Genomic DNA, 51,637 nt, shown 5'->3' on the forward strand with positions numbered 1-51,637 from the left:
AAGGTCTCGCAACCCGAAACTTGTCCGAAGATCGACGGTGACCGCCAGCGTCACCAACGGCCGCGCGCTGCGCTACGCCGAAGGCTCCGCGCGCGGCCTCCTACACCATGTGTTGGGACACTGCCTTGAGATCCAAGCTATGTTGGAAGGGCTCAAGATCATCGAGGATCGTCTCATCGCCGATCTTGATCTCCATCTCTGCCCGCTTTGCTATGTTCAACCTGACCGAGCGTAGGCGCCGCAGTGGACCTTGATCTGGGGACACATGGTTGCGCATCGCCAAGATAAATGGGCGAGCTTCTTCAAACCGAGTGGTCATGGCGGTCGCAAGTTCTCCGGTCTCGGCTTCGATAGAACACAGACGAATGCTCATGACGTCTTTGCGCAGCGCCGGTATCGCAAAGCGTGCGGCCACCTGCGTCGCGTTTCGCCGGGACGGCAGGTCCACGAGCTTCAGGTGACTCCTTACCGCTTTCGGCAGATCATCGCGGTGGGCGTAGACTGTGTCTTTCCGTGCCGCCCACTCTCGCCCGGTCTTCGCAATAATTGGCACCATGCCTTCGAGCATGTACCGCTCCCGATCCGCTCCACCGAGGTCCGGATCGAAATGCTCTCGCTCGAGAACCTGAATCAAAAAACGGCTACAGACTTCCAACGGAATGTCTCGGGCCGGAAGATCCAGAAGCAGCCGGTAAACTTGAGACTCCCCTAAATCACCGAGGTTGCGCACGACGCCAGCGCGCTCCAAGCCACGCCGCCACAGCCGGACATTCAGTCCGTACTTCTCCAAGTCTGCATGTGAAGGTGCCTCAGGCTCACGAAAAAGCGAAGCAAGCGCTCCGGGTTCAATCATCGCATCCTGTGGCGCATACACGTGCCCATCAGCACAGCGCAACCAAGCACTTCGTTTGACGATCTCGCGGAATACCTCGGGCAAGACACCGTCGTATGGTCGAAAGCTTGCGTTTGCATTTGTGCGCCCCTGCAGGGAAACACTAAACGGCTCAGCGGGGTTCAACGGATCCATGCGGTCATCGAGCGCAAGCCAGGCCAAGACTGCCAAACTTGGAGCGGCCGCAAGAATGTCGCCCAATGCCTCGACGGTGTCATATTCTGCTTTGAGTGAGTGCTCCCAAAATAGAGCGCTTCGAGTTAGCTTTTGGGATCTACCGCCGTCTGAAACGACGAAGGTCTCGGGAAGAGCCTGCTTCACGTGCTCTCGCCACTCTGCAGGTAGCGACTCTGTCTTTTTGCGAGGCCATTTGTTGATGCCCAACCATAGAAGGAATTCCTCGACGCTCTGCGCATCGGAAGGGAGACCGTTAACGGCTGGTTCATCGATCAGCAGTTCGGGATGCGCGGCGTAGAGTTCGGAATTGATTTTTCCTGAGATCCCGTAGGCAGCAGAAAGATGGACTGTTGTGACATCATGCCAGTTTCCGTCCTTACATAGGACAGAAATGATCCCGCTCGGCCTTTGGCGCTTTTGGTCGTGGAGCGCAAAGAGGTGGCCGAGGAACTCAGCCTGCAGGCGATCAGGTTCTGCATGCCCGCCCTTCAGCAACTCACTAAGCCTGACCCGCAGGGCGTTGATCACACTGTCCACACTAAATTCAGTGACCCGGAAACCCTTAAGTGAGGCTATCTTTTCACGAAGCGTGGAACCTTTTGCATGTTCCAAAAGCTGCTCCCACAAGTCGGGACTGATGAAGCGCGCAGTCGACCAGCGGGGTAGACTGTGGCGTTGATCAGTCCGACTTGGTGGAGGAAAGGGTGTCGCAGTCTTGGGCATCGGCCTGAGATTGGCATCCAGCAACAGTCTCCTGTCGTGATGCAATAACGGTAGGGTCGATGCGACACCGACGATGGCGAGCGCCCGCTCTGACACACTGAGATCCGCCAGTCGCAGTCGCTCGGTCAACTCCGACGGGTCTATTTCAGGGACTTCTAGCCGACTGCGCAGCACTGTTTCCGCGTTGGTCGATTCGACGGCGGCAAGCTCGCCGAAGAACCGCTGCGGGAGGAAGTTTGCGTAACCGACAGGTCCGATCTTGCTTTGCACCGCCGTCCGCCAAGTTCCATCAAGACTGCGGATCAGAGGTAACTGCTTTGCACGGCGCCAGGTGGCTTGGGCCAATGACTTCAACTGCTGCGGGAAGGCGCCATGCTCTACTAGCCATTCGAGTGGATCACCCGAGATTCGTTCGCCCTCTCGCAACTCATCGAGCGTCTCCGCGAAGAAGGTGCCGAGCTCGCTCAGAACAGCTGCGTTCAGATCGGATGCGTCCTCAAGCATTTTGCGGTTCGAGGCAAGTTCCAGGGTCGCGTGAAAAAGGCCCGCGAACGGCATCGGCAAGGAGGTAGGAAAAAAGCTGTGCAAGACACCCGCGCCACAGGGCTGATCAACGCGTAGGGCAATCGCGAGCTCGTAGTCACGATCAGCCTCGCCTATGACAACCGAGCCTTTCCGCCGCCGTAGGATCCAACTTTGGATTTCCGTGTCGGCTCCATGGACGAGATTGATTGTCACATCTCCGTCGACCTCCTCGCTGGGGGCGATCGACCAATTGCGGACGGGCTCTTCAGGAAGCTGAATTCGGATTTCCCGTATGGTCGGAACGAAGAGGAGGAATGCCGGCTCGAATTCACGCGCTTGGTCGATCGCCTTTTCCGCCGCGCCTCCGTCTCGGAATGGTACCGCCACCACAGTATCGTAACCCGCGCTACGTAAGGCTCGGACATGGTGAAGCATGGCCGCCGTGTCGGGATCCAAATTATCTTCGAGGTCTGTTCCGATTGCAGGAAAGACGAGGAGAGGTGGGCGCTCCGATTTGGCACGTGACAGCTTTGCAGCCAAATTTGGGCTCTGACGCGCCAAATCAGAAACCTGTGCCGCAGCGTGACGCTGCGAAAAGCCCAGCTCCAACGCTCCGCTGCTTATCAGTGGGGTATCCGTCCAGTTTAGGATAGCTCGAAAACCAAGGCCCTTGGCGCCGATCATCCGTGCTGTCCGGATCGGTTTGTCGCTAGTGTGGGCGGTCATCAGCGATGTGACGCCCCCCGAGCGGAAGGGTTGGCCGGTATTCGCGACATAGAGGCAATTGGATGCAACCTCTATTAGAACCCTGCCGGGGCGGTCCACCTCGGCGGCAGCATCTGCCGCATTCTGGACCAATTCGAGGAGTTCACGTCCAGCATAGTCGGCGGTTGTTTGTCGTTCCGCACGAGAATGTCCAAGCAGGAAATCCGGTTTTGCAAGATACGCCTTTCGCGTGCCGGAAAGTTCCCGAGCAATGAAATCCGACCACGCCTCGGGACTACGAGGATCTTCGTGGTGTTCGGGCGGATCCTCTAACATTGACCGTATCTCCGTTTCGCCGACATCCGCTGATAGTACTCCTTTCGGACAGATCGAACCCGATCCTGTCCTCCCAGTGCCCGAAGTCTCTGGATTACGGCGACCGGATATTCAAAGCACAAATCATATTCACCAACCGCATCTGCTCGACAGTCTCGCATTTCGCTTCCCGCAGACGCGGTGCGCCGAAAACCAGCGCCAGCCCCTTGGCGCGGGACACCGCGACATTGATGCGGTTGAGCGAGAACAGGAACTCCATTCCGCGCGAGGTTTCCTCGGCTGATGAGGCGGTCATCGAGACAAGGCAGACCGGGGCTTCCTGTCCCTGGAACTTGTCCACCGTGCCCACACGGATGGCACCGGGTAACGCATCGCGCAGGGCGTTGACCTGTGCGTTATAGGGGGCGACAACGATGATGTCGCCGACCCTCATCGGGCGGGTGGTTCCGTCCTTCTCTGTCCACGTTCCCCTCATCAGATCAGCTACGGCCGCGCGGATCGCTTCAACCTCTTCGGCCGCGATCTGCGCGTTGCCCTCGTGCGGGACCGGCACCCAGAAGGCCCCCGCCTCGGGGAAGCGCGTGCCACGGACGGCCTGGTGCACGGTGTCAGGGTGGCTGGTCAAACGCCCCTCATAGACCTGATCCGAGATGAACCGGCAGACCTCCGGGTGCATCCGGCGCGACACGGGCAGGAAGATGCCGCGGTCCGGCGGCACGGTCGCATGTTCGCCCAGCATCCAGTCGAGGCACGACAGGTTCGCAGGCTCCGGATGCGCCCCCTGGATCACCTGCGGCAACTGGCGCGGGTCACCGACCAACACGATGTTGCGCGCCGCCCGGCCCATGGCAACCATGTTGGCCAACCCGACCTGCCCTGCCTCGTCCACAAAAAGCCAATCGAAGGCCTGCACGTTTTCGTCGCGAGAGAAGAACCAGGCCGTCGCGCCGACAACATGTTGCCCACCTGCCGCCTCGTCATTGCTTGTGGTGCGGCGCACCGGGCAATCTTCGGGGTAGCCGTCATCGTCGCCGCCGGTCTTGTGAACCAGATCCAGCGTTATCGGCAAATCCTCATCCTCGAGCGCACTCAGGCAACCCATCAGGACGTTGCGGATCGCTTCGTGGCTGTTCGAGGTCACGCCGACCCTTGCGCCTTTCCGCACCAGCGACAGGATCGCCCTTGCGGTGACATAGGTCTTGCCGGTACCGGGCGGTCCCTGAATGGGCAGCAAGGTTTCATCCATCGCACCCACAGCCACGATCGTGCCGGAAACGGGGTCGGCCACAGGCTTCAGCGGACCGGTTTTCAGACGGGGTGCTGCGCGCGACAGCAGGTCATCGACCGCCCGATAGGCACGCGGACCGCATTGGTCGGCGATGACGTTACGCAAGGCGCCAGGGATGGGTTTGGGATCAAGCGGCCAGTCGGGGTGCAGGTTCACCCGGTCTCCCAGAAGATGATCCTTGCCCGGCCCGGCCTTAACCGTGACCTGCCGCCTTCTGCGATCCATGTCGGTGATACTGACCGAGATCGGCGGACCATCGAACACCGGCACCGTCGCCCCCTTGCCGGGGCGAAGCTTCGTTTCTTGCAAGGGGAAGTGATAGCTGCGGGCAAAGGACCGCTTGACCGGTTCGACCGGGCCAATCGCTTCCAGCCCCGCGAGCGCGTCCAGATCGTCGATCAGGTCGTCCTCCTCCTTGGACGCGGAGTCGAACACCGCCCATTGCGCGGGCTTGGCCTCGCGCTTGTGAAAGAGGCCGAGGTTGAACAGCAGAGCCTGCCGGTCATCGGGCAGACCCGATGCAGCAAGTGCTTTGCGCAAGGCCTGCGCGTCGGCATCTTCCTCGGCCTCTTTCGGCCCGGCATCAGGGGCCAGGGTCGGCCACGGCCCCGCAGGCCGGATGCCCACCAGCCAGTCGCGCAATTCCTCGGTCGAGAGGCAGTCGATCCGATTGTAATCCTCGATCTCGTCAAGGATCTGTTGCTCGCCCGTCTCGCGCCAGCGTTCGTAGGCAACGACCGACCCACCCGCCGTCTTGACCTCGCCCTCGCGCACGCGGCCGTAGAAAGCCTCCATCGACTTGATGGAATAGTTGCGTTCCGACCCGATCAAGCCACCACGCACCACGGCGAACAGATCGACGAAGCGGCGTTCGCGCAGCAGGCGGTCAAGGAAAGCCTCGCCGATCCCGTATTTCGTGGTCAGGCGGCGCAGCGCGGTGATCTCATAGGCCGCGTAATGATAGATGCGCGCTTTGGGGAAGGCCTCCAGCCGGGCGCGGAAGAAAGCGAAAAGCGCCTCCAGCGCCGTGGCCTCGGCCGCGTGGTCATGCGCCCAGAAGGCGCGGAACTGCCCGTCGAACCAAATGCCATGCAGATATTCGAGGCCGCCCTCGTAATGCGGATCGCCTTCAATGTCGTAGAACAGATCGCCCGGCTGCGGTTCCGGCAGCAGGTCAAAGCCCTTGCCGGGCTCAGGCGCGCGCAACTCGAAGGACGGGGCGCTGGTCTTGCGCGCGTGCTGCAACCGGGCCTGCGTCACCAGACGCGCGCGGGTGCCGTCGGCCAAGCCCCGCACCGGGCGATTTAGGTCCGCAAGGTCCGCCATCGTGGTGATCCCGGCCGCCTCCAGCTTCTTGACCTGCCCGCGGCTGATATTGGCCACGTTGAATAGACTATCCTCGGCCTGCCAGACGCTTTCGCAGTGATCGGCCCAGCGACAAAGGCCGCAATCTGCACAGGGCACGGGGCGCGTGGGCGGCGGATCTGCGACGAAGGCCTCCAGCCGCGCCCGCGCCGCCCGGGCGTAATGGGCATAGTCCACCAGCCGCAGGGTCGCGCGTGCGCCGGTGCCCAGTTCGACATGGGCAAACTCCGGCGCGGCACCCTGCACCTCAGTCAGCAGGTCAGAATAAAGGACAAGCTGCAGCACATGCTTCGGATGCGGCCTGCGTTTCAGCTTGGTGTCGGCCACCTCATAGCTGAACGGCCCAAGTGCTGAAGGCTTATCGACCCGCAGCAGGAAATCCGACCAGCCGCCCCAGGTGCCGGACAGGAAGGCCCCCTGAAAAATGACCTCGGCACCCTGCGCAAGCGCTTCCCGGGTCGCCTGCGCATCGGAGGCCAGATCGCCGCGGGGAATCTCCAGCACAGCTTTTCCAGCGGACTTCAGCTTCGCCAGATGCGCCGCTTCATGCGCGTCGCCCTGTTTCTGCAACAAGGCGGCGTCCTCGGTATCTTCGCCCGGCTCTGGCCCCTCGCCGCGCAGCCGCATCAGATCGAGCGTGGTTGCATGGGCACAGCCCATGAACCGCATCAGGTCGGTCGCCGAGAAAAGGATGTTGCCGCCGAGGTTTCTCATGGTCGCCCTGAAATCGTAAATGAGCGCAACCCGAAGCGGAATCGTCTCGTCAGGTCACAGGTTCTTCAATAATCTCCTTGGGTGTCAATTCCTGTCGGGCTCGGGGCGCCAATAAATCGGCGTGCCGCCCGCTGAACCTTGCGCAGGTTCAAGCCAACTACACATCACCCTCTCGCACGATCCGGAGGCTCTTCGGCGCGATCAGCGAGGGCGGCTTGCCTTTTGCGCCCATGCGCAGCGAAAAGCCACGACTGACAAGCGAGGCGGCCTCGTCCAGCGTCCAGACATAGGTCGCGTTTTCGGCGTGGTGCTTGTGTTTGCCATGCGCCGGATCGGCAAGCTGATAGCCCTTAGACGTAACGACAGGCTCCTCGACGATGCCGCCCCGCGATGAAACCCGTTCGATCCTGATGACACGACCAGCCATTGTTCTTCCTCTTAATGCTTTGGTGCGCCTGCCGGGCCAAGGAACTGGTGATGGAAATCACTCGGGAATCGGCTCGACAGGTCGCACCAACCTTCCTAGCCTGCCGGGGTGACAATCTCTGACACGCTTGCGAGGCAGCATGTCGTTTTCGAAGGCCCAAGATCTGATCCGACTTGCCCAGATTGCCGCTGCACGGCGCGGCGGCGTCAGTCTGGAGGATATCTGCGAGGAATTCGGCGTCTCGCACCGCACCGCGCAGCGAATGACCGATGCGCTTGAGGAGACCTTCGGCAATGTCGAAGCTGCCGATGGAGAGGACCGCAAAAGACGCTGGCGGCTTATCAATCCCGGCTTGTCGCAGTTGCAGCTGCGGCACGAAACCGCTGTCGAAGCGCTGGACATCGCGGCTCGGACGGCTGAGTCCGAGGGACGGCTGCGCCACGCCAAGGCATTGAACGACCTGCGCGATGGGCTGCTTGCACGAGTGCCAGCCCGCGCACGGATCGAGGCGGATGCCGAAGCCGTTCTGATGGCGATGGGCCAGGTCACCCGGCCGGGGCCGAAGGTCAGCCTTCAACCCACAATCCTTGACGCGATCATCGAAGCCCTGCGTGGTCCCTTCCGTCTGCGCGTGCGCTACAATCAGGACGCTGCTTCCCGCATCCTGGAGCCGCACGGCGTCCTTTTGGGCCATCGGACCTATCTTGCTGCTCGCGATCCGACCAAGAAGGACGAGGTGCGCAACTTCCGCATCGACCTCATCCACGAGGCCGAGACGCTCAACGAAAGCTTTGCCCTGCAGGAAGGGTTCACCATCGCCGAATACGCCGCGCAGGCCTTTGGCGTCTGGCAGGATCCGGCGCAATACGGCGAGGTGGTCTGGCGCTTTGCTCCGGAGGCCGCCGACCGCGCCGCGGGCTTCCGCTTCCATCCGCAGCAGGTGCTGGAACCGCAGACAGATGGCAGTCTGATTGTGCGGTTCCACGCGGCGGGCTGGCTCGAGATGGCCTGGCATCTCTACCAATGGGGCGACAAAGTCGAGGTAATGGCACCGCAGGCGCTGCGCGACATGGTCGAAGGACATCGCCGCTCAGACTTTGCCGCCATGCCGTGACCCGAATTTGAGAGGATGTATTTGATGCCTGACACACTGAATTTCGCCATCCTCAAGGAAAAACAGCGTGCCATTCGGGCTGGTTTCCCTGAGACCATGGGCCTGCGCGTTCATCGCGCCATCAGCTGGATTGGTCGGGCCGAGGCCTGCGACGGGGACGACGACGCCCGTTTCATCTTCCTCTGGATCGCCTTCAACGCCGCTTATGCAGACGAACGGGAGTTCCAATCCATTCCGCAGGGCGAACGTGCGGCCTTCCTCGACTACTTCGGACGGCTGACCGCATTGGACAGCGAACGCCGCATCTACAAGGCTGTCTGGCAACGCTTCTCTGGGCCGGTGCGACTGCTTCTCGAAAACCGCTATGTCTTCAATCCGTTCTGGCAGCACCATAACGGGATCGACGGATTCGCGGATTGGGAGGATCGGTTCAAGGCATCGGCCAGATCCTTTGCGCAAGCGTTTCAGGCTGGTGACAGCGCGCGGGTCCTGAGCTTCGTGTTCGACCGCCTTTATGTACTGCGCAATCAGTTGGTCCATGGCGGGGCGACCTGGAACAGCGGGGTCAACCGAGCCCAGGTGCGCGACGGGGCTGCGATCCTTGCATTCCTAGTTCCGGTGTTCGTTGACCTGATGATGGAGAACCCTGCAGTTGACTGGGGCCGCCCTTTCTATCCGGTCGTTGCATGAGAAACCGATCTACCAGAACCGCAACCAGAGGTCCTCTCGTAGTTTCCACATAGCCTGGGCCGGAAACGTCTGGTGGCGTGCTTCAATCCATGTCGACGCGGCCAAGGCGCGGGGCATGGACATGCGTTCCAACAAGGAGTGCGGCGGCCGCGCCCGCGATGGCGCCGAAGAGATGCGCCTCCCAGGAAACGCCAGGTTGACCCGGCAGAACGCCCCAGAGGATGGATCCATACAGGACACCGACCACAAGTGCCGACCCCAGCGTGATCAGCGAGCGATCCACGAAGCCACGCGCCACGAGAAAGCCGAACCAGCCGAAGACCAGCCCTGACGCACCAATGTGGATTGCCGAGCTTCCGAACAGCCAGACGAGACCGCCACCAAGGCCGACTACGATGGCATTCACCGGCAGCAAGGCCCGCGTGGTCGTTGCGACCAGCAGCCCACCCATCACCAACAGCGGCGGTGTGTTGGCCATCAGATGCGCGAGGCTTCCGTGCAGAAGGGGCATCGCGATGATGCCATCCAATCCGCCGAGATATCGGGGGACCAGGCCAAAGGTTGGGTTCATGCCGTAGCCGGTGATCCAGTTGACAACCTGGATCACCCAGAGCATTGCGACAAAGGCGACAAGCGTCGCGGCGCGTCGCAAGAAAGCGTTCATGTGGCTAGGGTTCGTCATGTCGGCGACAGTAGACGGCCCCGCGGGCCCTTCAATTACTTTTGCGCGCTGGACAGGATGCCGTCTCGGGAACGAAGTGCGAGCGGCCAACCTATTTGCGGATAAAGCCATGAGAATGGCGGCACATGTGAGTACCAGACATTGTTGCCCAGACCCCTTTCGGATGTTTGGATGAAGCATCACTGGGACGACCGACCCGATACTATACTTCGCGCAAACTGGTACGTGCCGCGGTCCGCACCCTCAAGCACAAGGAGAAGCCATTGAACCTTCAACGCGCCATCGAAATCGCTGCGGAAGCCCATCGGGAACAAACCGACAAGGCCGGCGCGCCGTATCTGCTACATCCGCTCCGGGTGATGATGTCACTCGAGACCGACGACGAACGGATCGTTGGCGTCCTGCATGATGTGGTCGAAGACGGCCCCGGCTGGACATTCGAGCGTCTTGAGGAAGAAGGCTTCTCGCCGACGGTGCTCGACGCCTTGCACCTTGTCACGAAGCGGCCCGAGGATGAAGGCGACAGCGAGGCCGTCTATGTGGCTTTCGTCCGACGCACCAAAGGCAACAAGATCGCGCGTCGGGTCAAGACGGCCGACATCCTCGACAATCTGAACGCTTCGCGACTGTCGACGCTGACCGAAAAGGACATGCGCCGCATGAACCGCTATCTGGCTGCTCTGCGTGATCTGCGGGACGCGGAAGCCTAACAGGCCCCGTATCCGGGTCTCACGGCCGTGCGGCCACCACTTCGAAGAGATCGTCGGCCGACAGCCCATCATTCCGAACAGGGATCGACCTTGCCTCTGTCGCGCGTGTCTCGACGATCCGCCACATGCGATAGCGCCCCTGCCCCGTGACTTCCCGGATCAGGCCCCGCACCTCCATCCAGTCGATGTTGCGCTGAACCGTCGCCCGATGCGCGCCTGTCAGTTTCTCCGCCATCTGTACTGAGACCAGCGGCCAGCTTGTGAATAGGTCTCGCAGCATCGGTGGAGTCTTGCCCGAGAGCGGCGCCATCGTTCGCTCCGCCGCTGCCGCCCAAGCCTCGATTTCCTCCAGCTTGCGCAGGGCTGCGAAGGTCGCGCTCTCCATCGCGTTCAGCCAGCGCGCCAATCGGGCGGACGGGTCCCCGATCGCGCGGAAGCCCCCTCCCCCGCCCATGGCGATCGGTGCGAAGATTGCGCCTGGAGCGCTCTCCGACGGCGCAAGATCGGCGATCGCGACACGCGCAGCCGTCACCGCGGCCTCCAGCGGGTCATCGACTGGCGAAAGCTCCGCGACATGCCAGAGGTGGAACCCCATGCAGGCCCGAGTCACCGCATGCAGGTCTTCGGCCTGATCCATGATGGCGAGCCATCCGGCGACCCGGTCCTCGAAGGCTTCGCGCTCTGCCATCTCGACCACGCGCGAGGGAGCCTTGGCCTCTTCGAAACGCTCCCCTTGCCCCGGGCGGTCGCGCCGATCGAGGAAGGTTGCGAGGTCGCGAACACCCGACCGAAGCGTCAGTGGCGCGGGTCCGCCGGTCAGTCGGCGCACGGTCCAACCGATCCGGTACAAGGCCTGTGCATCATCCGTAGCGGTCGAGACCCGTAGCCCCATGTAGAGCGACAACCGGTCGAGCCCGATCCGGTCCTGCGTGAGCCAGCTCAGGTCCGCGGCCTCAATCAGCGCAAGCCGCTGCCGCCAGCCTGCCGGACCCCGGCGCAGGCGTTCATCGAGGATCCCGAGGCGGGCCGCGACGCGGGCGAGCTGGGCCGCCTGCCCGGCCTCGGCCGCACGCCAAGCATCGACGACTTCGGATTCCTTCGCCTCAGGCGCAGGTCCGGGAGGCAGGTAATCCGGTTCGTCCTCGATCGGCCCGGGCAGGAACCAGAGATCAGCGTCATCCCGGTCCTCAGACGCCTCCATATCGTCAAGAGGCACCCCGTCGTCGTCCATGTATATCGGGCGTAATCGGTTCATGCACGCATTATACGGCCATTATGCGCGCTTGGCGATGGAGTTTGAGGAACTGCGTTTTCCTCTACTATAGAGGCGCGCGAGGATCGTGTCTTCTCGAGAGCGATGGAGCGCCTCTCGTGGGCTTCAACCCATAGATACAAGGCATCCCGCGCTCAGCGCGACGAGAGAAACACCTCTTGCGTGCGTTTATAAACGGTCGTTTATTAGTAGTATATGAAATTGCAAACGGCCTGTTTTGATGCCCCTGATCGGCTATGCGCGCGTCTCGACCGAGGATCAGACCCCCCTGCCCCAGTCGCAGGCCCTGAAATCCGCGGGCTGCGCAGAGATCCATGAAGAGCAAGCATCGGGAGGGAACCGCGCGCGGCCTGTGCTGGCCCGCGTGCTCGAGCGGATTAGCAAGGGCGACACGCTGGTTGTCGTGCGCATCGACCGTCTGGCGCGGTCGCTGTCGCACCTCCTCGAGGTGATCGAACGGCTGGAAGCCAGAGGCGCCTTCTTCCGATCGCTCATGGACCCAATCGACACGTCCTCGCCGCAGGGCAAGTTCACCCTGCAGGTTCTGGGTGCTGCGGCCGAGTTCGAGCGGGCCCTGATCCGCGAACGCACCAAAGCCGGGCTAGCCAGCGCAAAGACTAAAGGCCGGGTTGGCGGCAATCCGGGCCTGCGCGCGCGGGATCCGGCGGCGCTGCGCAAGGTGAGGCTGGCCCGGCAGGACGGCTACATGGAGCGGCTGAATGAGACGGCGCAGGACTGGGTTCCCCATGTCCGTCGCCTGCGCCCCAACTTGGCCTGGGAAGACGTGGTGCGCATCGTCAACGGCCCCCTGCCCCGCGAGCGCCAATGGACGCAAAGCCGGCTTTTGCGCGCCGTTAGCGCCTACGTCCGCGACGGCTTTCTGCCCGAGAGTGTGCTCGCCCGCGCCGACCGCCGCGAGACCGACGACCGCCTGCCCGCCATCGTCGCCGCCATCAAGGGCGCGGACCCCGACATCACGCTTCAGGCGATCTGCTCCCGGCTGGAGGCGATGCGCGAGCGCACGCCCCGCGGGCGGACAAGCTGGCAGCCGTCATCCGTGAAGATGCTGCTAGAGCGTGCCGAGAGGCTGGGGCTGCTAGAGTGAAGTCGCGGGAATCGGTCGCACGATTCTGAAGATCTGCGTTACGTAGGCGTCGACAATACATGTTGTGGCCACGACATCGCGGGCTACGAACTGTTGAAGTGCTCTACGAACAAGATTGCCCAAGACGCTGATACTTCAAGGTTTTTTCTCGTCAGAAATTCGCCGTCTCAACGCCCCTAGGCCGCTCAACGGTTTGGACTGGATTTACTCACCAAAACTGTTAAGGTCTACAAAACAATAAAGACTTGAGGGCAGTGATGAGCGGGATACGGGCCTCCCAAAGATTCGATGTAATGTCCAAGCGGCTCGGTAGCCGGTTGCGTGAACATGCGCAGGAGACGTTCCCACCGGATGCCCAGAAGGGTCTCCGTCGCTTCGCGATGCGGGAAGCAGCCGATCTGCTTCGGATCAACCAGAACACCTTCCGCCATCATGTGTCAAATCTCGAAGGTTTTCCGGAAGGCCTGCTCGAGGGTGGCAACCGCCGCAGCTTCTCTGCCGAGGACATGGTCGAAGCCCAACGCGTCCTTCTTGAGACGGGTAGGATCAAGCCCGATGAGCACCCTCACAGAAGAGCCGGCGAACCGTGCCAGGTCGTGACGATCTTCAACCTGAAGGGCGGCAGCGCGAAAACATCGACCGTTGCTCATGTTGGTCAGCTTCTGGGCCTGCGCGGCTATCGGGTCCTGCTTATCGACCTCGACAGCCAGGCAAGTCTGACAAACCTGTTCGGGGTTACCCCTGAACTCGATCCGGACATGCCGACCTCCTACGATCTGATCCGATCCGAGGGGCCCCTGCCCGCCTCAGATATCATTCGAAAAACGAACTTCCCGACAGTGGATCTGATTCCGGCATCCATGGACATCATGGAGTACGAGTTTGAGGTCGCTTTGAGCTTCAGACACGGTGCCACCACGTTCCACAGTCGGATCCGTGAAGCGCTTGAGCCTGTCTTGAACCGATATGATGTGGTGATCTTCGACACGCCGCCGCAGCTGAACTTCTCGGTGATCTCCGCCCTCTTTGCTTCCACTGGGGTCCTGATCCCGCTCAACGCATCCATGCTTGACGTCATGTCTCTGGCAAGCTTTCTCGGCATGGCGAGCAACCTGATGGGCGTCGTCGAGGCGCATGCTCCCGAGCACGGCCTGAACTTCGTGCGGGTGCTGATCACCCGCTACGAGAACACCGACGGTCCACAGGTCCAGATCTCGTCTCTGCTTCGGACGGTCCTTGGCGATGCGGTCCTCCCTGCCGAGTTCCTGAAGTCGACAGCGGTAGGTGATGCCGCAAACACCCAGCAGAGCATCTTTGAGGTCGAACCTCGCGACGTGAACCGCAGAACCTACGAGCGTGCGATCGAGTCCGTTTCGCGCGTGACCGACGAAGTCGAACGCGAAATCCTCAAGGCGTGGGGGCGTAGCCATGGCGCGTAAGGTCTTCGGGGACTCACTCAAGAACGCGATGGGCAATACCGCAACGCCGGACGAAGGTGCGGATCTCGATCTGAAGCGCACGAGCCCGACAGTCGCTCGTGCGCAGGCATCTGTGCTCGAAGAAGACAAACACGCCACGCGCCTGATTGACCCGAGCACCGTGCGGATGTCCGCGGTCATGGACCGTATCGATCCGAGCGATGGCCTCGAGGAACTTGTCTCCTCAATCCGGGAACATGGGCAAAAGGTTCCCATTCTTGTCCGCCGAACCCAGGACGGAGCACTTGAGATCGTCTATGGGCGCCGCCGTCTTCTCGCCTGTCGTGAGCTTGGTCAGAAGGTGCGTGCGACGGTCATGGAGATGACCGAAGAGGAAGCTCTGATCGCTCAAGGCGTGGAAAACAATGCCCGCCAAGACCCCTCGTTTATCGAGAGGGCCCTGTTCGTCGCTGGGATCATTCGGGAACTTGGTAAAACTGACGAGACACGCAAGAACGCACAGACCATCGCCTATCGGGCACTTCAGATCGACGAGTCGCTCGTCTCGCGGATGAACCGTATCGCAACCGGCATTCCGATGGAGCTGATCCAAGCTATCGGACCTGCACACGGCGTTGGTCGGCGAGTCTGGGAGAAGCTTTTCAGGCTGTGCGAGAAGGACGTCGCGAGAGCCAGAGAAGTTGCCCGTGAAATCCCCCGCAACTTGCCAGGCCCAGACCGACTTGACGCAGCGGTTACGCTGCTTACGGCCACCAAGGTAACTACACCCAAGGTTGAGCAAGGTGAGCGCGTGAAGATCGGCCGCAAAGGCAATCGCATCACCATCGATGTGGACCCTGACCTTGCCCCGCGCGTTGAAGACGCCATCCGGAAGCTGATCAGCGAGCTTCTTGACCGCGGTCAAGATGGCCCAGAGTGACGACCCCGTGTCTTGACCGCGGTCAAGACATCAAGAGCAACGAGCAGAAAACGAAAGGAGGACCGGCTAGAAAAGGAAAGACCCCCCGAAAGCGGTGCTTCCGAAGGGCCTCAATCAGTCTCGACACCTGATTGATACCCTCAAAACGAATCGAGTTCAACACCGCTCGCGGTGACCGGGGAAGCTTTTTCTTCCGAAACACCATGAGACATGTAACCCAAACACGAACCGCCATGGCGGAACCGAGAGCTATTGCCTGCCCTACTATCTACGAACTTCTGGGACCGGTACGCGCCCTGCGGAAAGAACTTGGCCTGACGAGCAACGACATCACAGTCTTGACGGCCCTGATCAGCTTTCTTCCCCGTGATCGACAAACCACAAATGGTGAGACCACACCCAAACTTACCGTTGTGTTCCCCTCCAACGCCTCCTTGTCTGAGCGCGCAAACGGCGTCGATGAGAGGACCCTACGTCGCTGCTTGGGCCGTCTTGACGCAGCCGGCCTCATCGACCGGAAGAACTCGGCAAACGGCAAACGCTTCCCCCTGAGGTATGGCGGCATCATCCGGGACGCGTTTGGGATCGACTTGAACCCACTGATACAGAACCACGACGCACTGGCGGCCGAAGCGTTGAAGGTTGCGGAGAAGCGTGAACGCCTTCGCTCCCTCAGGGCAGAAGCACTAGCACTGCGCGCATCCCTCCTTCAGGACCAGCGCCTCGACGAAGCGCGATTGTCCTCACTCGGAACGATCAGGAACATCCTTCGACGAGCAACCCTCACGGTTGATGCAATCTTGCAGATCATCGCTGATCTCCGCGAACTCGGAGCCAAGGCCGCGCAGAGCTACGGAGAGTGCGAGAGTTTAAGCGTGCCCATAGACGAAGTCCCTGCACACGACCAAGCCCACAGCGATGCTAGCATGCGCGAAATGTCCGCCAGAAACGGACAAAATGACCGGCAGATAGAGTCCATAAAAAAAGAATCTCTTAAGAAAGACGAGCAGGCAAAGCAGACCGGCGCTGACCAAAACAGTGCGGGGCCTTCCATGAACCGAGACCCTGCAAAAATGTCATGGACAGACTTCACACATGTCTCTGACTTCTTTCCAGACCCACCTCGATCAGGAGAAGCCCTCAACCGTGTTCTCTTCGATATCGGGCGATTGCTTAGAATACGCCAGGAAAAGCTGATGCGTGGCCTCCAGAAAACCGGCGCTGGACGGCTTCTAGTGATCTTAGATTACCTGTTGGGAAAAGGAGAAACGATCAGGCAGCCCGAGGCATACTTTGAAACGATCCTGGGCGCATAGAACAAGCAGCTTGGACTTCTTGACCGCGGTCAAGAACGCCGAAGAGAGGAAAAGGTTGGTGGGTTGAGGGGTGACGGGAAGTGAGATCGGGAGAGTGGCTTCCGGCGCCCGTCGTGGAGAAGATCTGATGGCCAAAGCAGCCCACAAAATCATCCTGTCCCCGTCGCGGGACATCCCCTTCGACAAGCTCGTGCTGAGCCAGTCCAACGTGCGGCGCATCAAGGCTGGCGTCTCGGTCGAGGAACTGGCCGAGGACATCGCGCGGCGCGGGCTCCTGCAGAGCCTGAACGTGCGGCCCGTGGTCGATGCTGATGGTGTCGAGACCGGCACGTTCGAGATCCCGGCCGGGGGGCGTCGTTTCCAGGCGCTGTCGCTGCTGGTGAAGCAGAAGCGGTTGGCCAAGACCGCGCCGATCCCCTGCATCGTGCGAGATGCGGCGTCGGAGATTCTCGCCGAGGACGACTCGCTGGCGGAGAACATGCAGCGCGTCGCCCTGCACCCGCTGGACCAGTTCCGCGCCTTTCAGGCTCTGCGCGAGAAGGGCCGGGGCGAGGAAGCGATAGCGGCGGCCTTCTTCGTGACGCCGCAGATCGTCAAGCAGCGCCTGAAGCTCGCCTCCGTGGCCCCTGCCCTGCTCGACGTCTATGCCGAGGATGGCATGACGCTCGAACAGCTGATGGCGTTCACGGTGAACCCCGACCACGGGCGTCAGGTGCAGGTCTGGGACGCGGTGAAGAACTCCTGGAACAAAGAGCCCTACGCCATCCGCCGCATGCTGACCGAGAGCTCGGTTCGGGCCTCGGATCGTCGCGCCGTCTTCGTCGGTATCGATGCCTATGAGGCCGCGGGCGGTGTTGTGCTGCGCGATCTCTTCCAAGGCGATGATGGTGGTTGGCTCGAGGACCCTGCCCTTCTCGATCGGCTGGTGGCCGAGAAGCTTCAGGCTGAAGCCGAAGCGCTCACTTCCGAAGGCTGGAAGTGGATCGAGGTCGCGACCGACCTGCCCTATGGCTACAGCCACGGTCTGCGGCGTCTCGTCGGTGATCCCGCGCCGATGACCGACGAGGAAAGCGCGGCCCACGCTTCGCTCCTCGCCGAGTATCGTGCGCTGGAAGAGGAGTGTTCCGGCCAAGACGAATACCCCGAGGAGATCGATGCCCGGCTCGGTCAGCTCGAGATGGCGATGGAAGCGCTCGAACAGCGGCCGCTGATCTACAACCCGGCCGAAATCGCGCGCGCTGGCGTATTCGTGACGCTGGATCGCGACGGCGGCCTTGCGGTCTATCGCGGCTATGTCCGGCCGGAGGACGAGCCGCGCGAGGAGACCGCGGTCCAGGATGGTGATGGCGCGGACGTCACGGGGCAGGGGGGTGATGTCGGTGTTTCCAGTTGGAACCCGTCGGCGACCTCCGCTGGGGGCACCGTCATCACTTCGGGTGGTCAGCCGATCGGTTCTGAACAGACCGACGATGAGGACGACGGCGCACTCAAGCCGTTGCCCGAGCGGCTGGTCATGGAACTGACGGCCCACCGGACCCTCGCGCTGCGCGAGGCTATCGGGCGTTCTCCTGACGTGGCGCTGACGCTTCTGCTCCTGAAGCTGGTGACGGACACCTTCCGCACCTCCTCGGCCTCGGGCAGCTGCCTCGAAGCCTCGGTGCGCCACGTCTACATGTCGGCACAGGCGCCCGATCTGAAGGACAGCATCGTGGCGAAGCTCGTCGATGAGCGTCACGCCGCCTGGCAAGCTGATCTGCCGCTCGGCGACGATGCCGCGCTCTGGGACTATCTGACGGTCCTCGACCAGGGCAGCCGTCTGGCTCTGCTGGCGCATTGCCTCAGCTTCGGGATCAACGCGCTCCATGAGAAGGTGAACCCCTATGGTGCGGGCATCTCGGCCAGCGGCCTGACCCGCCGCATGGCCCATGCCGATCTGGTGGCGCGTGCCGTCGATCTCGACATGGTCGAAGCGGGCTGGGAGCCGACGGTCGATGGCTACCTCAACCGTGTGCCGAAAGCCCGCATCCTCGAGGCCGTGCGCGAGGCGAAGGGGGAAGGGACCGCGCAGCTTCTCGATCACCTGAAAAAGGGCGAGATGGCCACCGAGGCCGAGCGGCTTCTCAAGGGCAGCGGCTGGTTGCCCGAGGTCCTGCGCCGGGCCGATCTGGTGGCACTCGACGGCGAAGTGATCGCAGAAGGGCAGGGGGAGGACGCTGCCGAGCCCGACGACATCGATCTCCCCGCGTTCCTGGCGGCTGACCTGCCCGACAGCGCCGCGTCGATGATGGCAGCGGAGTGATCTGAGCCATCCGGGGGCGGAGAAACCCGCCCCCACTCTCACAAAATAAAGCAATATCAATATGATGAATGCCGATACTCGCATTCGGGATGAGGAATCATGTCTGCAACGACCATCATCGACTCAGCCCCCCTCGGGGCGCTGATCCGCTATACCGACGGCAGGCCCAAGCCACCGGCACGTTTCACCAAGAAACTTGCGGCCTGGGAACGCTCGAACGGCGTTGGCCGTCTGGTGAAGAAGGAGCCGCCCCGGCCGTACCCGACCTGGACCGCTCCGGCCTCCTTCACGCTCCATGAGGGGAACTTCTCGTCGGACGGGGTCATTCTCGTCACCATCATGCGCAGCCATTCGGCCGATAGTCGTCTGATCTTCGAGGTGGCCGAGGAGCCGAACCCCGGGCAGGTGCGCGTGCTTCTCGACTTCGGTGGCAACACCGAACTGCTGCATCTGGCGGAATCGATCACCGCGGCGGAGCTCTGGATCGCGCGGGAGGGCTATTGCAACGCGCGGCTCGAAATCGTCGGTGGCTGAAGACGGCGAGAGGGCAGGGGGCGCGGACCTGGCCGCCTGAGCCCTGACAAGGCGTGAGGGGCCTGCCCTCCGGCGGGCCTCTCACCGACCACACCCTCGTCCCGCGAAATCGCGGGGCACCAAAGGATCCATCCTCCAAGACGGAGGCCTTCAACCAAGAGCCTGCCCGGGAGGCTGGCGGCGTTCCGAGCATCAGCGGGACAACCGGCTCCTGACGTTGGGGCACCATCCCCCGCTCGCCATTCCCTTCCTTGCCCCGAATCCTGTCTTCGAGATCAACCCGCGAGGGGTCGGACTACGGGCAAGCCCGTGCCGCCGGATGGATTCGGGCGAGCCGAACGCACCCGGTGATGTCAGCCAGTCTTCGGGCCTGCGGGGTCCTGTCGCGCGGGGGATGGTCCCCCGCCTCCCAGACAGGAGCCAAACAGATGTCCCGCAAAGATGCTCACGCCTTCGCAGCCTCCCTCGCCGCCACGCTCATGGTCTCGATCGTCGTCTTCCAGGCCGGGGATGGAACCTTCGGCGCCGTCCCCGCCGATGAAATCGACGGAGACGAGGTCGTGATCGTCTCGGAATACGATCCCTTCGGGTGAGGCTTCGGCCTCACTTCCCCAAGGCGCGGGCACAGCGCGGGTGCGCCTCCGGCGCTATTGCCGGCCGAGTGACCGGCGATGCCGATGCGTTATGCGCCAGTCATCGACCTTGCGCTGATCGTGGCACGTTCGCGTTGGGCGGGAGCGGAAGCTTTGGTGCAGGGAACGGGAGTGTCGGCGAACCTTCTCTGGACGATAAACGCTGAACGGCCGTTTTCAGCCCTTCTGGTCATTCAACTTCCGAGTGTTCTCGGAGCAAAGAGGATGATCGCGGCACCTAAGACGCAGATTGCAGCGCCCGTCAGATCCCATGTGTCCGGGCGTTGTTTCTCGACAGCCCAAAGCCAACCCAAGGATGCGGCGATGTAAACGCCGCCATAGGCCGCATAAGCTCGGCCAGCGAATTCTGACGGTGCCAATGTCAGGAGCCAGGCAAAGAGCGCGAGACTGGCCAAACCTGGGAGAAGCCACAGGACACTCGCGCCCTGACGCATCCAGGTCCAGACCGCAAAGCAACCCGCTATTTCGGCCAGCGCCGCTCCCACATAGATTGCAAGGCTTCCAGGAGCGGTCATGCACCAGTCTCGCTTTCCGGGTGGCGGTGATCGGTTGCGCAGAGGGAATGGTCGCCGAGCACTTCGATCACGCGACATTCAGCGATCCGCCCGCCCGCGCATTGCACGACCATGCGTTCCAGTTCGGCCTTCAGCGCCGTCAGCCGCGCAAGACGGCTTTCAACCTCTGCCAATTGCGCCCTGGCGATGGCATCGGCTGCGGCGCAGGATTGGTCGGGATTATCCGACAGGCTGAGAAGGTCGCGGATCGCCTCCAGCGTAAAGCCCAGATCTCGGGCGTGCCGGATGAAGGCGAGCCGTTCCAGCGCCTTGCGGCTGTAGAGGCGCTGGTTTCCGGCACTGCGCTCGGCCTCGGGCAGGATGCCGATCTGCTCGTAGTATCGGATGGTCGGCACCTTTACCCCGGCCTGCGCCCCGAGCTTTCCTATGGTCAGCATCAGATTTCCCTTGAAGCTATAGTTGCTAGAGACATTAGTTTCCTGATTCGATGATGACAACTGCCCGTTTCCGGGCAGAGAGGAAGACGATGGTGGCTTCGACAAAAGAGACGGCCTGCGACTGGACCGTGTCCGGCATGGATTGCGGGTCTTGCGCTGCCAAGATCAGGGATGCCGTGACGCGCATGCCCGGGGTCAGCGGCGTCGAGGTCAGCATCATGTCGGAACGGTTGCGCCTGACGCTGGACGAAGCGCAGACCGGGCGGGACAAGGTCGAGAAAACCGTCCGGGCCCTTGGCTATGAAATCGCGCCGCGTGCGGATTCCACGAAGAGAGAGTTCGTACTGCCCAGCGCGAACATCCCGAAGGCAGACGGTGGTACGCACTCTGACCACGATCATGAAGGCCACGACCATGGCCCGCAGGCAGACGCCGCAGCTAAGCGCGACGAGTCCGGGCATGGCAGCCCCGGCCATGTGCATGACGCCCCAGCGGATCGCGGCAAGCGCTGGTATCAGACGGGTAAGGGCAAGTTGGTGATCGTCACCGCCCTCCTGCTGGGGGCCGCCTGGATTATCGAATACCTGGCGCCCGAGATCGGCAAATGGGCCTTCATTGCGGCTTGCCTCATCGGTGTTGCGCCGGTGGCAAAGCGCGCCTTTGCGGCGCTGCAGATGGGTCAGCCCTTCACCATTGAAAGCCTGATGACGATCGCGGCCATCGGCGCGCTGTTCATCAATGCGGCCGAAGAGGCGGCACTGGTTGTCTTTTTGTTTGCCGTAGGCGAAGTTCTGGAAGGGGTCGCCGCAGGCAAGGCGAGGGATGGCATCCGCGCACTGGCCAATCTGGTCCCCAAGACCGCGCTGCTGGAGGTGAACGGCACCACGAAAGAGGTGCCCGCGGCCAGCCTGTCGGTGGGTCAGATGATCCTTGTTCGTCCCGGTGACCGTATTCCGGCGGATGGCGAGATTTCCGAAGGCACGTCCGGCGTGGATGAAAGCCCGGTGACCGGCGAAAGCGTGCCCAAGGCGCGCGGGCCGGGGGATGGAGTCTTTGCCGGGTCGATTAACACCGAAGCCGTCCTGAGGGTCAAAGTGACCAAAGGGCCGGAAGATAACACTATCGCCCGCATCATCCGGCTTGTCGAAGAGGCCGAGGAAGCGCGCGCGCCGACCGAGCGGTTCATTGACCGGTTCAGCCGCTGGTACATGCCCGCCATCGTGGCCGTCGCAGCCCTGGTGGTGCTGGTGCCGCCGCTGGCCTTTGGTCAGCCATGGGATACATGGGTGTATCGCGGGCTGGCGCTGCTCTTGATCGGCTGCCCCTGCGCGTTGGTCATCTCGGTCCCCGCCTCCATCGCCTCGGCGATGTCCACAGGCGCGCGAAAGGGACTTCTGATGAAGGGTGGTGCTGTGATCGAGGCAGCCGCCCGCGTCGGCTGGGTTGCCTTCGACAAGACCGGCACGCTGACCCACGGTCGGCCGCAGGTCACCGATCTCGTGACTTTTGGCGGAACCTCCGAGGCAGAACTGCTGGCTGTCGCAGCAGGGGTCGAGACCGGGTCAAGCCACCCTCTGGCCATCGCCATCCTGAACAAGGCAAAGGAAGCGGGCATCGCGGCGCTGCCGTCGCGCGATGCCAAGGCGCTGATGGGCAAGGGCGTGATGGCAACCGTTGGCGATGCACCCGCATGGGTCGCCTCGCCGCGCTTTGCGATGGAGAACGGCGGGCTTGATGGCCTCGGCTTGCGTCAGGCCACGACGTTCGAGGAAGCAGGCAAGACCGCCGTCGCCGTGTTCCGCGCAAAGACCCCTCTCGGCCTGATCGTCATGCGGGACGAGCCGCGAGCGGATGCAAAAGAGGCCGTGCGGCAGCTGACAACAATGGGTGTATCGTCGGTCATTCTGACCGGGGACAATCCGCGCACCGCAGCGGCCATCGCCGGGGATCTGGGCCTGAAGTTCGAAGCCGACATGATGCCGGAAGACAAGCTCGCCTACATCCGCGAGATCGGTCGTCAGGACGGTGTGATGATGATCGGCGATGGCATCAACGATGCACCCGCCCTGAAACAGGCAAGCGTTGGCGTGGCGATGGGGTCGGGCACCGATGTGGCGCTGGAAACCGCCGATGCGGCGATCCTGCGCGACCGGGTGACGGACATCCCCGCCACGATCCGCCTGTCCCGCGCGGCGATGGCGAACATCCGCCAGAACGTGACCATCGCGCTTGGGCTGAAGGCGGTGTTCCTTGTGACTTCTGTTCTGGGGCTGACCGGCCTCTGGATCGCGATCCTTGCCGATACCGGGGCGACGGTGCTTGTCACGCTGAACGCGCTGCGCCTGTTGCGGTTCAACCCCGAACGCGAGGCGTGATGCGATGATCTCGGGTTTCGGCTGGGCCGCGCTGGCCCTTCTGTTCGGTTATCTCGCGCTGTTCTTCTGGGGCTGCGCTATTGCGGCGCAGGCAGCGGGACGGCCGGTCTGGCTGTTTGCGCGCGCCACAGGGCGCGACCGGCTGGCAGCGTACGGGTTTCGCGCGGCCTTCGCGCTGGCCTTCTTCGGGCCGCTCCTTTGGCTCGCGCTGCCCATGCTGCACAAGGTCGATCCGTTCTGGACCGAAGGCCGGGCCATGGTGCTTGGCCTGACAGGCATCTTCATCGCGGGACTTGGCGCAATGGTGGCCTTCGCGGCTCAGATGTCGATGGGCACCTCCTGGCGCGTCGGTGTGGTGACCGGCCAGACCGGCAGCCTCGTCTCGGGCGGGCTGTATCAGTTCAGCCGCAACCCGACCTTTGTCGGGCAATTGGCCCTTCTAACCGGGGTCGCCCTTGCCGTCCCTGCCGTACCGACGATCCTTGCGGCGATCCTGTTTTTCTGGTCCGCCGCTACGCAGGTCCGGTCGGAAGAGGCCGCCCTGAGGCAATCCCTCGGATCGGACTATGACCGTTATGCCGCATCCGTCCCGCGCTGGATCGGGCTTCGCCGCAGGTCCATGCCATGAAGGCGCAAATGATTGTCGCTCTGATCGCGGCTACGGCGCTGGCCGATCAACTTAGCAAGTCAGCGGCCCTGTCAAAGCTCTCTCTTGGCCAGCCGATTGCCATCATGCCCGGCTTCAACCTCACTTTGGGTTTCAACGAAGGATCGAGCTTCGGCATGCTGTCGGGCATCATGGCAGGCAAGCCTGTGTTGATGGCCGCACTGACCGGAGCACTGACCCTGATGTTTGCCGTCATGGCGTTCCGCGCGCGCCAACCGTTTGAACGCGCGGGCTTTGCGCTTGTGGTCGGTGGGGCGCTTGGCAACATCATCGACCGGCTGCGGCAAGGTGCCGTGACCGACTTTCTCGATGTGTATTGGCGCGAATGGCACTGGCCCACCTTCAACGTCGCCGATATTGCCATCACGCTTGGCGCGGTCTGCATCCTTGCAGCTTCTCTCCCGTCTCGTCGCCGCAAGGAGCCTGTTCTTGAGCAACACTGATTCTCAGTCGCTGTCGCGCGACGACTTTCCCCTCACGGTCGCCTTTCTGATCGCACTGGCCGCAACGCTTGGCGCGCTGTTCATCGGCGAGGTGCTGGGCCAGATGCCCTGCACCCTGTGCTGGTATCAGCGCATCGCGATGTTCCCGCTGGTGGCGATCCTTGGCCTGTCGCTCTGGCGAGGGGACGGCATGGCGCATCCCTATGCCCTGCCGCTGGTGTTCGCGGGTCTGGCACTGGCAGGCTGGCACTCCGGGCTCTATCTCGGCCTTATCCCTGAGGCCGTTGCACCCTGCACCAAGGACGGGCCGTCTTGCTCTGGTCCGGCGCAGATCATCCTTGGCCTGCCCATCCCCTATCTTTCGCTGGCCGCCTTTGCCGCCATTTTTGCCTGTCTGATCTTTCCCAAAGGAACCCGCACATGAACCGCCGCACGTTGTTGATCGGGGCCTCGGCCCTCGGGCTTGTCGCTTTCGGGGGCGGTGCCTTCTTCCTGAACCGCCAGCGTCAGGCTAAAGCCGAAGCGCTTGCCGCTGCCACCCCCGCCGTGGACCCCTCGCTTTTGATCCGCCCGCACTCCCCCAGCTTTGGCCCAGCCGATGCACCGGTCACGCTGGTCGAATTCTTCGACCCCTCGTGTGAGGCCTGCCGCGCCTATCACCCGGTGATCCAGGAAATCCGCCGCCAGTTCCCGGATCAGGTCCGCGTCGTCTTGCGTTACACGGTGTTCCACGAAGGTTCGGACGAGGCGGTGCGCATCCTAGAGACCGCGCGGATGCAAGACAAGTTCGAGCCGGTGCTGGACACACTTCTGGAACAGCAGCCGGGCTGGGCGGTACACGGATCGCCGCAAATGGATGTGGCGTGGGAAATCGCAGGTGCCGCTGGTCTTGATCTTGAAAAGGCCGAAACTGACAAGCTGTTCCCAGGCATCACCGGCATCCTCAATCAGGACATGGCCGATGTCGAGGCCGTGGGAATTCGCCAGACGCCGACCTTCTTCCTGAACGGTAGGCGGCTGGAGAACTTCAGCGCCGAAAGCCTGATTGCCGATGTGCGCTTCGCGGTCGAAAACGCCTGACGGCCCTGCCTTCAGGACTTGTTGGCGAAGGCTGCGAACAGAGCAAGGGTGCGCTCACTTACGTGATGCTCGATGCCTTCGGCGTCACGTTCGGCCGTCTCCGCGTCCAGTCCCAGGCTGATGAGAAAGCGCAAGACGATCTCGTGCCGCCGCCGACATTCCTTGGCCAGCGCGCGGCCCGTATCCGTCAGAAAGACTGAACGATACTTGGCGCGGGTGATCAGCCCCTCGCGCGCGAGACGGTCGAGGGTCTTGCTCACGGTCGGCACCTTCACACCAAGCCGGGCGGCGATGTCGACCGGGCGGGCCTCGCCCTGATCGTGGATCAGTTCGGCAATCAGCTCGACATAATCCTCGGCCAGTTCCCGGCTGCGCGCCTCGCGCACGCCCTGAAACGCTTCTGCCCGCAGATCAGCGGGGCGGTCATCGGGTGCGGGCAGCGTCTGGGGGGCAAGATCGTGCTGTGTCATTGGAAAAGTGTCGCACAGGAAGGATTGACAAGTAAAGACGCGCCACTGATTGTTAGCACTGTCTAACTTTATGCGCCGAGACTTTGGCGCGCGCCTGCGACCAAAGAAAGCATCAACCCATGCCTTCAAATGCCTGGCGACAAGAGCGTGAGACGCCGTCCCTGTCCGAGGTCTTCCGCAGCATTGCGGTGGGCAATGGCGGCACCACCCGGTTCCGCCGGTTCCTCGCCTTCATCGGCCCCGGCTATCTGGTGGCCGTGGGCTACATGGACCCCGGCAACTGGGCAACCTCGCTCGCGGGCGGGGCGGCCTTTGGCTACACGCTCTTGTTCGTGGCGCTGTTGTCGAACATCATGGCCATCCTGCTGCAATCCTTGTGCGCCCGGCTCGCCGTCGCCTCGGGCCGCGATCTGGCGCAGGCCTGCCGCGACGCTTTCCCGAAATGGATGTCGGTCCCGCTGTGGGTGTTGGCGGAGGGGGCGATCATCGCCACGGACCTGGCCGAGGTCATCGGAACCGCCATCGGCCTGAACCTCCTGTTCGGGATTCCGCTGGAGATCGGTATCTTCATCACCGCCGCCGACGTATTCCTTATCCTCTGGTTGCAAAACAAGGGTTTCCGCTGGATCGAGGCGCTGATCATTTCGCTGATGGCATTGATCGCCGCCTGCTTTGTTGTGCTTATCGCACAGGCCGACCCGGTCTGGGGCGAGGTCATTGCCGGCTTTGCCCCCAGCCGCGAGATTTTGGGCAACCCGACCATGCTGTATCTGGCACTTGGAATCATCGGGGCGACCGTGATGCCGCACAATCTGTATCTTCATTCCGGTATCGTGCAGACCCGTGCCTTCGGGCTTGACCTGCCATCAAAGCGCGAGGCTCTGCGGCTGGCCACATGGGACAGCACCATCGCCCTGATGTTCGCGCTGACGATCAACGCCTCGATCCTGATCCTCGCCGCCGCCGCGTTCTACACCGTCGGCGAAAACGATGTGGCCGAGATCGACAAGGCACACCTGCTACTGGAACCGCTGCTGGGGTCATCCCTGGCGCCGATCCTGTTCGGCGTGGCGCTGTTGTGCGCGGGCCTCAATTCCACCGTCACCGCCACCATGGCAGGCCAGATCGTGATGGAAGGGTTCATCAACCTGCGCATAGCACCTTGGGCGCGGCGGCTGATCACCCGCTGCCTTGCGATTGTGCCCGCGATCTTCGTGATCCTGCTCTACGGCAGCGAAGGCGTGGGGCAGCTTCTGATCCTGAGCCAGGTCGTGCTGTCGTTCCAGTTGCCGTTCGCCATCGTGCCTTTGGTCATGTTCACCGCCAGCCGCGCCAAGATGGGCGAGTTGGTGGCCCCGCGCTGGCTGACCGGGCTGTGTTGGCTGATCGCGGCCGTCATCATCGTGCTGAACGTCAACCTGCTGTCGACCGTTCTGCTGGGCTGATCCGTCACCATTCTGTGACCCTGAAATTTGCCGCTTGAAGCTCAAGCTACTGGAGGCTTTAGAGACCCGAACACAACGGAGAGCGAAGCGGATGCGTTTGACGGGACTACAGAAAACCCTCTGGGCTGCGGCTGGACTTGCCACGCTTGCCTATGGGGCGTTTATGGTTCTTTCAGACCGTGCACCGCTATCCGTGGCACAGGCGGCGTTCCGGCCGACCTTTGCGCTGCCCGATGCCGAAGGGCGCCTGCGCACCCCGGCAGATTTTGCGGGCAAGCATATGCTGGTGTTCTTCGGCTTCACGAATTGCCCCGATGTCTGCCCGACGACCCTGTCCGAAGTGGCACAAGTCATGGACGATTTGGGAAATGATGCTGCTCGCGTGCAGCCGCTGTTCATTTCGATCGACCCCGAGCGTGACCGCAGGCTTGGTCTGGCCGAGTTCACCACGGCGTTCCATCCCTCGATCCTTGCACTTGCAGGCGACGCTGCCCAAACCCGCGCCGCAGCGGACAGCTTCAAGATATTCTTCGAACGCGAGGAAGACCCCTCAGCCCCGGACGGCTACGCAATGTCGCACAGCCCCGCTCTTTACCTGATCGGACCGGACGGCGACTGGCTGCGCCAATTCACCTATGGCACCCCCGCCGCCGACATCCTTGCCGACCTTCAATTCAGATTGTGAGCCACATGAGAACGTTGATCATTGCCACGGCCTTGGCCCTGTCGGCCCCCGCTGCCTTAGCATGCGAAACCTTCACCGTCGGTGATCTGACTGTCGAACACGCCTGGTCCCGCGCCACAATCGGTGCCGGGCGACCGGGGGTGTTCTATGTGGAAATCACCAACACAGGTGACACCGACGATGCGCTGGTCGGGATAGCAACCTCCGCGGCGGGGATGCCGATGCTGCATGAGACTGAGATAGCCGACGGGATCGCCTCGATGCCGCACGCCATGTCCATCCCCGTTCTGGCGGGACAATCGGTCCAACTTGCACCGGGCGGCTATCATGGAATGCTAATGGATCTGTCCACCGCGCTGAAGGAAGGCGACAGTTTCCCCGTTACAATGACCTTTGAGAAGGCAGGCGAGGTCACCGTCACCGTCGAGGTCTTGTCTCTGCGCGCGGAGGGGCCGGATTGCGAACACGCCGGGCAGTGATCCTTGGGCTCGGCGGGGCGGCAGGCGCATTGGCGTTCACCCTCGGTCTTGGCTGGTGGCAAAGCCGCGGCCGAGCGCAATCGGGCGCGGACCTGTTGCCCGTGCCCATCGCCGAGATGGCTTTCACCCTGACCGACCATCGCGGCAACACCGTGCGGCCAGCGGACTGGATCGGGCGCCCGACGCTTGTGTTCTTCGGCTTCACCTGGTGCCCTGATGTCTGCCCGACCACACTGAGCGATATCTCCGGCTGGCTGGAAGAGCTCGGGCCCGATGCAGATCGGCTGAATTGCCTGCTGATCAGCGTCGATCCCGAACGCGACACTCCCGAGACGCTGGCTGACTACCTGGCGAACTTCGATCCCCGGATCACGGGCCTGACAGGGCCGATGGCCGAGATTGAACGTGCAGCCGCAGGATTCCGCGCCAAGTTCGAGAAGGTGCCGCAGGGCGATGACTATACGATGAACCACACGGCGGGCGTGTTCCTGTTCCGCGCCGATGGCAACTTTGGCGGGATCATCGACTATCACGAAGATCGGCGCTTTGCGTTGCCGAAGATCCGCAGGGTGCTGGGATGACGGGCGACCATCGCTTTCCCAATCCGCGCACGCAACCTTTGAAGAGGACAAGACGCATGGCACTCCCAACCAGGATCACCCGTCGCGCCGCACTGCTGTCAGGACTTGCACTTACAACCTTGATTGCACACCCGCTCCTTGCCCAAGGGGTGGCCATTCATGTGGTGAAAGGCACCGGCTGCGAATGTTGCAACGCATGGGTCGCCTACCTTCGGGATGTGGGATTTGCCGTCACCGACGAGGAGCGCTATGGAACGCTCTTGATGATGTACAAGACCGAGGTGGGCGTCCCGCAGAAGATGATCTCCTGCCACACCGGCATGACAGAGGGCTACATCCTTGAAGGCCATGTTCCGGCCGCCGACATCCGCCGCCTGCTTGCCGAGCGCCCGGACGCTATCGGTTTGGCCGTCCCTGGCATGCCCTATGGCTCGCCCGGCATGGGACCCGAGGACGAACGCGAGGCCTATGAGGTGTTCCTGATCCGCCGAGATGGCTCGACGGAAGTGTTCAGCGCCTATCCGGAAGTCTGAACTTCGGGTCGGCTGCAAGCTACAGGCGTGACACTCTGGAACCCGGATCTGATCCTTGAGAAAACGCCAGCCCGAAAGGCTGGCGTTCCCTGTTTTTGGTCAAGTGCAGGTCAGAAGCAGCACTCGAACATCGCAGCGCAACAGGCCATCAGATCGCCGCAGCAATCGGATGCCGCGAATGCGGCGCCACCCAAGGCCACTAGGACTGCCGCAGCAGCCAATGTCGTCTTCATCGTTTTTCTCCTCGATGAGATTGAAGTTTCGGTTCGACATCTCAACCAAGTTTTCGTGGAGGTGGCACTTCCGGCTCCATCCGCAGACCAGCTACGCTTATGATCGTTTGCACGCTCGAGATGGATGTTTCTCCGGGGGAAAAGCGCGCGTCCAAAACCGATTGCTGCAAGGGAACGCCACAAGCCAGAACGCAGATCGGACCATCACTTTGCACGTCTTCCATACTGGCCATGTCGCAACTGGCCTGACCAGTTGGACACACATCGAACCCTGCCAACAGGATGCCCAAACTGAGGACGACGACGATCAGCCGGAGGCTCCGGGCAAAAGGCATCGACAGGTGGGAAGCATTTGTTGATCTCATCAAAAGACCATACCTAGCACGGGATTTAGCCGCGAATCACTTCGATGGGAGTCTCGAGCAAGCCAGTAAGAAAACGAACAGGCACGCTTGAGTTTGCAGACTTAGATCAGAATCGGCTGGACACGTTTCGAACGTAGTCATGCGTTTCAAGGTACACCCCCGAACAGTCACAAGCGACCGCCGGTGCCGAGGCCCCGTTGTTCATGATCAACCTTGGCGACATGGACTGCGTGGTGGCAAGCAGATCGGCCGTGATCTCCTGCTTGAAAACCGCACCAAACACCTCGTCGACCACCCGGACCCAGAGGGCACTGCTATTGGGTGGGGCCGCGATGATCAGGGTCAGCACCCCGCCCATTGCGACTGCGAAAGGCGCCCCCAGTGTCACGAGACCTCTTAGAGCCGCAATCCCCAATGACCGCATTGGATACGCTGCTCTGCAGCACGGCCTCAGCGCTGAAGGTCCGGTCAGGGCCAGATGCGTCGTCTCGCCCGCTCAACCGATTGCTAGTTCTCCTGGGGTCTTACCCGCCTCCAGTGCGTCCACGAACCATAGCGGTTTCCGTCCGCGGCCCGACCAGGTGAGAGCGGCGTTCTCAGGGTGCCGGTATTTCGCCACGGCTGGCGCACGGATAGCTTTGGCATCGACGCCGATCAGATCTGCGAGGGAGTAGCCCATCTCCTTGGCGATGCCTTCCAGCTTGGCACGGACTTCGGCCTTGTGCCGGTCCTCATAGGTGGAAATCGCCTTGGCGAGGTCCTTCTGCAATTGCCGCAGTGCCTTGAGCGACATCGCCTCGAGATCGAAATCAGCCATTGGGCCCTCGTGTCCTGAATGATGCGTCCGGGATAGCCGTCAGGCTGCAACATCGCAACTCACACGGAGGTCACCGCGATAGGGCAGGGGGATGAGGTTAGCTTGAGCCGCATGGTCAATTCTTTCGCAAGAGCTTCAACCCCGTTGCCTTGGCCAGGAAGGCCGAGTTCTGCAAGAGCCCCACGTCGCTCCTATCCCCGGCGCCATCCCTTCGACTGACAATCCCCTAAGCCTGTTCGGCCTCTGGCGCGCAACCCCGCGTCAGTCCGGGCCGTGTTGCCCCTTCGGGGCTGCCCGCTCCACCCCGGCCCTCTGGAGGTTTCCGGTCGCCGTTCCGTCTCCCGTGCACGCCTCAGCCGACAGGCTTTTTCCGGGTCTTGTCGAAGGGACGGTCCCAGGGACAGGAAACAAGAGGTACTTACCATGCAGAACATCGTCATCCTCGCCGGCAACATCGGTCAGAAGCCCGAAGTGCGCTCGACCCAGAGCGGCACGAAGATCACCAACTTCACCCTAGCCACCTCGCGGCCGCGGCTCTCGGAAGGTCGCGTGATGCGCGACGAGAACGGCTACCGGGTCATGGACACCGAATGGCACCGCATCACCTGCTTCAACGGTCTCGGCAAGACCATCGCAGAGCACTGCGAAAAGGGCATGAAGGTCCTCGTCCACGGCCGCATCCACTACACGAAGTGGACCGACGCAACCGGCACGGACCGCTACGGCTGCGAGATCATCGCCGAGAAGGTCGACTTCCTGAGCCGTCCGAAGTCGGCTGAGTTTGAGTCCCCCGAGCTGGTCGACCGCGACGACGAGATCCCGTTCTGAGGAACGGGGTCTCCCCCTTGGGCCCGGCGGGGAAACCCGCCGGGTTCTGGGCTTCTCGGCCGTCGAATGTCCCTCCCATCCAATCGGTCATTTCGATAGCTGGGCCGCCCCAGAAATCGAAGGATGGAAAATGAAATCAACGTCTTCTGCACTCACGCCGCGCAAAATCGCCGAGTACTGCAAGGGCCGGTTCACACCGATCTTCACCGAAGGTGAGGTGCGCTTGCTCTACGGCTGCTTGCTCGACCTGCTCGAACGAGCCGAATACCCGCCCTATCGGGGCAGTGGGCTCGACCTGCAGTCGCTGTCTGCCATGCTCGACATCGATTTCGAGCGGCTCCGCGCCTATCGGGCGCACTTGCAGCCGATCTTCGATGCTGTGGCACGGGAAGTTTCGAATGTAGCCTTGCGCCCGGCTCGCACGGCGAGCCGCTCAATGCGTTCCAAGGTCACCGTTCCTTCCGCGAACCATGCTGACGTTCCCACGACCAGCACCGAGAAGGTTCGCAAGAAGCCCGGCGTCCGCCCGAGAGCGATCGTCGAATTTCCGGAGCCGCTGGACACGACATGGAATGACCCTGCGACGTTCGGTGAAGCCCTTCAACTGCATGCCCGCCGTCATGGCGAAACCATCTACCACCTTTACAACGCGGTGGTGAGACCCGAGGACGGCGTCAATCGCAGCACGCTGATCAGCTGGGGGCGCGGCAAGAAGGTCCCGCGCGCCGCGATCAGCCTGGAAATCTTGGGACGCATCGAGGGGCGCTATCGCCTGCCAACGGGCTACTTCCTGAGCCTGTCTGGTACTCCGGATCGAGCACCAGGCGATTTCGATCTGGACGACATCTCCCCATCTGAGCGCCGGCGTTTGGCTTGGCACCTCCCCGAAGATTTCAACCGACGGCCAAGCCAAGAAAAGGCAGAAATCCTGAACTGGGTCCGTACAGTGATTCTCAGCGGGTCAACGGATTATCGCAGGTATCAAGCGGCGGCCATTCGCCAGCGCTATGCGGTTCGCTTCAGCTGTGCCTCGGGGCCGGTTCGCAAGACTTCGCCCGCGAGGACACCGGACGAGTCCGGCATTGTCATTGCGCCCAAACGGCTGAACGACGAGATGGCCGAACTCCTTCGCTTCAAGACCTCGACCTTCGCCGCCTTCGGCATGCAGCGGAACGGGGTCTGGGGCACTGAGACCGCTTCCCAGAAGGTGGAGCATTTCGGGCTATGGTTCGGGGCGTTCGTGGCCCCACCCGAGAGCGAAGTACAGGGTCTCGGCGTCGATCCAAAACTTCTGACCTTTGCCATGATGATCTTCCCCCAAGTTTGGGATTGGTACCTTCATTGGCGCGAGCGTCGTCGTGGCTTTTACACCAAATGGGAGATCGACCTGCTATCGATCGCTGCAGCGATCTGCCGAGAAGAGACCGGTTGGCTGCGTCAATCGCCCCGGATGGGGAGCAGCCTTCGGCCGATTGAGGGCTTGGTTACCGAGGCTGATATCAACGCGGTGCAGTCGGATTGGCCCGCCGCCTGCGACCGCATGTACAAACACGCCCGCCGCAGGATCAAGGAGATCGACCGCGTTGCCCGCATTCATCGAGACCCTTTCGAGCCCATCCTGCCGGTGCTCGAAGCGCCAAGTCCGGTCGGCGAGTACCGCAAGATCACCGAAGAAATCCTGCGGCGGATGCCAGACGAACGGCACAACGCCCGTGCGGCGGCAGAAGCTGTCCGCGCTTTCCTGATGCTGCGCATCGGTCTTCACACGGGGCTGCGGCAGAAGAATTTGCGCGAACTAATGCTGTGTCGGCCAGGGACCTTGCCGACATCGGAGCGCAAACTGGAGGACCTGAAACGGGGAGAGTTGCGTTGGAGCAGCCGCGACCAAGGGTGGGAAATCCTGATCCCGTCGGTCGCTTTCAAGAACGCCAACTCATCGTTCTTCGGCTCAAAACCATTTCGCCTGATCCTTCCGGACCTCGGGCGACTTTACGAACTGATCGAAGCCTGGATCGAGCGGCATCGCGCGGGGCTGATCGGCGAGGCGGCTGACCCGGGTACGTTCTTCGTCAAGACGGCGAAGATGACCAGCACCAATGCGGCCTACTGCCAGAACACGTTCTATGAGGCGTGGCGCACAGCGATACAGCGCTACGGCATCTATAACCCATGGACCAAGCGCGGGGCGATTGAAGGCCTGTTGCCGCACGGACCGCATAATGTGCGCGATGTCCTTGCCACCCATATCCTCAAGCGGACTGGGTCCTACGAGCAAGCGAGCTATGCCATTCAGGACACCCCGGATATGGTCGCGCAGCACTACGGTCGGTTCTTGCCGCAGGACAAATCCGAGATCGCGGCACGGATCCTGAACCAAGTCTGGGAAGCTGCATGAACAGATGAGGCGGTGTGGGTCCGGACGTGTCGTGACCCACACTCCAAAGCCGAGAGTGGCACGGCTTAGTGGCATGTGATAGTGGCGTAGGACCGCTTTATCCTAGCTTTTTCCGAAGCTAAAGAATATGTTGCGTGTCGCACGTAGTGGCATTCTGGAGTCTGCTTGACGTACATCGTGTCCCCATCGCGGATAGAGCCTGCCCGGCTCGAAGATGACATCCCGCTTGACCTGGTCGAGACGGCAAACCAGTTGATTCAGTCGTCGCGCGGTTTGGGCCGGAACTTGCCTGCCCGTACCCTGGCCGATTTGGCGGCGATGGTGCGGATGATGAACAGCTACTATTCCAACCGGATCGAGGGCAACAACACCCGCCCGCGCGACATCGAACGCGCACTGGCCGGCGACTTTGACGCCGATCCAGAACGTCGGGCGCTGCAGCAAGAACATGCGGCTCATGTCCGTTTGCAGGAAGAGATCGACCGCCGGGCGGTGGACGGCACGCTCGCAGATCCGAGTGATCCGTCGTTCATCAAATGGCTGCATGAAGCCTTCTACGAAGGTGCCACGGAAGAGATGCTGATGCTGCGTCATGCAGGTCAGCTAGCACGGATCGTTCCCGGCGAATGGCGGCAGGGCGACGTAGAGGTTGGCGCCCATGTTCCGCCTCCGTTTGACGCCGTTCCCTCGTTCATGGCGCATTTCCACACCCGGTTTCGGCTGGATTGGCTGCATGGCCAGGTCACGCGCACACTCGCGATGGCGACTGCACACCATCGCTTCAACTTCATCCACCCGTTTTATGACGGGAACGGCCGTGTCAGTCGTCTGATGTCGCACGCAATGGCGCATCATGCCGGGATCGGGGCGGGGGGGCTCTGGTCCGTTTCGCGCGGGTTGGCCCGAGGTCTACAGGATGGCCTGCCGGGTCGCGATGAATATCGCGAAATGATGCAACTTGCCGACCGCGTCCGCCAAGGCGACCGTGACGGGCGCGGGAACTTGTCGCTGGCAGCGCTGGTCAGTTTTACCAAGTGGTTTCTTGCGGTTTGCGAGGATCAGGTCAGCTTCATGGCGGGCATGTTCGACTTTGACCGATTGGGTGAGCGGCTGGCCCGTTACGCGGCACTCGCTGGTCTTGGCGACAGGGCAGCGGACTTGCTGCGCATCATCCTCCTGCGTGGCGAAGTCGACCGTGGCGACGTTGCAGCCCTGCTGGGCGTGGCCCCGCGAACTGCACGGACCACAATGAAATCCCTTTTGGACGATGGCGTGGTGGGGTCCGAAACTCCGCGCGGTGCCTTGATGCTGCGCTTTCCCAGCAAAACCCACGATGTGCTGTTCCCGCGCCTGTTTGATGCTGTGTGACGTCGGTCGAGTTCCGTGTCCACAGGGGGTCGTATGGCGACGCGTGGCTCGGAGTCGTCAGCACTCGGTCCGACGATATCTCGCGGCGCTGAGCCGCCCTAAGTCGGCTGAGTTTGAGTCCCCCGAGTTGGTCGACCGCGACGACGAGGTCCCGGTCTGAGCGCGAGGTCTCCCCCGCAGGCCCAGCGGCGCAACCCGCCATGTTTGTTTGGTTCGGTCCAAAACGGACCTTCAAATCGTCGGTGATACTCGGCGCTGCGGTTTGGTCGATTGGTATAGGTCCTTTCGCCACTTCGCTGCGAAGTACCAGTTGCTGAAGGCTTGCTGAGGAGCGGGTGCAAAGTCTTTCCGGACTGTTTACACGTAACGACGGTTACATTAAATGTGTCCGCATGACACACATTACATGGCTCCTCCTGACCTACAAGGTTCCCGCCGAACCCTCGGCCAAGCGCATCGCCATCTGGCGCAAGCTGAAGGGGATGGGCGCGGTCTATCTGCAAAACGGCGTCTGCGTCTTGCCCAAGACCGATGATCACATCCGCCGCTTGAAGATGGTCGAGAACGACATCGACGGGGCCAAGGGGGAAAGCGTGATCCTGGAAACCGTGGCGCTGGACCGCGGGCAGGAGGACAAGGTCATCGCCCGGTTCAAGGCGGAACGCGACGAGGCCTATGCCGAGTTCATCGACAAGTGCGACGATTTCGAGCGCGAAGTCGCAAAGGAGATCGCCGCCGACCACTACAGCTATGCCGAGCTGGAAGAGAACGATGTCGACCTGAAGAAGCTGCAGGGCTGGCTGGAAAAGATCGGCAAGCTTGATTTCTACGGCGCCGCGCGGGCCGAGGAGGCTCAAGCGCGGTTGAAGGGCTGCGAGGCGGTGCTGGACGATTACGCCCGCCGCGTCTTCGACGCCAAGGGCGAGAATGGCTGAACCAGGAGGCGGGCCGATGTTCAATGCACAGTCACAGCACAGTTTTTCCCGCATTTCCCGCCCGAGGTGCTGGAACAGGCTCCATCCCGCCTGATGGCCTGGGCGGATCGGCAACGTCAGCGCGCCGCCCTTGCGCGGCTGGAAGACCGGCTGCTTCAGGACGTAGGCATCACCTGCCTCGAAGCTATGGCTGAATGTCGTCGGCGGGATTGAGGAGAGAGCCATGTCAGACCGCCCCATGACCGAAACTTCGCCCTGGCGTGGCCTGCCTGCCGGGATCTGGGCCCTTGGGCTGGTGTCGATGCTGATGGATATCTCGTCCGAGATGATCCACGCATTGCTACCCGTCTACCTGACCGTCGGACTAGGGGCGACAGCCCTGGCGGTTGGTGTGATCGAAGGGATTGCCGAGGCGACGGCGGCGATCACCAAGGTGTTCTCTGGTGCGCTGTCCGACCGGATCGGGCGCCGCAAAGAACTGGCCGCCATCGGCTATGGCCTTGCAGCGGTGACGAAACCAATCTTTCCGCTGGCCCCCACGCTGGGCTGGGTCGTGACCGCACGGTTCATCGACCGGGTGGGCAAGGGCATACGCGGCGCGCCGCGCGATGCGCTGGTGGCCGACCTCGCGCCTGAGGGGCGGCGGGGCGCGGCCTTTGGCCTGCGGCAGTCGCTCGATACCCTAGGGGCTTTCATCGGGCCGCTCTTGGCCATCGCGCTGATGTGGGCCTTCGCCAACGATTTCCAATCGGTGTTCTGGGTGGCGGTGACTCCGGCCTTTGCAGCTCTTGCCCTGATCCTGTTCGCCGTGAAGGAGCCCCCGCGATCCGAGGGCCTGCGCAAGGTGCGCAATCCCCTGTCGCGGGCCGAGCTTGGCCTGCTTGGCGGCATGTATTGGGCCGTGGTCGCCGTCGCCGCCGTGTTCACGCTGGCGCGGTTTTCCGAGGCGTTCCTGATCCTGCGCGCTGAAGAAGTGGGCCTGCCCCTGATGCTGGTCCCGCTGGTTCTGGTGGGGATGAACGCGGTCTATGCCGCCTCAGCTTGGCCTGCGGGAGTGCTGTCCGACCGGATGCGCCGTCCCATGCTTCTGATGGCGGGTCTTGGCCTTCTGATCACGGCCGATCTGGTGTTGGCGCTGGTCCCCGGCCTTGTCGGGCTTGGGTTTGGCATCGCGCTCTGGGGTCTGCACATGGGACTGACGCAGGGGCTCCTGTCGGCGCTGGTGGCCGAGGCGGTGCCCGCCGAACTGCGCGGCACGGCCTATGGCATGTTCAACCTGATCACCGGTGTCGCGCTGCTGCTCGCCAGCGTGATCGCGGGTGGCTTCTGGCAATGGATCGGGTCCGAGGCTACCTTCCTTGCGGGCGCAGGCTTTGCCTTCGTAGCGGCTCTCGGCCTGGTGCCACTGCGTCACAAACTGGCGTGATCGTTCCGCGTCATTTATGCCGCCAGACCTTCATGGCTGAAACTAGCAGTATTCCGGCAAGCGCGGGAAGCAGAATCGCATCCGGGACGATGCCGAGAAGCTTTCCTCCAATGAAAGTCCCAAGGATCGAACCTGCAGCCATCACCAGAACAAACTGCCCGTTCCGCGCCAGAACCGTGAAGCTCTGGTCGCGGCTGTAGCGGGCGAAGCCCACATGCATTGTCGGCAGACTGACTGCCAACGACAGCGATCCAGCCAACTTGATATCGGCCCCGAACAACAGAACCAGCGTCGGGATAAGCAGCTCGCCCCCGGCCACACCCATCAGGGAGGCGACAACACCAATGCCGAAGCCGAAGAGCACACCCGCAAGCATCTGCACCGTGCCGGTCAGCAATGCGCCTGAGGCCGCAGCGTCATGCCCGACGAGAAGGACGCCAGCAATCAGCACCAGGAGCGCGGCCAGCACTTTGTAAAGAGTGCTCGAGGACAGGCGTGTGGCCCAGCCCGCGCCAAACCAGGCACCGGCAAGGCTACCCAGAAGCAGGTTCACGATGATCGGCCAATGCGCAAAGACGTCGGACAAGGGAACTGTGCCTGTCCGGAACGGCAAGGCCGTGGCGACCACGACAAGGCTCGTCGCCTTGTTCAGGATTACTGCCTCCAGAGCGGCGAACCGGAAGAGTCCAATCAGTATGGGTAGCCGGAATTCTGCACCGCCGAGGCCAATGAGACCACCAAGTGTGCCCACCAATGAACCTACGCCGAAGGCGGCGTGCAGTGTGTATTTTCTGGCACTGTTGTTCATCGCGCTCCTGAAGTGTTTATCTTGTCGTCATTCATCTCCTGGGAAAAGGGGCCAGCTGCGAAACGGCGTAAATGGTTGACAGATCTAGACGCAAGTTTACGGGGCCCAGCCGCTCCCGCTCGGGCCGATCGGTGGCAGTCTGAACGGGAACCCAATATAGGTCGGAAGCGCGCTGCAAGTTAGGAAGTCATCGGACGGCCGACCTGAAATCCAATCGGAAGTTCTGCTTCGAGAATGCCAAGCTTTGCCTTTTTTCAATCCGCTTCCTCCGCTCCGCCTGCATCTTTCTCCACTGTCGCCTTGACCGGCTCAAAACCTGCGGCCTGGACTGAAATGGTGACGTGCTTGGCTGCTGGGCTCGTCAGATAGATGGAGTTCGGGTTTGCACGCAGATGCGCGGGAAGGCCGGTCTCGTCGAAATGGACGCGCAGTTCGCCACTGGCGGGGATAGTCAGAGCACCGAGGGATGCGGCGTATGCCTCTGCCTCGCCAGTGTCCACATCTGTGAACGTGTAGAAGACGGTGAGGCCGGTCACGTCGGTCGCGGTGTCGTTTATCAGCTGCAGTTCCAGGTGGTCGGGAGCATCGGCCTTGGCGACGGGATCGAAGTTGTTCTCGACCAGCGCTTCGCCAATATGAAACGGCGACACGGCGCCCCCGGAAACGGTCGGGTCGGGCGCGGTCACGGGGGCAGCGTCGGCCAGATCGTTCTGCCCGTCGCCATCGGTATCGGGGTTTCCCGGATCAGTGTGCAGAAGCGGCTCTGCGGTATCTGGCACTCCGTCACCGTCAGTATCAGGCCCGGCAGCCAGCGACATGGTGCCGACAAAAGACAGGATCAGGGCAAGGCTTGTGGCGGTCTTCATGGGGATTACTCCTTCGTCAGGCGGTCGGGGGAAATCGGACGCAGCAGGACAAGCCCGCCCAGCCCGAGGGTGAACAGCAGGATAAAGAGCGCGTCGCCGCGTTTTTCGGACAGGACGGCAGCTAAAGGTGTGCCGGTGTAGGTGTCCTTGATCCCGAGGACGGCAAAGCTGAACCGCTCGAAATGCTTGGTGACCGAGGCGACCTCGATCCCGTTGCGAAGGGCCTCATATCCCGCATATCCCGCCTTGATCCGGTCCTGCTCGGCCTTCGGCACCGACAGTTGCGCGAAGACCCCACCTGCAACCTGGTTGTCGGGGTCGAGCGTGTCGCCAATCTGCGGTGCGATCAGCACGATCAGCAGCCAGATCGCGAAGCCGAAGAGCAGTCCGTTGGCAGGTTGGCGTGCCCAGAGGCAAAGCCCGAACGACAACGTGTAGAACGCCGCCACATAAATCGACGCAAGAGCCCATGTGATCGCGAGGCGTGCCAGATCGTCGCCCGACAGGCCAACCCCCGCAAGGACTGCCAGCAGGAGCGTGGCCACGACAAACACCGCCAACAGAGACAGCGCAGCGAGATAGATCCCACCCAGAAGCTTGGCGGCCAGAAACTGCCAATGCCGCAGGGGTCGCGTCAGGATCAGAGCCAGCGTCTGACGCCCCCGTTCGACGGCGGCGGCGCGGTACCCTGCCAAAAGGGCGATCACCGCACCCATGATTTCGATTTGCTCGATTGCACCGCGCAAGAGCTTCAGGGGATAGAACTCCGGTGCAGCGATGGCGCTGGCGGGTTTACCGAGCGCAAGCAACTGATCGCGCGCGGCGGCATAGGTGGCGACATCCGATGCCAGCGCGATTGCGCCTGAGACGATAGAGACTGCGACGGCCAAGACCAAAGACGCGGTCACGGTTTGCAAGAACCGGTCGCGGGTGGCATCGACGCCGTCTTTCAGGGCGATGGTCAGGATCGGGCTACGCATCGAAGTCGATTTTCGTCAAGTCGATCCGCGAGAGCCCGCGCAGGGCAAAGGCCAGGGCCACGGCCCATGCCATGAATAGCGCCGGCAGCGGCGGGACGGTGCCGCGCGAGAGGATCCCATCCGGCAGAAAGCGCAAGAGATCGGCGGCGAGGAACTTGTAGCTTTCGGCTACGGAGAGCGGCCCGAACAGGCTGCCCATGACGTGGAAAAAGGCGGTATCTGGGGCCGCCGCCAAGGCAGAGACAGGGTTGATCGCGGCGGTCGGATGGATGTTTCCGGTGAGCGCCGGCAGGATGAAGGTGACCGCCAGCCAGACTGAGACCGGGGTCAGCACGCCGGCGGGTTCGCTGCGCGCGGTGGCTGTTGCGCCAAGGGCGACCAGCCCGAACAGCATGACGAATCCCCAAGACAGGACAAAGAACAGTGTCAGTCGCAGCCAGTCTGCGCTGGTGACCACAAGACCGGGCAGGATCAGGAACGTCATCACGCTGACCGCCGCCGCCAGCGCGACAAGCGCGGCCATCGCCAAGGCCAGACTGACCAGCCGTGACGCGGCATAGGTCCAGGTATCTAGCGGGCGCGAGCCGATCAGTGGCAGCACGCCGGCACGGCGGTCGGTCGCCACGAGCCGGAACCCGGTCACGCTGGCTGCCAGCGCTCCGATCAGGCTGACATAGATCGACAGGTTGCGCAGCAGCGCAAGTGGTGATGTCTCCATGACCGGATTGGGCGGCACCGGTTGACCGCTTGCGGCTAGAAACTTCGCTGCGTCGGCGTAGATGGCATTGACGGTTGTTGTTGCGGACCAGCCAAGCCAAGCCGAAATCAGCACCAGAATGACAAAGAGTGCTGCCATCAGAGTGACGGTTCGGTCCCGCGCCAGACCCCACAAGGCCTGTCCGATCAGTGGGCGAAAAGTGGTCATGCGGCCCGCCCGGCTTCAGGCAGCACCGACAGATACAGCGCCTCAAGCGCCTGCTCGTCGCCGTAAAGGTTGTTGACAGTGTCGATGCGGTCCTGAAACACCAGCCGCCCATGACTGAGAATGCCGATTGAGGTGCAGGTGCGGGCCACCTCTCCCAGAAGATGGGTGTTCATGAAAATGGTCATGCCATCCGCATTCAGCCGCTCGATCACGCGGCGCAGCAGCTTGACGCCCATCGGATCAAGGCCGGACGTCGGTTCGTCCAGAAACAGAACCGCGGGGCGGTGCAGGATGGCCTGCGCGAGGCCAACCCGCTGACGCATCCCCTTGGAGAACTCGCCAACGCGCCGAGCGGCCAAATCGGCGATTCCGAGGAAATCGAGTGTCTCGGCCACACGATCGGCGGGATTGTCCACCGCCGAAAGGTGGGCAAAGAACAGAAGGTTCTCGTGGGTGGTGAAGGTGTCGTAAAGCCGCACGTTTTCAGGGACATAGCCTATGCTGCGCCGTACCGCCATCCCATCGGACAGAATGTCGTGTCCGGCGACGCTGGCCCGCCCGGTCGTGGGCCGTGCCAGCGTTGTCAAAAGCTGGATCGTCGTGGTCTTGCCGGCGCCATTATGGCCGAGGAAACCGAATACCTCGCCTTTTGCAACCGTCATGGTCAGCGGGTGCAGGGCCACCATTGCGCCGTAGCTTCGGCCGAGGCCGGTCGTCGAGATTGCGTCTGTCATGGCTTTCTCACACTGTCGGGTGCCCCCCACCTAAAGGCGGAGGGCTGGGTTCTGTCACGCCGCGCGCGGCACGGGGCGCAGCGTCAGATAGACGACGGTCAGAGCGATGACGGTCAGGAAGCCCAGGCTGGTGGGGATCGTGCCGAAGCCCATTCCCCCGTATTCCTTGGGCTGCGACAGGAGATCGCCGAAGGACGCGCCAAGCGGGCGGGTAAAGATGTAGCAGAGCCAGAAGGCCCAGAGCCCGTCGAGCTTCAGCGCGAAGTAGCCGAACGACAGCGAGGCGATGATCAATCCGAACAGGATGCCGGTTGCCAGATAGCCCATGGCGAATTTTTCGGCCACGAGGTCACCCGCCGCTGTCCCAAGCGCAAAGGTGAACAGAATTGCCAGCCAGTAGAAGCTCTCGCGCCTTGCGGTGAACACCTCATGGATCGACAAGGTGCGTTCCGACAGGAACCAGAGAGCAAAGGTCGCTGCAAGCGCGGCAGAGAACACCCAGAACGTCGTGATCAGCTGCACGCCGAAGTTGTCCACCAGGTTGTCGGTGATCAGCGTGCCCACAATGGAAATCAGCACCACTGCGGCCCAGTAGACATGCGGCACATAGCGGCGCTGGCCGAATTGCCAGATCAGGGCCGCGATCAGGACACCGGACATCAGCAGCGTCGTGGCCGTCAGGCCCAATCCGAGGTTGACCGCCAGATAGTCGGCAGCGGTTTCGCCCATGGTCACGGCCATCAGCTTGATCAACCAGAAGGACGGCGTGACTTCAGGTACGCGATTTGTGAGTTGAGGTTGCATGGCGGACCTTATGACTTGAGAAGAGCAAGCGCCTGTGCCGTGAAGGCGTTGGCGCGGGTGTCATCATCGGCGTTGCAGCGTTCCAGGGCGCGGGCCTGAAGGTCTGCCACTTCCGGCGTGGCAGTATGGCCGCCAAGTGCGGTGGACAGATCGGTCAGCATCGCCTCGCAGGGGAGCGCGTGTCCGGTGTCGTCCGTCACGGCGATCCCGTTCACCATATGTGCCCCGGTGACGGCGGCGGCCACGGGGCCTGCGAGCGTCTCTTGCAGCGCCGCGAGGGTATCGGTCACCTCGACCGGGCTTGGTGTCCCCTTTCGCAGGGCCGACAAGGCATCGTCGATAGCTGTATCCACAACGCCCCAGGCGTTCGCATCGGCGGCGCGCAGCCTTGGCTCGGCCTCGTCCCAGGCGGTTTCAAGATCGGTGATCCGGGTTTGCGCGGCGACCAGATCGCCGGTCGCGGCGATGGTCTGGGTGTCGGTCACGATCATGGCAAACGGCGCCAGATCGCCAAGACCCGCGCTGGCGCTCTGGCTGGCAGGTGCGGGCAGCAGCCACATCTCGACGGCGGCAAAGCCTGCGACCGGCACCGCGATCAGCGCCACGGAAAGCAATAGATTTCGCATCAGTTCAACTCCTTGCGGGGACCGAATGACCACATCTGGCCCAGGGACGTGTCTTTGCGGACATGATTGAAGAGACCCATCAGCGCATGGCCGATCAGATAGGCCCAGACGAGATTGCCGCAGAGGACATGCAGTTCGATGGCAGTCTCGGTCAGCGATGCAGGCCCCTGCCACCACAGAAGGCCGCTGGCCGCCATCGCGGTCATCAGCAGCAGCCCCGCGCCATGCACGGCGCTGGCCAGCCCTGTATCGGCCTGATGAGTTGGTGCGCGCAGATGGACAAGCGCCCCAAGATGCGCCTTGAGATCGGCCCACAGCGCGGCCAGCCGGGCCGGCGAGCCCCAGGGCAACAGCGCCCTCAGGCTTGTCCCGGTGCGACGGGTCATCGCGTTCAGCCAGAACAGCACGAGGACGACGAGACTGATGGCACCGCCATATTCGTGCAGGATCATCGGCGCGCCAAGGACGGGCGCGTCGTCCGGCGGCACCATGAGCAGGCTCAAGCCAAGCTGCCAAACGATGGCAAGCGCGGTCGCGGCATGCAGCACGCGCGTCATTCGGCTGTGGATACGGAAAGGATCGGTCGTGATGGACATGGGAGCCTGCGGGAAAGGAGTGGCGGCGGATAGCCCGTCGATTGGCCTGTCCTAGCTCCGTGATTCCCGTCAGTTCTTGTGACGATCTTACAGTTTTGTAAGAACCGCGATCGGCGCCGGGGTTTCTTGGAGCAAATCCTACAAAATTGTAAGATCAGGGAAACACCGCCTTCCCGGCTTGTCGCGGAACCGTTCCGGGGCGATGATTGCGAAAAGGAAAAAGGCCGCAACGCCACTTCCGGAAGGTCGCCGGGTGAAGATACTGGTTGCAGAGGACGATGCAGAGATCGGCGACTACATCCGCAAGGGTCTGGTCGCCGAGGGCCATTCCGTCGATCACCTGACTGACGGACGCGAGGCACTGACACAGGCAACGCTGCAACCTTACGATCTGTTCCTCTTCGACCGGATGCTGCCGGGCCTCGACGGTCTGTCGTTGCTGAAATCCCTGCGGGCCGCGCAGGTGGCGACGCCTGCAATCCTGCTGACATCAATGGGAGCGGTTGATGACCGGGTCGCGGGCCTGAGGGCCGGGGCCGACGACTATATCGTCAAGCCCTTCGCCTTTGCCGAGTTGCTGGCGCGGATCGACACCATCGCCCGCCGCCCCGGCCTACGGGCTGAGGTGACCGAATTGCGCCAAGGCGATCTGCACCTCGATCTGCTGACGCGAGAGGCTCACCGGGCGGGCGTCGCTATCGATCTGCAGCCCCGCGAGTTCTTGTTGCTGAAGCATTTCATGGAGCGGCCGGGACGGGTGCAGACACGCACGATCCTGCTTGAAGCTGTCTGGGGTCTGCATTTCGACCCAAAGACCAGTGTGGTCGAAACTCATGTCAGCCGATTGCGCGCCAAGATCGACAAGCCGTTCGACAAGGCCTACCTCACCACCCTGCACGGGGTGGGCTATGTGTTTCAGCCGTGACCACGCCGCGCCGCCTGTCCTGGTCGATGCGCTTTGCCTTGATGATCTCGGGCGTGTTCGCCGGGGCAGCCGTTCTGGCCGGGGCCGTCGCCTATGTACTCTTGTCGGGCGAATTGACGGGCCGCCTGCGCCACGACGTGGAAAGCATGGCTGGCAATCTGGCCTACACACTGCAGAACGGCGGTCCTCAAGACCTGCTGGAACAGATCGACGCGCTTTCCGCCAATGCACGGGACGGGTCCGCCGTGGCCGCCTACATCGATCCTCAAGGCTTGCAGATCGCTGGCAACTTCAGTCCGGACCATCCCTTTTCCGGGCACCGCGCCCTGCGTGTCGGTCGCGACATGACCTTGGCCGTGTCGCCAACTGGCGTCGTGCCAACCGACTACTTTGCCTTTGGGCTTCAGTCACCCCAAGGATGGATCATCACCGGTCGCGACGCCGAATGGGTCGCGGAGAACACCGAGGTTCTGCTGCAGGGGACGGCCTGGGGCCTTGGCGTAGCACTGATCCTGTCAATCATGCTGGCGATCTTCATCGCGCGGCGAAACGAAACGCGGATAGATCGTTTCGAGGAAGTGCTCACGGCGGTTGGAGCCGGAGCGCATCACCTGCGGGTGGTCGACAAAGGCCACGACGACATCGGGCGGCTGGCAAGCCGAGTGAACGAGACGCTGGCACACCTGGAGGCTGGAATTGCCACTATCCGGCAAGTCTCGACCGACGTGGCGCATGACCTGCGTGCTCCTCTTGCCCGACTTCGGATGCGGCTGGAGCCACATGTCCTGACAGACCAGACCCCGGATGACCTGCGCGACGATCTGGGCCGGGCGCTGGAGGATCTGGATGCCCTGTCGGCGACGTTTGACGCGATCTTGCGCCTCTCACGGATGCAGGCAGGCCTTGTGCCGTTCCGGGCAGAAGCCTTTGACCTCGCGACGCTGTGCCGTGAGCTGACCGATATGCTTGCACCATCGGCAGAAGATGTAGGGCACCGCTTGACCGCCGGTATCCCACCGACCGCGATCGTGCACGGTGACGATGATCTGATTGCCCAAGCCATCCTGAACCTGACGGACAACGCGATGCGTCACTGCACGGTCCCCGCGAACATCCAGCTTTCCGTTACGGCGGTGCCGGATGGGTGGCGGGTGTCGGTCACCGATACGGGACCGGGCATCCCGGAGGCAGACCGCAAGCGTGCCACGGAACGGTTTGTCCGGCTCGACGCGTCGCGGAACACTCCGGGCGCAGGTCTTGGTCTAAGCCTCGTAACGGCGATTCTGCGCTTGCATGGTTCGGAGTTGCATCTTTCCGACAATTCGCCGGGCCTGCGGGCAGAGTTTGACTTGAGCTGAACTTGGCCGGTGGAGGGTTCAACTTGTTGCCGACCGATGTATCGAGGAGCTTTCAGATGGTCTGGTCGACAGTATTCCCACAAAGTTCGGCGATCATTGGTTGCTCCACCTTGCTGTACGAAATCGCGAAATTATCGTGGCTGAGGAAACCTCGGGTTATGCGACTGATGTAGGCGGAGGCAAATAATGCGGATCGCCGAAGACGATATCCGGCGTGTCTTTCGGGTGAGCCTCTGGCTGAAGGGCTTGCACAGCCTGGCCGAAGTCTTCGGCGGCCTTGCCTTGGTTTTTCTGAGCCATGAATTGATCGTCAAGTTCGCCACGGCCCTTACCCGCGCTGAACTCATGGAGGACCCGCGAGACCTTGTCGCAAACACTCTTCGCAAGGCCGCCGAAGGCTTCACCGCTGATGCTCAGTCCTTCGCGGCCTGGTACCTCTTCAGCCATGGCCTGATCAAGCTGGTGCTGGTCGTGGCAGTGCTCACGAACCGGGTTTGGGCCTATCCGGCCTTCATTGCTGCCATGATCGGTTTCATCGCGTATCAGGTCTATAGGATGACTTTCGACATAACCTTCGTTCTGGTGACGATCACAATGCTTGACCTGATCGTCCTCGTTCTCGCCTGGCATGAGTACCGCTTCATTCGACGGTCGAAAGCGCTCCAGCAGGAAGGACACCAATGAGCAGTTCCAATGACACCGGGCACCGACGCGCACTGGAGTTCCTCAAGGCAACGGGCATCGACAAGGCAGTGGCAGCGGTTGTAGCTGTCGGCTCTCTTCTCCTCTTCGGATTCATCAAAATCGCAGATGAGGTCGTTGAGGGAGAAACGCGCACGTTTGACGAAGCAATCCTGATGGCCCTTCGTACACCCGGCGACATCACTCAGCCCATCGGTCCGCCCTGGTTGCATGAGATGGTCCGCGACTTCACCGCTCTGGGAAGCACAGGAGTGCTGGCAGTCATCACTTTTGGGGTTGCGAGTTGGCTCTTGTTCTCCAAGAGGGCCAAAACGGCAGGACTGGTGGTCGCCTCCGTGGTTGGGGGCGTTGCCTTCTCGAACCTGCTGAAGTGGAGCTTCGCCCGACCGCGACCGGACCTTGTCCCTCATTCCGTTGCGGTCTTCACCAACAGCTTTCCCAGTGGCCATGCAATGATGTCGGCCGTTGTTTACCTGACGCTCGGCATTCTGATAGCCCGGACGCAGCAGACATTGGCGCTGAAGATCTACGTTTTGGCGCTCGCAGTGTTTCTCACGGCACTTGTCGGCATGAGCCGTGTCTATCTTGGAGTGCACTGGCCGAGTGATGTTCTGGCAGGCTGGGCTGTGGGCGCGTGCTGGGCGCTCTTTTGCTCGTTCATCCTGTCGGGCCTTCAAGAAACTGGAAAGGTCGAGCCAGAATCCAAAGCTGGATGACACTGTGACTGTGCCCGGGGTGCCATCGTTGATGCAGACCAATTGCGCAAACCCGTCGGCATTCAGAAGACATGGGGCCTCTGTCCCCTCCCCTCCACCGAGCGTCCACTTTTGCGGCAACAACTAGACAGGCCCAGCATCGGCCTCCCGCCCTTCGCTTCCCGTAAAGCAAGAGGAGTGCCGGTTTCCCGGTGACGGGTCGAGGGTTGGGAGAGTGGCTCCCGGCGCCCGTCGCGGGAGATAGCCGATGGGTGTTGTGGAAGTTCTGGATCCGGTCGCACCGGTGAGGGCGGGTGGCTGGAAAGTGGATGTCAGCCGGGGTGAACGGAACGGGAGGGTGTCGTCCGAATGGTTCAACCGGCCCGATGACGAGCGGTATTTGTCGCTCGACGATCTCTGGGCCAATGTGAAAGGTCGGTCCGAGCGCAGCCGCAGCCGTGTGGTGCAGACCGCCGACATCCGCGTCGAGGCCGCGCGCGACAACCCCGAGCGGCTGCACCTCATGCTGCCGAAGGCGCATAAACCGGTCGCGCCCACGCACTGGGCGTTTGGCCAGCTTGCGAGCATCGTCGGCGCCCCGGCGTCCTACCTGCGGCAGTTGCCTGCGCCTTTGGCTGGGATCAATCTTCAGTACGGCCTGACCAACCACCGCGCTGAGCAGGTGAAAACCTTGGAGACGGAAGATGGTCGCACGGAACTGCGCGCGGTCACCGGTCCGGACTATGGCCGCATCCATGACCATGAACTCGTCGAGGCGGTGCAGCGCATCGCGGGCAATGGCACCGGCGACACGCGCTGGAAGGTGCCGGGTGTGCTCGACTGGTCGACCGGGGTCTACAACCCCGATGTCGAGATCAGCCGCGACACGACCACGCTCTACGCCTCGGACCGCGACGTCTTCCTGTTCTTGGTCGATGATCACAATCCGATCGAGGCGGGCCGTCTGCCCGACGGCTCACCCGATCTCTACTTCCGGGGCTTCTACTGCTGGAACTCCGAGGTGGGGGCGAAGACCCTCGGCATGGCGAGCTTCTACCTGCGGGCCGTGTGCCAGAACCGCAACCTCTGGGGCGTCGAGGATTTTCAGGAAATCAAGATCCGCCACTCGAAATACGCGGCCTCGCGCTTTGCCCATGAGGCTGCCCCTGCGCTGACGCGGTTTGCCAATTCCTCGCCGCAGGGCTTTGTGAACGGCATCAAGGCGGCACGGCAGCAGATTGTGGCGCGGACGGATGAGGACCGGGAAGACTTCCTACGCAAGCGCGGTTTCTCGAAGGCGGAATCCGGCAAGATCATCGAGAAGGTGTTGATGGAAGAGGGCCGCCCGCCCGAGAGCATCTTCGACTTCGTGCAGGGCATCACGCGGCTTGCGCGCGACAAGACCCAGCAGGATGCCCGTCTCGACATGGAAGGGCGTGCCAAGAAGCTCCTCGACCGGGTCGGGTAAACAAGAGGAGATGGGACGCCACTTTGGCGTCCCATTCGAGGCTAATTGCCGTGTTTCACGATATTGAAGCCTTCGCTCGGTCCTGGGACTTCAAAGTACTTTGTGAACTGATGAAATTGATCATCAGTCACCACAAACGGGTGCTCGCCGGTCGCATTCCGTTCGCGCAGCCTTCTCAGGCAGACCTCGTCTGATACATCCAAGACATGTAGCTGGTGAGAAGCGGAGCTCGCACTGACAAGCGTGCGCATCCAGTTGCGTTGCGTCACTGTGTTCGCGGCAAAATCTAGCACCACCGAAAGACCATTGTTTAGGAGCGATACCACGTGCGGGCCCATGACTCTGCGTAAGCTGGACGAACAACGCACATAGTCTGAGAGCGAAGACATTTCATTTGGGAAAAGCGCATTCAGCCACTCGTCCTCGGCGATGACGATTGTGCCTTGCGTGCGAGAAAGTCGGGACGCGAGAGTGGATTTTCCAGAAGCTATTTTCCCGCACATTATGTGCAGAGTTGGGGATGCATTTGACATTGATGGTAACCTTGTTGGATGCGTAAGACGCATGCGAGTTATAGAAACCGACCACCCGGCCCGACTGTCAGGCCGGGAACGTAATTCGCTTGTTCAGCCAAGCGGTCGGTATCTGAAGCAAGATTTCCATGTTGAGCATGTGCCATAAGCCCAACGCGGTGTCCATGTCGTTATGAGCACCCAATATAGGTTGGTGCTCCTTACCTGAAATGCTTGCCCAGCCGGTCTGCCCGTCGCCCCTTCGAGGAAGAGGGCGGCGGTTTGGTCTTTGGCGGTTTGAGGCGGGGAGAGAGGCTTCCCGCGCCGTCGGAGATCTTCCCATGTTCGATTTGCCCCTGCCGATCCAGCCGACCGCCTCCGCGCGGGGCGTCCCGCCGCATTTCCCCTCGGACGACGCTGACCCCAGTCATCCCTTCGCCCTGACCCTGTCGCGGCGCGCACCGGCTGATCTCATGTCGGGCCGCGCGGCTCCGCTCGTCCTCTTCCGTTTCGCGACGCTAGCCGAGGCCGTGCAGGGCGCGATCGACCATGCCGAGGGCATCGCCCCGGATGCCCCGCCCCAGCTTCTCGCGATCCTTGACCGCGACGAGCGCCTTGTTCTGGCCGGGGCAGCTAGCGACCACGCCGTCGCTTGGTGTCACCCGGTGATGAGCGCGGCCGAAGCGCGGGGCGTCGTGACCGAGGCAAGCCAGCTGCGTGCGCACGCGGACCGCGCGGTTCTCTGGGGTGAGCCCGATCTGGCGGTTCGGCAGCGCCACCGCGCCGATCTCCTGGACGGGCGTCTCGTCGACCCGCTCTGGCGCGCATTTGCCGCCTGGGCGCTGCAGGTCGCTGCGTGAGGCCCGAGAGACAGAGAGGGGCAGGGGGGATTTGGAGCTTGTCCGGGGGAGAGAGATCGCTCGGCCCCGCTCCGATCCCTTCCCTCTACCGGAGACACCCGATGAATCTGACAGAACCCTCCCTCGCGCCCCCGATGGGGCCCTCGACCGTCGACATGGCGCAGATCTTCGCGGCCCATGCCGAGCGTGCCTCTCGGATCGAAGCACTGCGCCCCGGCAACAAGGACCGCCTGTTCGACGGCCTCATGGCCGCAGGCATCACCCATGTCACCGTGACCTTCGACGGTGCCGGGGACAGCGGCCAGATCGAAAGCATCGGCGCATGGTCCGGCGAGACAGCCATCGAGTTCCCTGCGACTGAGATCGAATACGCCGCGCTGACCTGGGACGACCCCGAGGTCGAGATGCGCAACCTGTCACTGGAGGATGTGGTCGAGCAGTTGGCCTACGACTTTCTCAGCGACACCCATGGCGGTTGGGAGAACAACGACGGCGCCTGGGGCGAGTTCTGCTTCGACGCCGCGGCGCGCTGCATCCATCTCGAGTTCAACGAGCGCTTCACCTCGTCCGAACTCACCACCCATGATTTCTGAGGTGGCTTCGATGGCACATCCCTACCACCACGCCCTCTCCTCGGTGAAGAAATGGGGCGGCGCGGTCGACGATTTCATGGCGGTGCATGCCTGGTTAGATGTTATCTGGACTGGCAAGCGTTTTCTTGGCGCGTAGGGTAGCGATAGTCCATAGGAGGGGCCCCGCCGTCCGCACTGCGCGGATCAAAGCGCTGGCGGTGCGGACGGCGGGGAGGTCCCTGT

Annotated in this window: 52 protein-coding genes and 2 pseudogenes; 34 read left to right on the top strand and 20 right to left on the bottom strand. The window is 62.3% G+C overall.

Annotated features, from left to right (window positions below; all coding sequences use genetic code 11):
- Positions 1-100: 100 nt before the first annotated feature.
- The 3 genes from GL284_RS17645 to GL284_RS17655 all read right to left on the bottom strand — a co-directional run bounded on the left by GL284_RS17645 (position 101) and on the right by GL284_RS17655 (position 7,152).
- Positions 101-3,358, bottom strand: coding sequence for a sacsin N-terminal ATP-binding-like domain-containing protein (locus GL284_RS17645; protein WP_155045913.1), 3,258 nt, complete (start codon positions 3,356-3,358; stop codon positions 101-103).
- 94 nt (positions 3,359-3,452) lie between these two features.
- Positions 3,453-6,725 carry a TM0106 family RecB-like putative nuclease gene (locus GL284_RS17650; protein ID WP_131390073.1) on the bottom strand — a complete coding sequence of 1,091 codons (3,273 nt, stop codon included), beginning with the start codon at positions 6,723-6,725 and terminating at the stop codon, positions 3,453-3,455.
- Between the two features lie 157 nt (positions 6,726-6,882).
- Positions 6,883-7,152 carry a hypothetical protein gene (locus GL284_RS17655; RefSeq protein ID WP_131390075.1) on the bottom strand — a complete coding sequence of 90 codons (270 nt, stop codon included), beginning with the start codon at positions 7,150-7,152 and terminating at the stop codon, positions 6,883-6,885.
- A gap of 139 nt (positions 7,153-7,291) precedes the next feature.
- Here GL284_RS17655 and GL284_RS17660 point away from each other — a divergent pair, with 139 nt between their 5' ends.
- Complete coding sequence (locus GL284_RS17660) at positions 7,292-8,266, top strand: helix-turn-helix transcriptional regulator (protein WP_131390077.1); 975 nt, start codon at positions 7,292-7,294, stop codon at positions 8,264-8,266.
- A gap of 24 nt (positions 8,267-8,290) precedes the next feature.
- Positions 8,291-8,956 carry a HEPN domain-containing protein gene (locus GL284_RS17665; protein WP_165496740.1) on the top strand — a complete coding sequence of 222 codons (666 nt, stop codon included), beginning with the start codon at positions 8,291-8,293 and terminating at the stop codon, positions 8,954-8,956.
- 82 nt (positions 8,957-9,038) lie between these two features.
- Here the strand turns inward: GL284_RS17665 and GL284_RS17670 are convergent, their stop codons facing one another.
- Complete coding sequence (locus GL284_RS17670) at positions 9,039-9,620, bottom strand: rhomboid family intramembrane serine protease (RefSeq protein WP_131390079.1); 582 nt, start codon at positions 9,618-9,620, stop codon at positions 9,039-9,041.
- A gap of 281 nt (positions 9,621-9,901) precedes the next feature.
- Here GL284_RS17670 and GL284_RS17675 point away from each other — a divergent pair, with 281 nt between their 5' ends.
- Positions 9,902-10,348: a bifunctional (p)ppGpp synthetase/guanosine-3',5'-bis(diphosphate) 3'-pyrophosphohydrolase gene (locus GL284_RS17675; protein ID WP_131390081.1), complete on the top strand. Its 447-nt coding sequence runs from the start codon at positions 9,902-9,904 to the stop codon at positions 10,346-10,348.
- 19 nt (positions 10,349-10,367) lie between these two features.
- On the opposite strand, the gene GL284_RS17680 is transcribed toward GL284_RS17675, so the two are convergent.
- The gene (locus tag GL284_RS17680; RefSeq protein ID WP_230383161.1) at positions 10,368-11,579 is read right to left on the bottom strand and encodes a helix-turn-helix domain-containing protein; all 1,212 of its coding nucleotides are present in this window, start codon (positions 11,577-11,579) and stop codon (positions 10,368-10,370) included.
- 262 nt (positions 11,580-11,841) lie between these two features.
- Here GL284_RS17680 and GL284_RS17685 point away from each other — a divergent pair, with 262 nt between their 5' ends.
- From GL284_RS17685 to GL284_RS21360, 7 genes and pseudogenes are all read left to right on the top strand, one after another.
- Positions 11,842-12,726: a recombinase family protein gene (locus GL284_RS17685; protein ID WP_140849166.1), complete on the top strand. Its 885-nt coding sequence runs from the start codon at positions 11,842-11,844 to the stop codon at positions 12,724-12,726.
- A gap of 293 nt (positions 12,727-13,019) precedes the next feature.
- Complete coding sequence (gene repA, locus GL284_RS17690) at positions 13,020-14,165, top strand: plasmid partitioning protein RepA (protein WP_181180961.1); 1,146 nt, start codon at positions 13,020-13,022, stop codon at positions 14,163-14,165.
- On the top strand, positions 14,155-15,084 hold the full coding sequence (locus GL284_RS17695; protein ID WP_155045914.1) for a ParB/RepB/Spo0J family partition protein: 930 nt from the start codon (positions 14,155-14,157) through the stop codon (positions 15,082-15,084). Before repA ends, GL284_RS17695 begins: the two co-directional genes overlap by 11 nt.
- Positions 15,085-15,287: 203 nt before the next feature.
- Entirely contained in the window at positions 15,288-16,400 is a 1,113-nt protein-coding gene (locus GL284_RS17700; RefSeq protein WP_155045915.1) for a helix-turn-helix domain-containing protein, read from the top strand.
- 127 nt (positions 16,401-16,527) lie between these two features.
- Positions 16,528-18,699, top strand: a complete 2,172-nt coding sequence (locus GL284_RS17705; RefSeq protein WP_155045916.1) for a ParB/RepB/Spo0J family partition protein — start codon at positions 16,528-16,530, stop codon at positions 18,697-18,699.
- 99 nt (positions 18,700-18,798) lie between these two features.
- Positions 18,799-19,273: pseudogene (locus tag GL284_RS17710) on the top strand (hypothetical protein).
- 388 nt (positions 19,274-19,661) lie between these two features.
- Positions 19,662-19,826: a hypothetical protein gene (locus GL284_RS21360; protein WP_007803240.1), complete on the top strand. Its 165-nt coding sequence runs from the start codon at positions 19,662-19,664 to the stop codon at positions 19,824-19,826.
- 233 nt (positions 19,827-20,059) lie between these two features.
- On the opposite strand, the gene GL284_RS17715 is transcribed toward GL284_RS21360, so the two are convergent.
- Genes GL284_RS17715 through GL284_RS21595 form a run of 3 tightly spaced genes read right to left on the bottom strand, consistent with a single transcriptional unit; the run spans position 20,060 to position 21,058 of the window.
- A complete protein-coding gene (locus tag GL284_RS17715; protein ID WP_131389854.1) occupies positions 20,060-20,401 on the bottom strand; it encodes a YnfA family protein in 342 nt (113 codons plus the stop codon).
- Positions 20,398-20,838 (bottom strand): MerR family transcriptional regulator, encoded by a 441-nt coding sequence (locus tag GL284_RS17720; protein ID WP_131389856.1) that lies wholly within the window; start codon positions 20,836-20,838, stop codon positions 20,398-20,400. The genes GL284_RS17715 and GL284_RS17720 overlap by 4 nt, the downstream gene beginning before the upstream one ends.
- 34 nt (positions 20,839-20,872) lie before the next feature.
- Entirely contained in the window at positions 20,873-21,058 is a 186-nt protein-coding gene (locus GL284_RS21595; RefSeq protein WP_230383519.1) for a hypothetical protein, read from the bottom strand.
- On the opposite strand from GL284_RS21595, the gene GL284_RS17725 reads away from it, so the two are divergent.
- Genes GL284_RS17725 through GL284_RS17745 form a run of 5 tightly spaced genes read left to right on the top strand, consistent with a single transcriptional unit; the run spans position 20,976 to position 25,403 of the window.
- The gene (locus GL284_RS17725; RefSeq protein WP_230383518.1) at positions 20,976-23,213 is read left to right on the top strand and encodes a heavy metal translocating P-type ATPase; all 2,238 of its coding nucleotides are present in this window, start codon (positions 20,976-20,978) and stop codon (positions 23,211-23,213) included. The genes GL284_RS21595 and GL284_RS17725 overlap by 83 nt on opposite strands.
- A 4-nt stretch (positions 23,214-23,217) precedes the next feature.
- Complete coding sequence (locus GL284_RS17730; protein ID WP_131389860.1) at positions 23,218-23,841, top strand: methyltransferase family protein; 624 nt, start codon at positions 23,218-23,220, stop codon at positions 23,839-23,841.
- On the top strand, positions 23,838-24,323 hold the full coding sequence (lspA, locus tag GL284_RS17735; protein WP_131389862.1) for a signal peptidase II: 486 nt from the start codon (positions 23,838-23,840) through the stop codon (positions 24,321-24,323). The genes GL284_RS17730 and lspA overlap by 4 nt, the downstream gene beginning before the upstream one ends.
- Positions 24,310-24,747, top strand: coding sequence for a disulfide bond formation protein B (locus GL284_RS17740; RefSeq protein ID WP_165496737.1), 438 nt, complete (start codon positions 24,310-24,312; stop codon positions 24,745-24,747). Before lspA ends, GL284_RS17740 begins: the two co-directional genes overlap by 14 nt.
- Positions 24,744-25,403 (top strand): DsbA family protein, encoded by a 660-nt coding sequence (locus tag GL284_RS17745; RefSeq protein WP_131389866.1) that lies wholly within the window; start codon positions 24,744-24,746, stop codon positions 25,401-25,403. The genes GL284_RS17740 and GL284_RS17745 overlap by 4 nt, the downstream gene beginning before the upstream one ends.
- A gap of 11 nt (positions 25,404-25,414) precedes the next feature.
- On the opposite strand, the gene mntR is transcribed toward GL284_RS17745, so the two are convergent.
- Positions 25,415-25,873 carry a manganese-binding transcriptional regulator MntR gene (mntR, locus tag GL284_RS17750; RefSeq protein ID WP_131389868.1) on the bottom strand — a complete coding sequence of 153 codons (459 nt, stop codon included), beginning with the start codon at positions 25,871-25,873 and terminating at the stop codon, positions 25,415-25,417.
- A 119-nt stretch (positions 25,874-25,992) separates the two neighbouring features.
- Here mntR and GL284_RS17755 point away from each other — a divergent pair, with 119 nt between their 5' ends.
- From GL284_RS17755 to GL284_RS17775, 5 genes are all read left to right on the top strand, one after another.
- Entirely contained in the window at positions 25,993-27,318 is a 1,326-nt protein-coding gene (locus tag GL284_RS17755; RefSeq protein ID WP_131389870.1) for an Nramp family divalent metal transporter, read from the top strand.
- A gap of 91 nt (positions 27,319-27,409) precedes the next feature.
- Positions 27,410-28,003 (top strand): SCO family protein, encoded by a 594-nt coding sequence (locus GL284_RS17760; RefSeq protein WP_131390095.1) that lies wholly within the window; start codon positions 27,410-27,412, stop codon positions 28,001-28,003.
- Between the two features lie 5 nt (positions 28,004-28,008).
- Positions 28,009-28,482: a copper chaperone PCu(A)C gene (locus GL284_RS17765; RefSeq protein WP_131389872.1), complete on the top strand. Its 474-nt coding sequence runs from the start codon at positions 28,009-28,011 to the stop codon at positions 28,480-28,482.
- Complete coding sequence (locus GL284_RS17770; protein ID WP_131389874.1) at positions 28,461-29,063, top strand: SCO family protein; 603 nt, start codon at positions 28,461-28,463, stop codon at positions 29,061-29,063. The genes GL284_RS17765 and GL284_RS17770 overlap by 22 nt, the downstream gene beginning before the upstream one ends.
- Before the next feature lie 56 nt (positions 29,064-29,119).
- Positions 29,120-29,596: a DUF411 domain-containing protein gene (locus tag GL284_RS17775; protein WP_131390097.1), complete on the top strand. Its 477-nt coding sequence runs from the start codon at positions 29,120-29,122 to the stop codon at positions 29,594-29,596.
- 704 nt (positions 29,597-30,300) lie between these two features.
- Here GL284_RS17775 and GL284_RS17780 read toward each other — a convergent pair.
- Both GL284_RS17780 and GL284_RS17785 read right to left on the bottom strand, forming a co-directional pair.
- A complete protein-coding gene (locus tag GL284_RS17780; RefSeq protein ID WP_230383159.1) occupies positions 30,301-30,543 on the bottom strand; it encodes a hypothetical protein in 243 nt (80 codons plus the stop codon).
- A gap of 147 nt (positions 30,544-30,690) precedes the next feature.
- Positions 30,691-31,011: an H-NS histone family protein gene (locus GL284_RS17785; RefSeq protein WP_131389878.1), complete on the bottom strand. Its 321-nt coding sequence runs from the start codon at positions 31,009-31,011 to the stop codon at positions 30,691-30,693.
- A 423-nt stretch (positions 31,012-31,434) separates the two neighbouring features.
- Between GL284_RS17785 and GL284_RS17790 the strand changes: the two genes are divergently transcribed.
- The 6 genes from GL284_RS17790 to GL284_RS17815 all read left to right on the top strand — a co-directional run bounded on the left by GL284_RS17790 (position 31,435) and on the right by GL284_RS17815 (position 37,963).
- Positions 31,435-31,839: a single-stranded DNA-binding protein gene (locus GL284_RS17790; protein WP_131389880.1), complete on the top strand. Its 405-nt coding sequence runs from the start codon at positions 31,435-31,437 to the stop codon at positions 31,837-31,839.
- A gap of 130 nt (positions 31,840-31,969) precedes the next feature.
- A complete protein-coding gene (locus tag GL284_RS17795) occupies positions 31,970-34,234 on the top strand; it encodes a hypothetical protein (protein ID WP_131389882.1) in 2,265 nt (754 codons plus the stop codon).
- A 165-nt stretch (positions 34,235-34,399) separates the two neighbouring features.
- Positions 34,400-35,602 carry a Fic family protein gene (locus GL284_RS17800; RefSeq protein ID WP_131389885.1) on the top strand — a complete coding sequence of 401 codons (1,203 nt, stop codon included), beginning with the start codon at positions 34,400-34,402 and terminating at the stop codon, positions 35,600-35,602.
- A 392-nt stretch (positions 35,603-35,994) separates the two neighbouring features.
- Positions 35,995-36,537 (top strand): Chromate resistance protein ChrB, encoded by a 543-nt coding sequence (locus GL284_RS17805; protein WP_131389887.1) that lies wholly within the window; start codon positions 35,995-35,997, stop codon positions 36,535-36,537.
- A gap of 93 nt (positions 36,538-36,630) precedes the next feature.
- Positions 36,631-36,750 carry a YjiS-like domain-containing protein gene (locus tag GL284_RS21955; protein ID WP_131390099.1) on the top strand — a complete coding sequence of 40 codons (120 nt, stop codon included), beginning with the start codon at positions 36,631-36,633 and terminating at the stop codon, positions 36,748-36,750.
- 10 nt (positions 36,751-36,760) lie between these two features.
- Complete coding sequence (locus GL284_RS17815) at positions 36,761-37,963, top strand: MFS transporter (protein WP_131389889.1); 1,203 nt, start codon at positions 36,761-36,763, stop codon at positions 37,961-37,963.
- 10 nt (positions 37,964-37,973) lie between these two features.
- Here GL284_RS17815 and GL284_RS17820 read toward each other — a convergent pair whose 3' ends face one another.
- The 8 genes from GL284_RS17820 to GL284_RS17855 form a co-directional block, all read right to left on the bottom strand.
- Positions 37,974-38,771 (bottom strand): sulfite exporter TauE/SafE family protein, encoded by a 798-nt coding sequence (locus tag GL284_RS17820; protein WP_131389891.1) that lies wholly within the window; start codon positions 38,769-38,771, stop codon positions 37,974-37,976.
- Positions 38,772-39,025: 254 nt separating this feature from the next.
- Positions 39,026-39,637, bottom strand: coding sequence for a hypothetical protein (locus GL284_RS17825; protein WP_131389893.1), 612 nt, complete (start codon positions 39,635-39,637; stop codon positions 39,026-39,028).
- Between the two features lie 5 nt (positions 39,638-39,642).
- Complete coding sequence (locus GL284_RS17830) at positions 39,643-40,617, bottom strand: ABC transporter permease (RefSeq protein ID WP_131389895.1); 975 nt, start codon at positions 40,615-40,617, stop codon at positions 39,643-39,645.
- Positions 40,610-41,542, bottom strand: a complete 933-nt coding sequence (locus GL284_RS17835; RefSeq protein WP_131389897.1) for a hypothetical protein — start codon at positions 41,540-41,542, stop codon at positions 40,610-40,612. The genes GL284_RS17830 and GL284_RS17835 overlap by 8 nt, the downstream gene beginning before the upstream one ends.
- A complete protein-coding gene (locus GL284_RS17840; RefSeq protein WP_131389899.1) occupies positions 41,539-42,276 on the bottom strand; it encodes an ABC transporter ATP-binding protein in 738 nt (245 codons plus the stop codon). Before GL284_RS17840 ends, GL284_RS17835 begins: the two co-directional genes overlap by 4 nt.
- A gap of 54 nt (positions 42,277-42,330) precedes the next feature.
- On the bottom strand, positions 42,331-43,080 hold the full coding sequence (locus GL284_RS17845; protein WP_131389901.1) for a COG4705 family protein: 750 nt from the start codon (positions 43,078-43,080) through the stop codon (positions 42,331-42,333).
- An 8-nt stretch (positions 43,081-43,088) separates the two neighbouring features.
- A complete protein-coding gene (locus tag GL284_RS21365) occupies positions 43,089-43,706 on the bottom strand; it encodes a hypothetical protein (RefSeq protein WP_196216804.1) in 618 nt (205 codons plus the stop codon).
- Complete coding sequence (locus GL284_RS17855; protein ID WP_131389903.1) at positions 43,706-44,302, bottom strand: cytochrome b/b6 domain-containing protein; 597 nt, start codon at positions 44,300-44,302, stop codon at positions 43,706-43,708. The genes GL284_RS21365 and GL284_RS17855 overlap by 1 nt, the downstream gene beginning before the upstream one ends.
- A 253-nt stretch (positions 44,303-44,555) precedes the next feature.
- Here GL284_RS17855 and GL284_RS17860 point away from each other — a divergent pair, with 253 nt between their 5' ends.
- The 5 genes from GL284_RS17860 (at position 44,556) to GL284_RS17880 (ending at position 49,450) form a co-directional block, all read left to right on the top strand.
- Positions 44,556-45,227: a response regulator transcription factor gene (locus tag GL284_RS17860; RefSeq protein ID WP_131389905.1), complete on the top strand. Its 672-nt coding sequence runs from the start codon at positions 44,556-44,558 to the stop codon at positions 45,225-45,227.
- The gene (locus GL284_RS21910; protein ID WP_131389907.1) at positions 45,224-46,585 is read left to right on the top strand and encodes a sensor histidine kinase; all 1,362 of its coding nucleotides are present in this window, start codon (positions 45,224-45,226) and stop codon (positions 46,583-46,585) included. The genes GL284_RS17860 and GL284_RS21910 overlap by 4 nt, the downstream gene beginning before the upstream one ends.
- A 186-nt stretch (positions 46,586-46,771) precedes the next feature.
- Entirely contained in the window at positions 46,772-47,269 is a 498-nt protein-coding gene (locus GL284_RS17870; protein ID WP_131389910.1) for a DUF2127 domain-containing protein, read from the top strand.
- Positions 47,266-48,003, top strand: coding sequence for a phosphatase PAP2 family protein (locus tag GL284_RS17875; protein ID WP_131389912.1), 738 nt, complete (start codon positions 47,266-47,268; stop codon positions 48,001-48,003). The genes GL284_RS17870 and GL284_RS17875 overlap by 4 nt, the downstream gene beginning before the upstream one ends.
- A gap of 247 nt (positions 48,004-48,250) precedes the next feature.
- Complete coding sequence (locus tag GL284_RS17880) at positions 48,251-49,450, top strand: DUF932 domain-containing protein (protein ID WP_131389914.1); 1,200 nt, start codon at positions 48,251-48,253, stop codon at positions 49,448-49,450.
- A 41-nt stretch (positions 49,451-49,491) separates the two neighbouring features.
- Here GL284_RS17880 and GL284_RS17885 read toward each other — a convergent pair whose 3' ends face one another.
- A complete protein-coding gene (locus GL284_RS17885) occupies positions 49,492-49,983 on the bottom strand; it encodes a P-loop nucleotide/nucleoside kinase family protein (protein WP_131389916.1) in 492 nt (163 codons plus the stop codon).
- A gap of 320 nt (positions 49,984-50,303) precedes the next feature.
- Here GL284_RS17885 and GL284_RS17890 point away from each other — a divergent pair, with 320 nt between their 5' ends.
- The 3 genes and pseudogenes from GL284_RS17890 to GL284_RS21805 form a co-directional block, all read left to right on the top strand.
- On the top strand, positions 50,304-50,822 hold the full coding sequence (locus GL284_RS17890; RefSeq protein WP_131389918.1) for a DNA repair protein RadC: 519 nt from the start codon (positions 50,304-50,306) through the stop codon (positions 50,820-50,822).
- Between the two features lie 101 nt (positions 50,823-50,923).
- Positions 50,924-51,415: a DUF6878 family protein gene (locus tag GL284_RS17895; protein WP_131389920.1), complete on the top strand. Its 492-nt coding sequence runs from the start codon at positions 50,924-50,926 to the stop codon at positions 51,413-51,415.
- Positions 51,416-51,425: 10 nt separating this feature from the next.
- Positions 51,426-51,515, top strand: a pseudogene (locus tag GL284_RS21805) (DUF6915 family protein); the annotation flags it as partial.
- Positions 51,516-51,637 lie beyond the last annotated feature (122 nt).

The sequence above is a fragment of the Paracoccus shanxieyensis genome, from assembly GCF_009711265.1.
Lineage (GTDB): Bacteria > Pseudomonadota > Alphaproteobacteria > Rhodobacterales > Rhodobacteraceae > Paracoccus > Paracoccus shanxieyensis.

Coding starts and splice junctions, on each gene's coding strand:
- GL284_RS17655 (WP_131390075.1), bottom strand. CDS start 7,152: ATGGCTGGTCGTGTCATCAGGATCGAACGGGTTTCATCGCGGGGCGGC.
- GL284_RS17665 (WP_165496740.1), top strand. CDS start 8,291: ATGCCTGACACACTGAATTTCGCCATCCTCAAGGAAAAACAGCGTGCC.
- GL284_RS17870 (WP_131389910.1), top strand. CDS start 46,772: ATGCGGATCGCCGAAGACGATATCCGGCGTGTCTTTCGGGTGAGCCTC.
- GL284_RS17825 (WP_131389893.1), bottom strand. CDS start 39,637: ATGAAGACCGCCACAAGCCTTGCCCTGATCCTGTCTTTTGTCGGCACC.
- mntR (WP_131389868.1), bottom strand. CDS start 25,873: ATGACACAGCACGATCTTGCCCCCCAGACGCTGCCCGCACCCGATGAC.
- GL284_RS17715 (WP_131389854.1), bottom strand. CDS start 20,401: ATGACCGCTCCTGGAAGCCTTGCAATCTATGTGGGAGCGGCGCTGGCC.
- GL284_RS17660 (WP_131390077.1), top strand. CDS start 7,292: ATGTCGTTTTCGAAGGCCCAAGATCTGATCCGACTTGCCCAGATTGCC.
- GL284_RS21595 (WP_230383519.1), bottom strand. CDS start 21,058: ATGATGCTGACCTCGACGCCGCTGACCCCGGGCATGCGCGTCACGGCA.
- GL284_RS17755 (WP_131389870.1), top strand. CDS start 25,993: ATGCCTTCAAATGCCTGGCGACAAGAGCGTGAGACGCCGTCCCTGTCC.
- GL284_RS17725 (WP_230383518.1), top strand. CDS start 20,976: ATGGATTGCGGGTCTTGCGCTGCCAAGATCAGGGATGCCGTGACGCGC.
- GL284_RS17670 (WP_131390079.1), bottom strand. CDS start 9,620: ATGAACGCTTTCTTGCGACGCGCCGCGACGCTTGTCGCCTTTGTCGCA.
- GL284_RS17720 (WP_131389856.1), bottom strand. CDS start 20,838: ATGCTGACCATAGGAAAGCTCGGGGCGCAGGCCGGGGTAAAGGTGCCG.
- GL284_RS17650 (WP_131390073.1), bottom strand. CDS start 6,725: ATGAGAAACCTCGGCGGCAACATCCTTTTCTCGGCGACCGACCTGATG.
- repA (WP_181180961.1), top strand. CDS start 13,020: ATGTCCAAGCGGCTCGGTAGCCGGTTGCGTGAACATGCGCAGGAGACG.
- GL284_RS17795 (WP_131389882.1), top strand. CDS start 31,970: ATGAAATCAACGTCTTCTGCACTCACGCCGCGCAAAATCGCCGAGTAC.
- GL284_RS17835 (WP_131389897.1), bottom strand. CDS start 41,542: ATGACCACTTTTCGCCCACTGATCGGACAGGCCTTGTGGGGTCTGGCG.
- GL284_RS17845 (WP_131389901.1), bottom strand. CDS start 43,080: ATGCAACCTCAACTCACAAATCGCGTACCTGAAGTCACGCCGTCCTTC.
- GL284_RS21360 (WP_007803240.1), top strand. CDS start 19,662: ATGTCCCGCAAAGATGCTCACGCCTTCGCAGCCTCCCTCGCCGCCACG.
- GL284_RS17760 (WP_131390095.1), top strand. CDS start 27,410: ATGCGTTTGACGGGACTACAGAAAACCCTCTGGGCTGCGGCTGGACTT.
- GL284_RS17745 (WP_131389866.1), top strand. CDS start 24,744: ATGAACCGCCGCACGTTGTTGATCGGGGCCTCGGCCCTCGGGCTTGTC.
- lspA (WP_131389862.1), top strand. CDS start 23,838: ATGAAGGCGCAAATGATTGTCGCTCTGATCGCGGCTACGGCGCTGGCC.
- GL284_RS17880 (WP_131389914.1), top strand. CDS start 48,251: ATGGGTGTTGTGGAAGTTCTGGATCCGGTCGCACCGGTGAGGGCGGGT.
- GL284_RS17790 (WP_131389880.1), top strand. CDS start 31,435: ATGCAGAACATCGTCATCCTCGCCGGCAACATCGGTCAGAAGCCCGAA.
- GL284_RS17830 (WP_131389895.1), bottom strand. CDS start 40,617: ATGCGTAGCCCGATCCTGACCATCGCCCTGAAAGACGGCGTCGATGCC.
- GL284_RS17685 (WP_140849166.1), top strand. CDS start 11,842: ATGCCCCTGATCGGCTATGCGCGCGTCTCGACCGAGGATCAGACCCCC.
- GL284_RS17820 (WP_131389891.1), bottom strand. CDS start 38,771: ATGAACAACAGTGCCAGAAAATACACACTGCACGCCGCCTTCGGCGTA.
- GL284_RS17885 (WP_131389916.1), bottom strand. CDS start 49,983: ATGTCAAATGCATCCCCAACTCTGCACATAATGTGCGGGAAAATAGCT.
- GL284_RS17730 (WP_131389860.1), top strand. CDS start 23,218: ATGATCTCGGGTTTCGGCTGGGCCGCGCTGGCCCTTCTGTTCGGTTAT.
- GL284_RS17815 (WP_131389889.1), top strand. CDS start 36,761: ATGTCAGACCGCCCCATGACCGAAACTTCGCCCTGGCGTGGCCTGCCT.
- GL284_RS17895 (WP_131389920.1), top strand. CDS start 50,924: ATGAATCTGACAGAACCCTCCCTCGCGCCCCCGATGGGGCCCTCGACC.
- GL284_RS17875 (WP_131389912.1), top strand. CDS start 47,266: ATGAGCAGTTCCAATGACACCGGGCACCGACGCGCACTGGAGTTCCTC.
- GL284_RS17855 (WP_131389903.1), bottom strand. CDS start 44,302: ATGTCCATCACGACCGATCCTTTCCGTATCCACAGCCGAATGACGCGC.
- GL284_RS17645 (WP_155045913.1), bottom strand. CDS start 3,358: ATGTTAGAGGATCCGCCCGAACACCACGAAGATCCTCGTAGTCCCGAG.
- GL284_RS17700 (WP_155045915.1), top strand. CDS start 15,288: ATGAGACATGTAACCCAAACACGAACCGCCATGGCGGAACCGAGAGCT.
- GL284_RS17775 (WP_131390097.1), top strand. CDS start 29,120: ATGGCACTCCCAACCAGGATCACCCGTCGCGCCGCACTGCTGTCAGGA.
- GL284_RS17765 (WP_131389872.1), top strand. CDS start 28,009: ATGAGAACGTTGATCATTGCCACGGCCTTGGCCCTGTCGGCCCCCGCT.
- GL284_RS17695 (WP_155045914.1), top strand. CDS start 14,155: ATGGCGCGTAAGGTCTTCGGGGACTCACTCAAGAACGCGATGGGCAAT.
- GL284_RS21365 (WP_196216804.1), bottom strand. CDS start 43,706: ATGCGAAATCTATTGCTTTCCGTGGCGCTGATCGCGGTGCCGGTCGCA.
- GL284_RS21955 (WP_131390099.1), top strand. CDS start 36,631: ATGGCCTGGGCGGATCGGCAACGTCAGCGCGCCGCCCTTGCGCGGCTG.
- GL284_RS17785 (WP_131389878.1), bottom strand. CDS start 31,011: ATGGCTGATTTCGATCTCGAGGCGATGTCGCTCAAGGCACTGCGGCAA.
- GL284_RS17705 (WP_155045916.1), top strand. CDS start 16,528: ATGGCCAAAGCAGCCCACAAAATCATCCTGTCCCCGTCGCGGGACATC.
- GL284_RS17890 (WP_131389918.1), top strand. CDS start 50,304: ATGTTCGATTTGCCCCTGCCGATCCAGCCGACCGCCTCCGCGCGGGGC.
- GL284_RS17805 (WP_131389887.1), top strand. CDS start 35,995: ATGACACACATTACATGGCTCCTCCTGACCTACAAGGTTCCCGCCGAA.
- GL284_RS17680 (WP_230383161.1), bottom strand. CDS start 11,579: ATGGACGACGACGGGGTGCCTCTTGACGATATGGAGGCGTCTGAGGAC.
- GL284_RS17840 (WP_131389899.1), bottom strand. CDS start 42,276: ATGACAGACGCAATCTCGACGACCGGCCTCGGCCGAAGCTACGGCGCA.